This window comes from Lysinibacillus sphaericus (genome assembly GCF_015844675.1).
Lineage (GTDB): Bacteria > Bacillota > Bacilli > Bacillales_A > Planococcaceae > Lysinibacillus > Lysinibacillus sphaericus_E.
This window is the reverse complement of sequence record NZ_LDGC01000072.1, coordinates 1-56,445: the sequence shown is the minus strand read 5'-3', so window position 1 is coordinate 56,445 and position 56,445 is coordinate 1. Positions and strand designations below refer to the sequence as shown.

Here is a 56,445-nt window from a genome sequence, read left to right as displayed (position 1 = left end):
GTAAGAATGGACACGAAGTATTTTCCGCTTGAATTTCGTCTAACAGTAACATTCATAATACGTCCATGTACCTCACGACTTTTGGCAAATTTAACAAAACCGAGCTTTGGTAGCTTGATCTTATTATCTACAATAGCGATATTGCCGTTTGTATACTTAGTCGTATAAGATTGAACGTTGTTTTTCTTAGATTTAAAGCGTGGTTTGTCATTCTGCTTTTTGAAAAAGCGATTATATGCATCTGCGAGGTTTTTAATTGCTGATTGAATAGCAATGCTGTCAACTTCTTTCAACCACTCTAGCTCCATTTTGAGCTGTGGCAGTTGAGCAGAACAAGAGTTGTAAGTCAGACCTTTACCAGTTTCTTTGTATACGTCATTCCACATACCTAAGAAGTGATTAAAGACAAAACGAGAACAACCGATTGTTTTCGCAATCAGTATTTCCTGCTCTTTATTTGGGTAGATTCTGAACTTATAAGCCTTTTTGACTAACAATGCTTTCACCTCACTTCATTCCTTGGTTTTCGATGTATTTTCTAACCACATGAATGGGCAAACCACCAGTAGTTAACAAACAAAAACTTCTTGACCAGAACATTTCTTTCCAAAGTTTTTTACGAACTAATGGGAAGTCACGTTTTATCAGTCGGGAACTAGCACTCTTATACGCATTGATGAACTTAGATAATTCTGTATTAGGTTGTGCTTTAAACAAAATGTGAGCATGGTCTTTGGGTTTAATCACGCCTTCCTCTGATACGCCTGATTATACAATAAGGCATGATGTGTTTAAATACTTTTGGCTAACGCCAACCACAATTCATCTCCCACCTATCACTGGGCTACGCCCTGCACGTGATTGAGGAAGAAGTCTTCTTGTGGAAAACCGATAAATGATGCAGATTAACGTAAAAGTTCAATATAATTAATTCTATTTTGCTAACCGTTTGTAGATCGAATGACAAACCGCTAAAAATGCCTCTATGTCCGCTGTTACATATTTCGTTAAAAAATAGGTATTTGAAACAATATGGGAGCATTCCTTTAACGAATAACTATGAAGCAATTGCTGTTGGGATTCTGCCTCTATTACGCTTTTTGGTAAAAAGGCAACCCCTAATCCTTGCTTGACAAAGTTTTTTATCACTTCGGTTTGATTAATATTCATGATTTTATAGCCCGGGAATTGTCTTAGGACTTGTTGTATGTCCTGCCAGTAAGGTGCAAATTCATGCGTTAATATTGTTTCATGCTGTAAAAGAGTACGTGCATCTTCCGCCCTTTTGGATACTGGAGCAATCAATTGAAGCGGTTCTGTGCGAGAAGGTCCGTATGAATGTCATGTGTCGATGTTAATTTTGATAAACCGATATCTACTTTGCCTGCATGTAACGCTTCCCCGATTTCATTGGATTTTAACAGATCGATCGTTAGTTGAATGGAAGGGTTCTGCTGCTGAAATGCATCAATGATTACTGGTAATGTAGAATTCGCAATTTGTGGCGCGACACCAATCGTTAACTGGGACGTGAAACCATTCAAGAAGGAAACTGTATTTTGTATACCTTCATCAATCGTTGCCATTATTTTCTCTGCGTGTTGCAGGAAGTGAGCACCAATATGATTTAATTTTACCTGCTTCCCTTGTCTGTCAAAAAGTGTTATTTGTAGTTCTTTTTCTAGATGCTGAATATGCTTCGATATTGTTGATTGTGTTAGAAAACGTTGTTCTGCCGCCTCACGAAAATTTTCAGTTTTCGCAGCAACAATAAAAGTTCGTAACCACTCGGTTTCCATAAATTGCTCTCTCCAGTTTTTCATTCATTATATCGAAATCTATTTTTGTCTTAAATCCTTTTCTCATAATTGTTCAAAATAAAAAAGCAGTTGAAGATCACCCTCTTTCTTGATCTTCAACTACTTATTATCTTGTCTCATATTTGCAAACGATTAGTGAACAGCTTGCTTCACTTTATTTAACACTTCATCAGATGTTGTTAATTGTAATGCTTCTGTTGCTAATGCTTGCATATCCGCTACGGATAAATGTTTAATTAAAGAACGTGTTTTTAAAATGGATGTTGCACTCATTGAAAATTCATCTAGACCTAAACCAAGTAATAGTGGTACAGCATATTCATCCCCTGCCATTTCACCACACATACCAGCCCATTTCTTTTCTTTGTGAGCCGCATCAATGACCATTTTAATCAAACGTAAAATCGCAGGGTTATATGGTTGATATAAATAAGATACTTTTTCATTCATACGATCCGCTGCCATCGTATATTGAATTAAATCATTTGTTCCAATCGAGAAGAAGTCTACTTCTTTGGCAAAAATATCTGCCATCACTGCTGTTGATGGAATTTCAACCATAATGCCAATTTCAATCTCACTTACCTCGACGCCTTTTGCAAGTATGTTTTCCTTTTCTTCCAAAAGAATCGCTTTCGCGTCACGGAATTCTTGCAATGTCGCAATCATCGGGAACATAATTTTTAAGTTACCGTAATTGGATGCACGTAGTAATGCACGCAATTGTGTACGGAAAATGTCTTGATACTCTAAACATAGACGAATCGCGCGATGACCGAGAAACGGATTCATTTCTTCTTGGAGCGGTAAATATGGTAAATTTTTATCTCCACCAATATCAAGTGTACGGATGACAACCGCTTTACCTTCCATACCTTCTAATACTGTTTTATAGGCAATAAATTGTTCTTCCTCCGAAGGTAAGTTGTCTCGTCCCATATATAAAAATTCTGTACGATATAAACCAATTCCTTCACCACCGTGACGTAGAACGCCTTCTAAATCGTTTGGTGACCCAATGTTCGCAGCTAGTTCAACTTGAACACCGTCTTTGGAAATTGTTTTTTCGTTTAGTAATGTTGCCCACTCTGCTTGTTGAACAGTAAAGTCTTCCGCTTTTTTTCTATAGGTTGCAACCACTTCTTCTGTTGGGTTCACAAGTACATCGCCTGTTAAACCATCCACGATTAATAAATCTCCATCTTGAATGGACTCAACTGCTGTACCTGTCCCTACAACGGCTGGAATTTCTAGTGAACGTGCCATAATGGCAGAGTGTGATGTACGACCACCAATATCCGTTGTAAAGCCAAGTACAAAATTACGGTCCAATTGTGCTGTCTCAGAAGGTGTTAAATCAGTTGCTACAACAATCACCTGTTCATTTATATTGCTTGGATTTGGAATATGTACACCAAGTAGATGCGCTAAAACGCGGTTTGACACGTCTTTAATATCTGCAGCACGCTCACTCATATATTCGTTATCCATACCTTCAAATAATGATACAAACATCGTCGAAACTTCATTCAATGCATATTCAGCATTGACAGCTTCTTCGGCAATTTTTTGTTTGATCGGTCCAATTAATTCTGGATCTTTTACGACAAGAAGATGTGCACCGAAAATGGCTGCTTCTTCCGCCCCTAGCTTTTCATGCGTTAGCTGTTGAATAGCGGCTAACTCTTCTGCTGATTTTTCAAGCGCGGTCACTAAGCGTTGCTGCTCTGCATCAATATCCTGAATAGTTGTTTTCGCAAACGATAAATCCGGTTGTACTAAACAATATGCTTTTGCAATGGCAATGCCGTCAGATGCGGCAATACCTTTGAGTTGGATCATTGCGCTAGCCCCGTTTCTGAAATTAATTTTGTTAATGCAGTAAACGCTTGTTCTTCATCCTCCCCCTCTATGTTTAATGTAAACATTGAACCTTGTTTTAAGGCTAATCCCATAACTCCTAAAATAGATTTTAAATTGGCCGTTCTTTGTTCTGTCTGTAACTCAATCGAAGAAGCAAATGGTGTTGCTGCTGCAACTAATTGGCTAGCTGGACGTGCGTGAATTCCTAGTGGGTCTACTACTTTAAATTGTTTTGTTTTCATTGTTCATTCTCCTCTTTTTGTAAATCTGTTAATATAATGACATTAGGGTGTTTTGTTAATACACTTGCCGGAACATCTTCTGTATATTCAGATGCAAGAACGCGTTCTAATACATCACGCTTTGCTTCTCCTACAGCGATTAACAAAATACACTTAGCTCGCATGATTGATTGAATTCCCATCGTAAATGCTTGGGTTGGAACGTCATCTATTGAATCAAAGAAACGTGCATTCGCTTGACGTGTTGATTCTTCAAGCGTTACAAGATGTGTCATCGAATCAAAAGATGTGCCTGGTTCATTAAAGCCGATATGACCGTTTTGTCCGATCCCAAGCAATTGAAAATCTAATGGATGCTGCTGTAATAATGATTCATAGTTTGCCGTTTCTTCTGTAGGATGATCAGCTAAACCATTCGGTAGATAAGATTCTTTAAATGGTTTGTTGTGAAATAAATGTTTGTACATATAATATGCGTAACTTTGTTCATGTTTAGCACTAAGTCCAACGTATTCATCTAGATTAAAGCTAATACAATTCGTGAAATCGATATCAGTCTCACAAATTTTACTGTATAACGGTTCCATTGTACCACCTGTAGCTAGACCGAACGTTGTAGCGCCTTCATTTTTAGTATTCACGATAATGTCTACAGCACGAGCGTATAAATCTTCTTTTGAAGCAAAGCGTTCCAATTTCAATTTCCTATTCCCCCTTATTTATTTAAACTACACGACTAGGGAGCGGCCTCTTAAGCTTCGTAGATTACCTTGCCAGCCTTAATCGTTTTTTTTAACATTAACTGTTCATCCAGAATCACAACATCTGCATCAAATCCTTGTTCGATTTGCCCTTTGTTCGTCAGTTTTAGTTGTTTTGCTGCATTGTAGCTCGACATTTTAACTAGTTCTTCTAACGTGCAGTTCGTGATGAGTTGCATATTTCGTACAGCTTGGTCCATTTTTAATACACTACCAGCAAGGGCTCCATTTGATAAATGCGCTCCACTTTCGGAGACATGAACCATTTGACCACCTAAGTCATAATCTCCATAGGGCATTCCTTTTGCTCGCATTGCATCGGTAATTAAAATAATACCATCTGCCCCTTTTAAACGATATGCCATATTCACGGCATCCTTGTGCATATGGATAAAATCAACAATGATTTCTGCTTTCATTTCCTCTAATAATAATACGCCACCGACAACACCTGGATCTCGATGATGGAATGGGCGCATTTGGTTGTATAAATGTGTGCCTTGTGTTGCACCATGGCGAACCGCTTCTTTCATTTGTTCAAATGTTGCATCAGAATGACCAATTGAAACGACCACTCCGCTATCTGCAATTGCTTGAACGACCTCAAATCCATTTGGTTCTTCTGGCGCCATTGTAATTTGTTTAATTTTATTGGCACTTATTTTTTGCCACTTTGTAAAAACAGCGAAATCAGGTGGTACAACATGTTCAAGCGGCTGTGCACCTACACGCTTTTTTGATATAAAAGGGCCTTCTACATGAATACCTAGAAGTTCTGCCTCATCTGGATTTGAAGTAAACTGCGCAATATTTTCAAGAGCACGTTCAATATTTTGATAGCTTTGTGTCATCGTCGTTGCTAAAAAGCCTATTGTGCCTTCTTTTGCAAGTGATTCCGCCATCGTATGAAGACCTTCATTCGATGCATCCATCGAGTCCATTTGAGCAGAGCCATGAATATGCATATCGATATAACCAGGGAATAAAAATTTCCCTGTACCATCTATAATTTGCACGTGATCTGCGTTAATTTGCTGCGCAATTTGTGCAATTTTACCATCCTTTATGAAAACATCGACACATTCTTTTCGTCCTGTTGCATTGACAACTGTGATGTTACGGATTAATAAATTCATTAAAAACATCTCCTAGGATTGATAGAAGATACTGTCCTAAAATAGTATGTTTGAAGCGATTCTATCAATGCTAATATTTTGAAATAGCGATAATAACCGCGTAGATTCCTGTAGGAAAAACATACTTTCCCACAGAAAAAAAAGCGGATTTCCGAATAGTGCATGTTCATTTTGTTAAATGGACCTTTTTAGACAGCATCCTTTTTTGTTACTTCTTCATCGAAATAATGTTACGTGAACCCGAACGTTGGAAACCAGTTTTTTCAAGTTTAATTTCCTGTCCCATTAAACTTGTGAAAACAACTGGTGTGACGATAGACGGTACTTTGTCTTTAATACTTTCAAAATCAACTTTTAATAACGTATCGCCACGTTTAATTACTTGACCTTCTGTAACGATCGCTTCAAAACCTTCACCATTTAGAGTGACCGTATCTAAACCGACATGAATTAATATTTCAACACCTGAATCAGATTTTAAGCCAATCGCATGCTTCGTTGGGAAAAGCATTACTACTTGACCATCAAACGGCGCATGAACTGTACCATCCGTTGGCTGAATACCAAAACCTGGCCCCATTATACCTGACGAAAACACTTCATCTGGCACGTCAGTTAACGGGATTAACTCTCCTGTAATTGGCATTTCAAAATCATTCTCAGGACTTATTCCTGCTGCTACTGTTACTTCTTCTACAGGCGCTTCTTTTTGTAAATCTACATTTGAAGGCGTTGGACTCCCTTTTTTCAGGCGATCTTTCATGGCTTCTGCCAAAAACTCTACAGATGTACCGATAATTACTTGTACATTTGTCTTACTGATACGCATAACGCCACGTGCGCCCGTTTGTTTTAATGTTTTTTCATCCACCTGATCCGCATCCCCAACAGTCATACGAAGACGTGTTGTACAGTAATCAACTTGCTTAATATTTTTTTGTCCACCTAATGCTTCGATTGTATGGAAAGCACGTATATCTAAATCTTCTGAAACAGCTGAAGCAACATCTGCCCCTTCTTCATCTTCGTCTTCACGACCAGGTGTTTTTAAATCTAACTTCTTGATTAAGAAATAGAAAACGACAAAGTAAATTGCCCCGAAACCTAATCCTAATGGAAGTAATAGCCATGGACTATCTGCTAATCCAAAGTTTAATAGATAGTCAATTAAACCTGCTGAAAAAGCGAAACCGTCACGGAATCCTATAGTATAGGCAACAGCAAGCGAAATACCTGTTAACACTGCATGGATTCCATAAAGTACTGGCGATAAAAACATAAATGTAAACTCAATAGGCTCTGTTACACCTGTTAAAAATGCTGTCAACGCGATAGATACGAACATACCACCGACTACTGCACGATTTTTCTTTTTCGCTGCAAAGTACATCGCAAGACACGCTGCTGGTAATCCAAACATCATAATTGGGAAGAAACCTGCTTGGAAATGTCCTGCTGATGGGTCTCCTGCTAAAAATCGATGAATATCTCCTTTGACAAGTTCGCCTGCAGCATTTGTAAATTCACCAAAGTCGAACCAAATGATTGTATTAATCACATGATGTAAACCGACTGGAATTAATAGTCGATTTAAGAAGCCATATAACCCAACACCAAGTGATCCAGCACCGATTAACCAGTTCCCTACTGAATCAATACCACCTTGAATTGGTCCCCATATAACAGCTAAAATACCTGCTAAAATCGCCATCGTGATGGACGTTATAATAGGCACAAAACGCCGTCCTCCGAAGAATGATAGCCATTCTGGGAATTTTACATTATAGAATTTGTTATAAAGTAAGCCTGCTGTAATACCTGCAATAATGCCACCGAATACACCCATATTCAGGTCTTCATTTACAGATCCTAATACTGCGACTAACACTAGATGTGCAATGGCGCCCGCTAATGCTGCACCACCACTATTATCATGTGCTAGGCCCATCGCGATACCGATTGCAAAAATAATAGGTAAATTACCCAAAATCGCATCACCAGATGCTGCCATAATACTTGCAATATGCTTAATAACATCATTTGACACTGCACCGAGCATGTCATCAGAGCCTAAGCGTAACAATATTGCGGCTGCTGGTAATGTAGCGATTGGAAACATTAACGACTTACCGATTTTTTGTAAGAAAGCTAACATTAAATATCCCCCTTTGGTATAGTTGTCTAGACCACTTAATAGAAAAAAGCGTTTTCATTAAGTTTGTTATCCATTATATTACCACTCGTATAAAAAATAAACATTATTTTTGAACTGAAGAAAGGGATTCAAAAATTTTAAATCCTTTTACACATAAGCATGATTTATTTATAGGAAAAAAATATAGCCCAATTGGAAGCCTTTCTTCAACCCATTGGACTATAGTTCATTCATTCTATTATTTACGCTGTGACGTCACGTTTCATAAAGGAAATATAGCTGATCATAAGGAATAGAACAGCATAAATCGCAAGAATCGTGAGTGAGAATGGCATTGTTATGCCGTCTAGTATTGAACTATTACGTTCATATTGTGTTAAATCTGAATGAGTTAACCAAACATATTTAACGATTTTATATTTGCTTAAGAACATCACAATCATTCCGCCAGTAAACGATAGGAAAATCGTTAAGCCAATTGCCAAAGAGCTTGAACGGAAAACGGAGCCTACTAAGAAAGCAAACAATATTGACATGACAAAGTCTCCGCCAGAAAGTAAATAGTGGTATGCTAAATCATTCCACACTGCTTTTTCAACAATCTGACCATTGACCATTTCTAACTCAACACCAGTTCCGCCACCAAATAGTATAAGTCCAACTAGAGCACTTACTACTAAAGTGACAACATATAAAAATAGTCCAAATATGAAAGTTGTAAGTAATTTTGAAGTTAATATTTTTGCCCGTGAAACTGGACGCGTTAATAGCATTTTAATCGTTCCAGTAGCAAATTCACTTGATACAATATTTGCTACAATAATAACTGTAAATAATGTTACTGCATTTAGTATATAACCACCTGCAATTGACATAAAGCTTGCTGCGCTTCCATTTTCTTGAGACGGCATATCGTTTGCTAATCGATACTCAGAAATGGCAATTTGCTCTTCAAAGTGTTTTTTATCCTCTGCCGCTAAATTGTCATCATTCATTATTTCTTTATAATTATTAATGGACTGCTGTTCACTTTCCTGCCACGTTTTATCCTCTGTCGTTTTTGTTTCAAAGTATTTCATCATAATACCAGGACCAATAATAAAGAGGATTAATAGCGCGACCATAGCCCAAGTTCCTTTTTTATGCCATAATTTCATCCACTCATTTTGAATTAGCTTCAGCAATTTGGCCACCTCCTGTCATTTCTAAGAATTGATCCTCCAACGTTTTTTGATGCGGTTGAACAGCAAATATTTGAATTTCTTCATTAACAAATTGCGATATGAGTTTCGGTATATCCTCTTTCTTTATTTCCACTACATAACCGTTATTTTCCGCCACAAAGTTGTAATCGAGCTTTTGTAGAAGCGCTGCAGCCTGATCATTTGGGGTAGCTTCAATATAATAAAACGAAGATGTTTCAACGTTGATATCACGGATATCGATAAGTTTTCCATTTTGTATGACCGCTACTCGATCACACATTAATTCAATTTCGGATAATAAATGGCTGGAAACGAATACAGATACGCCATCCTCCGCCGCAATTTTACGCAAGTACATACGAAACTCGCGGATACCTGCTGGATCTAGACCATTTGTTGGTTCATCTAAAATTAAAAATTTTGGTCGATGAAGGAGTGCCTGAGCAAGTCCTAAACGCTGACGCATCCCTAGCGAATACGTCGAAACCTTTTCATGTATACGATTTTCAAGACCTACCTGTCTAACTACCTCTTGAATACGCTCTTTTGTAACGTTTTTATGCATACGCGCAAAGTGCAGTAGGTTTTTATAGCCCGTCATAAATTTATACATTTCCGGATTTTCTACAATTACACCGACTTTACTTATCGCTTCCTCAAAGTTGTCCTGTAAGGAAAGACCATCAATAATGACGTTCCCTTCTGTTAGACGCATAAGACCTGTCATCATACGAATAGTCGTCGTTTTCCCTGCGCCATTCGGTCCTAAAAATCCAGTAATTTGCCCTGGATATAAATCGATATTCAATTGCTGAATTAATTGCTTGCCACCAATAGTTTTTGATAAATTTTGCAATTGAACGATTGGTTGTGTTGTCATAAATTTCACCCTTTCTTATAATACGCCTTCATCCATTGCACAGCATCCTTATTCGAAACATCTCGAATCATCTCTACTTCCTCTTGTGCAATGATCGATCCATTTTGCAATAAAATGATTTGATCTAGAATAGGCTCTACCTCATATAACTCATGCGTTGATAATAAAATTGTTTGATGTTCAATGTCAGTAAATTGAATTAACCCTTTAATCAGCTGTTCACGAACGATTGGATCCAGACCAGAGAAAGGCTCATCCATTAAATAAAAAGGTACTTCTCGCCCAAGTGTTGCGGCCATTTTCATCCGACCACGGTTCCCCTTGGATAATTGCCGTAACTTTACATTTTTATCAACTTGTAAAAACTCTGCAACGATACAAGCTTTATCATACGAAAAATCTTCGAATTGAGAGGCATAGTGCTGAAAAAGCTGCTCACCTGTGTAAAAATCAAAAAACAAATCAATATCTGGTAAATAAGCAATTTCGTCAGCACTTCTACGTGTAACAGGCGTTCCATTTAGCAATACCTCACCACTTGATGGCCGTAATAGACCGGCCAACACTTTTAATAGTGTCGACTTGCCACTACCATTTTCCCCAACAAGTCCAATGATTTGTCCAACAGGGATGGAAAAAGTCACATCTTGTAAAATAGGCTTGTTCATATAACGAAAAGAAACATTTGATAGCTGTAGCATTTATTTCACCTCACGATTTATTTTGCAAAACAACGAGCATCTCATCCTTTGAAAACCCAAGTGCTTCAATAGAAGTTAAAAAATGATCTGCCAGTTGATTTTTCATATCTTCCCGTAATAGGGCAATCCGCCCATCATCGGTTGTAATAAATGTACCTTGCCCTCGTTTGGTTTCCGTTATATTCATTGCTTCTAACTCCTTATACACTCGTTGCACAGTATTTACATTGACACCTGTTTCCACTGCATATTCTCGAACCGAAGGAAGTCGATCCCCAAGCACTAGCTTCCCTTTCAAAATATCCCCACATATCCGATCTACGAGCTGGCTATATATGGGCTTATCACGTGAAAAGTCGATTGTCATCGTAAAACCACCTTTTCAAGCCACTTTGTCGCTATGATAAATACGATGACGATTATAATGATACTTGCTACCTCTTCAACAACATACAGTGAACCCAAGTTATACTCCATTGTTAGTAACTTCGGGAGAAATTGTTCCAGACCCGTTAATGAAATCTCTACATGATGGAAAATATTATCATATAATTCACTATCTGTAAATTTCACCCATTCATTCATACTAATGAAAAAGGCCACCATTGTGATCACAATGGAAAAACTTCCAATAAAGTGTTTCATTTGGAGATTCAATGCTAAAAATAGTAGCAGTATCACAAACGTCATCAATTGAAGAATAACAATAATGGCTACAAAAAATAACAGTAATAAAAGCAATTGTGCGAAGTTGCCTATAATTGCATCTTGTTCTTTGTAGATAGCTATACTCACAAAGATAAAATTAAAGATAGCGTAACCAATTATGGAAAATACGATTTTCACACCTACAAGCTGTGCAATGGAGCTAGTTGAATGCAGCCATATCTCTTTGTTCTTTATGTCATGACGCATACTCGCTAGGAATTGTAATATCGAAAAAAATCCACCTAAAACAAGTACTAGTATCGAGAGGGCAAATGACGACTGACTCTCCCACGCAAATCCACCACTTAACCGCCTTATTAAATATGGAACTACCATTGACAGCATGATCCCTAAAAAAACCCCTACAAATAGCCATGTCCTATAGAGCACCCATTCTTTTTTAAAAAGCCCTGCAAATTTTTTCAACATAAACACCTCGTGTCATAGTGTACTAGTCAGATATTACACTATGACTTTTAAGTTTGCAAGTATTAATTCAAAAAAAAGGAAGAACCCTTTGATAAAGGGCTCTTCTTTCATGAAATGGGAAAGCTGTATCTTCGTCTTCGATCTAAATTCATAATGCTGAGGTTTCTCCTATTCCTAATAAATTAGAATACTATGCTAAATGTGAATAGGGGGTGATTGGAGTGGAGACTGGGCGACTCCTCGGGGATCAGCAATAGAGGAACGAAGGCTAAAACCATCACGTCCTGTGATAACGCCTTCGTGACCAACATCGTGTTGGCCCGAGACCCTGGAGCGAGCAACGCGAGTGAAGCGGCTCATCGGACGCCCCCAGGAAGCTTTGCTCTGTGCGAAAGCGTAGTGCTAACGAAGCGGCAGCAAATGTTTTATCTGTGCGAAAGCGAAGCGGCAGCAACAACAAAGCGCCCAGTCGGAACGGAAATCACCCCTCGCTTTACTGACAAATAATCACTAACAACTTACTTTGAATCACATCTTACCGTTTTTTCTTTATCATTTGCTTCATGTAAACTTCTACAATAAATTATTCTTTAGCGAAAAATTTGGGGTCAATTTGATCAATAACATAAAAAGATTCTATTTTGTTTTTGTCACCAAATGGTAATTCCGTTTGACTATTTTTAATAAAAACAATCCAATTATTTTCTATCTCACGTATGTTCTTTTCGTATATCTCTTCTATTTTTTTAGCCAAGTCCTCTTCGTTGTATAGTTGTTCAAACTTTTCCAATCCATAAGTGTTAATTAAATAGGTAATAAAAGAAGCTGAATGAATATAGCTCATCCATCGAAGGGTGTAATCTCTTTGGTTTGTATTGGATGGGCGAAAGTAGGCATCGTCTTGATTCAGATCGATTAACTTGCTAATTGGTATGATTTTATTTGAATCGATAAAGTACTTCATAAGCATATGGGAATATGACTTATTTTTCCCATACTTATCTTCCATAAAAGTAGCAAAACCCTCTTGTGTAAAATAGCCCCTACTTTTATCAAAATTATTGCCGTAACCAAGTAAGGAATGTGTCAGTTCATGGACAAGTGGATATTGATTTTCCTTAATGTTATATAGTTGTAGTTCCGATTTCAAACCCCAATCTACGCCATTTCCTTCATTGAGAAATACATTTATTCTTTCAGATGGTACATATGCTGTATGGATAGAATTCTGAATGTCATCATAAGCCTTAAGGAGCTCCTCTTTTATTGATTCTACTTTTTCTTGTGGAACCTTTATTTTATTAATAATCTCAAAGGTAATTTTCCCATCCGGTGTAACAACAATATTTTCATCATTTTTTTCTTTAGGAACAACTGTATCCTGAGTACAGGCAGTTAATAATAATATAACTATAAATAAAAGGAAGAAGCTTCTACACTTAATCATATTACCTCCTAAAAAATCCGTATTTTCCAATTAATACGAATCCCACATCCAAAAGTTTCATTTTTTCAAAAATTAATAAGAAACTATAATTTATTCGAACACATAAAAGCAGAGGTTGGTTCGTAAACCAATTCCTCTGCTTTTCCCTAAGACTAATCATTTATGGCCAACTTGGTACGTAACTACTCTAGAAATCTTACATTTTCCATTGTGAGATTAGGTGTTTGTTGCTACAGCAATTTATATTCCTATTTCCCACATTTTCTCCGTTACTTTCTCTATTCTGCCATCAATACCGATACCGTCAAATTTCGGAAGCTTTAGCTCACTGACGATTTTTCCATCGCGCATAAACATAACACGCTCCGTACGTGCCGCAACCTTTGCATCGTGAGTGACAAGCATAATCGCAGTACCGCCAGCGTTAATTTCGGAAAAAATGTCCATGATCTCTTGCGCTGATTTTGAGTTAAGTGCACCTGTAGGCTCATCGCCGAAGATTATTTTCGGGCTGTTCAAAAGCGCTCGACATATTCCCGCTCGCTGAAGCTGACCTCCCGAAACTTGTGTAATGTCACGCATTTCAAGCTCCGCAATGCCTACCCTCTCCATAAGCGCTCTTGCTTTCTCTGAAATCTTTGTAACGTTTTTTCTATTATCGCGAATGGATGGAAGAATAATATTATCGAGAATATTTAGATTTTTAAGCATAGTTGGCTGCTGAAATACAAAGCCCATTTTTGTTCTACGCAAATCTGAAAGTTCAGCCTCACCGACTGACGATATATCACTTCCATCAAACGTAACCCTTCCGCCATCAACACTGTCCATGCCGCTCAATGCAAACATGAGCGTTGATTTTCCCGAACCCGAGGGTCCCATGATCGCAACAAACTCACCTTCGTTTATGTCAACGGACACTCCGTCGAGAACATTGTGTTTTTCGTCGCCCTCGCCGAAAGATTTTATAATATGTTCACCGATAATAAGATTTTTCATAAGCTACTCCTTTATATTTTCGGATATTTTTATTTTCCCAGCGCCCAATGTGCCAATGATTGTTGTAATAAGTACCGAGCAAATCATCAATAACGGACAAAGCACGTACGCCGAAAGTGGATTGATTGAAAAACTAAAAGATGACGCCCCGAACGAGTTAATTACTGCACCTGCAAGTACCTCTCCAAGAGTGTTCGCCAGAATGGTGCCAACAATTATTCCGATAATTGATACAAATACTGCTCGCCAACTATACTGCACCGTAATATCCAACTTTGTAAATCCTAGTGCTTTCATTATCGCAATCGAATATCTATCCTTTGCGACAAGCATTTTCATAAACAACAATGTAACTAGAATCGTTATTACAAGTGCTATGGCAATTGCGGCAAAGGAGGCCTTTTCGACTGATTTTATAGTCGAACCGAAAGTTTGTTTGACAAACTCATCAATATTGGAAATCTTAGCAAAAGTAAATCGGTCCGCATAGTTAGAGATTTTTTCATCGACAAGGGTTTTATCTGAAAGTTTTGCACAAATAACGCTCCACATTATATTTTCCGAATGATCGGTAAATACAGCCTTTGCCGTTTTACCACCGTTCGTAATGTCAGAATAAATGCCACTTACCGTGAGCTTATTCTCCTGCCCCTTCATGATGACCGTAATTGTATCGCCGACTTTTTTATTCATTTCTTCAGCGTTTAAAGCCGAAAGTGCGATTTCGTTTTCTACAGCGGGTGCTCTGCCCTCGGTATATTCGATAGGGAATATCGAATGGTCGCCAAGTTCGATTTTTATATTTTCTTCCGAACCGTCTTCCATTTTTGTTTTGAATGTCTTTGTTGTAAGAATGGTATACTTTGAAATGGAACTGTCGCCGTTCATATATTCTAAAACTTCTTCAGCTTTTTTAGAGATTTGATCAGTTTGTTGAATATCAAGGCGAATATCGTAGTTTCCAATACCCATATATTTAATGAAGCTTGTTGAGGAAATCGTGTTGAATAGGTTTTGAGGAACAATAATGATAAATGCTGAAATGACAAGTACTGCAAGCATTGTGGCATAAAGTCTTTTCCTTGCGAGAACATCTTTGATCCCAAGGAAAAGATTCGTATTTAACAGCTTATTTTTGTTCAGGCAAACACGTTTTGCGCCTGCGCTTTTTTCCAGTGAAATGCCAAAGCGTATTGCTTCTGCCGCAGATATTTTCCGAAAGCGTCTCAGCACGCCGCTTACATAGGCTATTATTGCAAAGTATACAAGTAGAATGCCGATGATCCCTAAAGACGTGGCAAAAGGAGAGTTTTCACTTTCCCCCATATAAAGCCGGTTGTTTTCTAGCAGCATGTTTTTAAACATCAATGAAAGTGCATAACCGAGAATACTCCCCATTGCCGTAATTGCTGCGTACTTCGCAAGATATATTTTCTTAATGTCGGAAATGCGTAGCCCTATTGCCTTCATAACACCAATTTCACGGTAATCGTCTTCGATTTTCGCAAGGAGTGTAAAGCGTATGCACATAAATGCAATAGCAACGACAAGAACGCTTATTAGAAGAATAACTGCTATCATAATCCCGTCAGAAAATGCGTTAATTGTTTTGAAAAGTGGATATGTGATCGTTGGTCCGTTCGCTTCAAGTCCCGCGGAAGCATAAGCAGTTTCAAATTCACCGAGCGCCGATAATTCCTTTAATCTAAACTCAATCAAATACTCCATACTTCCATGGCTTTTAATTGCACCGTAATCATTTGCACTAACAAGAAATCGTTTTGAAGAAGACAGCATAGAATTCATCTGTGAATCCCGGAGGAATCCTGCTACAGTAAATTCCTTTCCGCCTATTATAGCTTTATCACCGACCTTCGTAGTGACGTCCTTCATATAGTTTATTGGAACATACAGCTCGCCATCGGATACGTTAATAATGTTTCCATCAAGATCAAGAAGATAATCAAACTTTTCACTCTGTATGCTAAAACCATTGTCTTGAACATTATTTGCAAGTGAACGATCACCTAAAATAATTTGACTGTTATCCAGGTTGAGAAACTCAAGCACTTGAAATTCATCGACATTGCTGTTTTGCTCCGCGAAGTTTGTAAGTCGGACAGTATCGATATTCCCAGAGTGCATTTGCATAAAATGCGGCGTTTTTGCCTGATTCATAAGTGAATCGATAGCACCTGAAAGATTTACCATAAGTATCGCCGATAAGGAAACGAGCATAGCCGCCACAGCGACAAATAACGTTGTTGTCAGCGTTATCAGTTTGCTTTTTAACATGTCATTTCGGATTAATCTGTAATACATAAGTCACCTCTGTTTTCAAGTTGAAGAAAATTATTGAAGTAACACAAAATCCAAAGCCCGCTTTCTATTACTGAAATTAGCTACCCTGACCAAAGCAAAAGAAATTTTTTGAAAAGACGCTTGGAATCAACCATCGTTGTTTCCATTTTCTTCACCCCCATTGCCAAACATCTTCATCATGTACATAAGGCTTCCACTTTCTACACCGAGCAGTCTTTCTACGTTGAAGACAAAAGCTGGTATTCGAGAAGCACGCTCTTCATCGGTCATATCAACCATATCATCATCAAAAACGGTATTCGTATAAGCCACGATCATTTCCATACATTCATATGGATACGGTGTACTGAATAATCCTTGCACAATACCCTCACGGATTATTTCCGTCAGTATCGGTGGCAGACCGTTCATAATAACCTTTTGTATTTTCTGATGCATAAGCGCGTTTTGAGGCTTATGTATATGCTCTATAATTTCCTTACCGTTTCCGCTACTTATGTTTAATGCCATTACAACACGGATAATACGCTCGTTAACGGGGATGCTCTTATTTGCTGCAATTTCATTTGCAGCACCTAGAATACGGGCATTATACCGCTCAATTAAAGCGTCCATAATATCCTCCTTCGACTTGAAGTGATAATACAGCGTTCCCCTTGCAATACCAACCTTTTCAAGAATATCGTTAGTACTTGTGCCATCAAAGCCTTTCTGACCGAAAAGCTCATCAGCTACATCAAGTATTTCGTTTCTACGCTCCATTGCTTCTTTTCTCATTTTGTTGCCTCCTCAATAGACCGACTGTCTGTCTATAAAAATTATAGCCTTTTACAATAAATTGTCAATAGGCTATTCCGTTTTTGTAAAAATTATCAATTTATTTATCTAATCATATATAAACCTAAACGATAAACATTTATAGGAAATAATGAAGCTTCCTCGGTATGTAGAAACCTTCCACACAAAAATATCCTTTTAATCAAAATAAGTGATAGAATTAAATGTAAGAAGTTTATGCGTTAAGAGAGGAAAACAGAAATGTCTGAAGTAAAAAAAATGGATTTTACAATTGGAAAAAAGATTCGTGAAAACTTACAAGCTGATTGCCAAAGCTGTTTTGGTCTATGCTGCACGGCTTTAAATATTGCTGCTTCTAGTGACTTTGCCATTCATAAAGCAGCCGGAACACCTTGCCCTAATCTACAAGCTGATTTTAGCTGTCAAATTCATAGTAAACTTAGAGACCAAGGATTTAAAGGATGTACAGTTTTTGATTGTTTAGGGGCTGGACAAAAGGTTTCACAAACAACTTTCCATGGACAAGACTGGCGACAATTCCCTGAAATTTCCGAGAAAATGTTTCGGGTCTTTCCGATTATGGAACAACTTTATGAAATGATTGCTTACGTAGCGGAGGCTTTATCGTATAAGGTTGATTCAGCCCTATATAACAAACTACATTTACAATTAGAACAGCTACAGCGTGCAACAGAGCTGGAAGCTGATGCATTGCTAGCAATAGATATTCCTACTTTCCGACTGCCAGTGAATGTTTTACTGTTAGAAACAAGTGAGCAAATTCGCCAAAGTCATATCGTAAAGATTGGAAAAAACGCTCGAAAGTTTGACAATCGAGGGGCAGATTGGATGGGGAAAAATTTAAAGGGCAAAGATTTAAGAGCAACCGATCTTCGAGGATCTTATTTAATTGCTGCCAATCTACAAAATGCAGATTTAAGAGGTGTTGATTTTATTGGCGCGGATTTACGTGATGCCAATTTACGCGGGGCAGACCTTTCAACAAGTATGTTTTTAACCCAAATGCAAATTAATTCAGCACAAGGCAATCTTCAAACAAAATTACCCTCCCACCTGAAACGTCCCTCTCATTGGGTTGTATAACTTGAAAAAGGCAGGTGAAAGTAATTCATCTGCCTTTTAGAATGTAGAAAAACATATTTTGTTTGGGTAAAGATGTATTTATTGAATTAACCTGCTTACGATAGATCAATAAGAAACCGTTCCTCTCACTTTAGTATACGAATTTCTCTTATTCTTAGCACTGTCAAATAGTAGTTAGAAGATAACAAAAGGAATTGCAGTTAAATGCAATTCCTACCTTGCTGACTATGTAAGAATTTGTTATTGTTTACGAACTTGAATCATTGAAAAATGCGCCCACTTCTAAATTATATGTCATAAACAAACTTTGAACAAAGACCCCAATAAGAGCTCTCGTAGTATTCTGGATATTCGAAGAGTAGTTGAGAACGTTCAATCCACAATTGAAGTTCTTTTGATTTAGCTGTTTTTTCCATCGTATCTAGTAATTGAAATAGCTTTTGAATTTCTTCATTGTCCCCTACCCGAAACGTATCCCCTGTGAATACATATAAAGTATTAAGGAAATAAGAAGTATGCTCACATTGCTCATCCTCAACAAATGTACAAATCATCGGTATATTTTCAAATTTATAGATGGCGAGTTCCCAATCTTGCACAGGTTCCATTTCATCACTATATGCCCATTTTTTTATTTCTTTTTGTGTGGGATTCCAAGGGTCTTTAAACTTCATTTTATGCTCCTTTATATTTAAACTAACATTGATTTCCCTCAAAATTATAACACGGAAGATTGTAAATTGGTATAAAAAATGTAAAATTGCAACAAATGAGATTAACTGTTACAAAAACAAGGGGACATTCTTTTTTACGGGAAAGGTGGTAGCCTTTAGAGAAATGATTAAAGAGAAGTAACATTCAGGAATTAAATTGGCCATGTAAAAGGAGGAATAGGTAAACAATATACAGATCATCAAGATATGAATCATGCCATTGAATTACATAAAACTGTAGAGGCGATATGTGCAATTACAGGAATCAGTCATGCAGCTTTTTACCGTAGGCTAAAGGGAATGAAAAATATAGTGTATAACAATTGAAAATTTCCCACTTGTGGCTTCTCATTTTCGAATCGTTTCCGTATTCCAAGTTACATTGTTGCTTAATTAATTATTTTGCAACCAATTTACTAGTTCATTCGACTTTATTGTGTAACGGAGAGGAGAACCAAAATGGATTTAGCAAAATTAGTGAAAAAAGCGAAAAAGGGTGATGATGAAGCATTTGAACAACTGATTGATTCTGTTCGACAAAAGCTGTACCGAACTGCCTATGCATACGTTAGAAACGAACAAGATGCTTTAGATGTCTACCAAGAAACAATTTATACAGCCTATATTTCAATAAAAACATTAAAGAAGCCTGAAAGTTTTTCAAGTTGGATTACAAAAATTCTAGTTTTTAAATCGATTGATTTTATTCGAAAAGAGTCCCGCCATTTTACTGCAGATAATGAGGAAATCTTTAATGAATTAATCACTACTGAAAATAGTGATTTTATCATGCATTCAATGGATTTGTCAGAAGCCTTTAAATTCTTAAATCCTACTGTAAAAACCATTATTTTATTGAGGTACTACCACGATCTGTCCATTAAGGAAATTGCTGCGATCATGAATTACCCGGAAGGAACCGTTAAATCACACCTAAATAGAGCGAAAAAAGAGTTAAGACCCATTTTAAAGGAGGGTTTTCTGTATGAATAAAGACAATTTCAATCGATCTATCGACAGCATAAATGTACCTGTTGAAAAGCTAAGGGCAAGGGAAAAAACGGCTATCTTTCAAGCCAAGAAAAAAAGAAAAGTAGGAAGAACAACTAAACAGTCAATCTTAGTTGCATGTGGGCTATGTATAACTTTGCTTGGTTCTGGATTTGTTTCAACAGGCATGGCAGAAGCATTATCAAATATCCCCCTAATTGGTCCAATTTATAAGGATTTTAGAGACATTGCTTCAGATAAAATCGAACACGATCAACTTACGACAGTAATTGATAAACAAGATAGTAAAAATGGCTTAACAATGACTGTAAAAGAAGCAGCTTATGATGGCAGCCGGTTAATCGTAACAGTCGTTTACACAGGAGAAAAAGAACTTTCGATGGAAGAAGAAATTGTCGGCTTTAATTATTTAACAATTAATGGACAACCAGTTAAACCAGCGATTGGTTCAACAGGACAAGATGACATAAACTCGAAAACTATAATTGAACATCATCAATTTACCTTTTCTAATTATAATGAATATGGCGATGAAATTGAGATTGCCGTCCATGGAGAAGATTTATTTGGCTATGAGGGCAAATTGAAGGTATCTTTCCCACTTAAAAAAATAAAAGGTGATGTATTTGAGTTTTATCCAGAAGTTTCAACTAAAACGGTTGATGAAGTTTATATGTTAACAGCCGAGAAAGTAACATTTTCACCTCTATCAACAAGAATAGACCTAACGATTGACTACCCGGCTAAAATGGATGAAAACGATACTTGGCCTTGGTTTGATTTTTCAGTAGTCGATGATAATGGTCATGTATATGATAAACTGAAACTACAAACAGGCATGGCTGTTGGGAACTATGGTCATCATATGGTACTGACTTTGCCCCCAATGGATACGATACCAAAATCATTTACACTCAAGCCAAGTCATACAAACAATGAGGGCTTTAGTGAAGAGATAAAGGAATTGGAATTGGTCGTTCCTATAAATAAAAGTAAATAATGACCTTGTTTGTTTCGTTTACTCATATTGTGGAAGTATCTAAATTGAACATCGTTTTTTACTAAAAGCCACATTAAAGCCGAATTCCATAAACATTGAATTCGGCTTTTTATATTAATTTTTCTTAACGTTGTAAAACCGCATTTTCCTGAAACTACCCCTATTTTAAAGACATATTTCTTCTTCCATTAACTTGTCTCCTTAAGTTCAATAAAAAAAGAGCTGCATATGCAACTCAATAATCATCAAGAAAAAAACCTCATTAGTTGAAGAAACTCCTAATGATTTTCATCTAATTAGATAACGAGGTCTTCAATACCTTGGCTATAAATGTTCAATATTGTAGCAAAACCAATTGTTGTGTTCTCTATCCTTTCAATTATTTTTTCTTCTGCTTTGTTACTTGCATACCGCCGATGATAAGCATGATAACCCCAATTACTGCCAAAATAATCCGAACTAAGAATGGACTCAATGAAAACACTGTTTCACCTTGCAAGTGCAATCTAAATAATTTTTCATTCAGCCCCACAATCGCCATTAATGGCTTAAGAAACAAACTAAGCGCTAATAATACTATCCCCAAAATAATATTGCTTTTCATTTATTCAAAACCTCTTTTCCAATTAAGGTAAATGAAAATTAGTACACATAAACAATCTATCATTTTCTAGAATCTTATTCGATATTGTCAATTTTTGCTTGATAATATCCACAACAAGTCACTGTAAGTTTAATTTGGATATTTGGCTTAGGTGCCATTTTTCCTTTTGGAATTCTTATTAGTAAAATTCTTGGTGTTAATTTACTTACTACAGGCAATCCATTAGGTACTTTAGGAGGAATAGTTGCAGCTCCCCAAGCTTTTTATATTCCTGTATTTATTATTGTATATATGAATATACCTGAATATCTCCCCTTCACAATCGGTTTACTTGCAGGCTCACATTTTTTGCCATACATATGGATTTATAAAAGTAAAGCTTATTTATTTATTTATTTATTACTTTAGGCACATGTCTTTCCGCTCTAATACTAGGTGGATTCTTTGTTGATTCAGCATACACTCTCGTACCTTTAGCGATTTCTATTGTGTATGGTATTGGAGTTATGTTAATTCTAAGAGAACTTAAAGACAGTCTTGTTTAATCACCTTTTATTAGGTGATTTTTTTTATAGTATAAGTCATTTCTCGGAGTTCTAATTCATTTGGAAATGTTGATATTAACCCGTGTAATCTATCCCTTGCCTTCCCCAAGTCATCATTTTTAATATCCTCTTCTATTCGTTTTAAAGCCTTTGGAATTTCCTTTTTCAATAAAAAAACACCCTCGTTTAGCCTATTTCCTTACTTACTCTAAAATAACCGTTTCCAATTAGGATCTTTTTCGTCTTTTTCATTTGGTATTCTTACAAACTCAATACACCTTTCTTCACAAGAACCAAATTCAATAAAGTTTTTTTGTGCTTGCCTTAAGGAAGGAATATTAGCTCCTCCATCATAATCAGGGTCTTTAAATTGAACTCCATCATCTTCCCAAAAACAAATTCCACATATATCGTAAGTTCCCGGTGGCTCTTCGTCTAATGTTCTATATCCACAACAAGGGCAAGTATATTTCATATAATTCCTCCCATCTATCTTCCTCACGCCATTTACTAAAACTTTCCCCAAACCCCTTCATTGTTTGATTTTTTGCATCGTGCTTTTGTTCCCATTCAAGTAAGGTTTTAGCGTTCAACCAATCACTTCTTTTTATTATCAAGTTATTTCTTTTCACTTTATCTTCATATGTAATTTTTCCCTTCTTAAACTAAACCGCGCCGTTAGCACAATAAGGAAATGGAGCTGTCTATCCTTCCCAATGATCTTCAAGCAAACCTCCTTGAGGATACTAAATTCAATAATTTTCTTTTTTCCAACTTTTAAATTCTCGAAACTCTAAAAAGCTATAAGTTATTATCATTGATAAAATAGGTACAACATAATACTTCGGAGGTCCAAATATACAGATAACAACAATGAGACCTGCAATATAAAGTGCAGTATATAAAAGATATGATTTTTTTCGATATTTTAAATATAGTTTTACCTTACTCATTACTTTTCCTTTCACAAAAAAATACTACTAATTATCTACCTTGAACTATCCTGCTTAGTTAGTAAAAAACGTCTTCACTTATTGGAGAAATGCCCCTGTTCTAATTTCTTACCAAAGAATACTTGACCTATCAAATCTTAACAATGTATTACTTTTATTTATATGTGTAATTTTTTCCACATCTCGCTCAACTACATAGTTAGAGTATATTTCTTCACAAATTCTTGATATTCGATGAAGTAGTAAATTACTTTATTTATTAATCTCCTCAAAACCAACGTTCTAAAATTTTCCTAATTATGTTATGCTTTGATATAGAAAATCCACATTTTAGGAGGGGTCTATATATGAAAAAACATACTACAATCGGAAAATTCATTTATTGGATAGGCTTATTTATGTGTATGAGTGGATTTGGAACGTCGCTCGGCCCTCTTCATTACAATTCATTTATTCCGAACAAATCTGCAGCACTACTATACATTTTTATTGGAATTGCTTTTTTGTTTACTTCAAACTTTTTTAAAAATAGAACTAATCGATAACTAAATGATGTTTTTTCTTTACCTTCACATATTCACTCAATATAGGGATGTAATTTAATATTGTACTTTACTATTTCTGCTCATATCAGTGACATAACTCTTAAGTGATGCCAACTTATAAAAAAAGAAACCACTCAAAAATAATGAGATGGTTACCTCTTTCAGTTAATAGTAAGGGAATAAAATGAAGCCTCAGATATTTGATAGCGACACCAATTAACTTGATATCGATGTGTTGCTCCCCCTAATAAGATTACAACCAAATTTTCGCTAATTGTGATACTCCTTTTATGATCTCTTCTTCACTTAAATTACCCAACCCAAGTAATATATTTGGATATTGTGGTTTATATTTCGAGAAAGTTTGTGAGCAAGGATGAACTGCTATTCCGTGTTCATATGCGCTTTCAATTAGCATTTTTTCACTCATTTTTGTTTTAACTTCAATAATAACGTAAACTCCGGAGCTACTACCTTTTATTTCAACATCATTTTTAAAGTGTTTTATTAATTCCCTATTCAATAGATTCATTTTACGTTTATACAAAGCTTTCATCTTCCTTAAATGTGAGTACCAATAGCCTTCATTCATAAAAGTCGCAAGTGTTCTCTGGTGAATAGATGAGGATGTTTGCTCAAGCAAAGGAAGGATCTTTTTATATTCACTTACTAGCCTCTTTGGCAAAACCATATAACTAACCCGGATAGAAGGTAGCAATGCTTTTGAAAAAGTTCCTAAATAAACCACCCTATCATTCGAATCTAAGCTTTGAAGAGACGGTATAGGTTGATGAATGTAACGAAATTCACTATCGTAATCATCCTCAATAATATATCCTTCCACCCTTTTTGCCCATTGAATTAACTGTAATCTTTCATTGACGGGGATCGTTACTCCGTATGGAAAGTGGTGTGTAGGAGTGACATATAAAAGTCTAGAGGATGACTGTAAAAGGCGATCGACTTGAATGCCTTGTTCTGTTACCGGGATTGGATCAATGATAAATGATTGAAGTGCAAATAAGTCCCTCGCCATATTATATCCAGGGTCTTCTACTGCCAGATATTGATAGTCTTTCTTAAGCAACAGCGTCAAAAGTAATAACAAATGTTGTGTACTACTGCCAATAATAATCTGTTCAACAGAAGCATTAACCCCTCTTGATTGGAACAAGTAATCTACTAATGCCTTTCTTAGTTGAATATCACCTTGTTTATCTCCGTATGAAAACATGCTAGAGTCTTTAATCACTTTGTTAGTAAGCATTCTCCATGTTTTTAAAGGAAAATTCTCTTGATCCACTGTCCCGATTTTAAAGTCAATCGTTTTTATGTCTGTTTGTTTCTTTTCATGATGCTGTTCTTTTATAGGTTCATAATTAAGCGTCTCATCCGATATATTTGCATCCACAAAAAACCCCTTTTTGTTCTCACTTCGAATATACCCTTCCGATTGCAATTGTTCATAAGCTAGCTGAGTTGTGTTTCTGCTGACCTCTAGTTGGAGAGCAAGTTGCCTAATTGATGGCAACTTTGTATTCCACTCTAATTTACCAGATAAAATCTGAGTTCGTATGTATTGATAAACTTGTTGGTACATAGGAGTGTTACTTTCTCGATTGATATTAAAAATTAGCTCATTCATCGTTGAAACACCTCATCTGTCATTTATGTTTATTGTAAACTGTACCTTTTAGAAATGACAGTATAAATGAATAATGAATTTAGAAAAAGGTCACTGATGACAATATTCATGTACATATTTTGTGGGAATCAACTTGATAGCAATAAGAATTCAAGGGACTTCTGTCATCTAGAGAGGTCTTAACCTAAGTTCCTCTGTTTTAGCGGATGGTACAAGGAATTTAATATATTAGAGGAGGAGGAAATATTGGATAAACCTCGATTATGGACAAGGGATTTTATCAGTATTGCCATTACTAATTTTCTCGTGTTTACAACATTTTTTTATTTATTGGTCACATTACCGATATATGCTTTACAAGAATTGCATGGTGCCAAAACTGAAGCAGGACTTATTACTACAGTTTTTTTGATTGCCTCCATCCTAACACGCCCATTGGCAGGTAAGTGGATCGAAAAGGCAGGAAAATATGTCGTTTTTATAAGTTCCCTCCTTGTTCTTTTCGCTGCTTCAACTTTGTATTTTATTCCGCAATCTTTGATTGGCTTACTATTTCTTCGCTTTTTTCATGGAATTGGCTTTGGAATGGCCACAACGGCCACTGGAGCAATTGTAGCTGATCTCATCCCTGAATCCCGTAAAGGAGAAGGAATGGGGTACTATGGACTAACGCTAAATCTTGCTATGGCTATTGGTCCCTTTTTAGGTTTAACTGTTATGCATCAAACAGCGACAAGTCTAATGTTTATATTAAATGCATGTTTTGCTTTCTTTGCACTCATTGCAGGATTATTTGTTAAATTACCTAAGAAAACTTTTATGCCTGAACAGGAAATTGAACGAAAAACAAGCATGAAAATTGGAGATTATTTAGAACGTTCTGCTATTCCTGTATCATTGGTTTCTGCTTTCTTTGGACTAATTTATTCAGGAATTATTTCCTTCGTATCCTTATATGCTAAAGAGCAAAGCTTAGTGGAAGCTGCTAGTTATTTCTTTGTTGTATACGCAGTGGTCCTTTTAATTTCACGACCTTTTACCGGAAAATGGTTTGATTTATTCGGGGCAAATATGATCATTTATCCCGCTATTTTATGTTTCGCAGTCGGTACGTTTTTACTGAGCGTATCGAATACGTCCTTATTATTTCTTGCATCAGCAGCCCTTATAGGTATTGGATGGGGAACTGTATTTCCAAGCTTTCAAACTATTGCTATTCAAGTAGCACCCCCTAAAAAGAGAGCATTGGCTACGGCTACATTCCTTTCTATCTATGATTTTGGTTTCGGCATTGGGTCATTTATCTTTGGTATTGCCGCAGCTAAAATTGATTACGGATCCATATATTTTTATTGTTCATTCCTTATCATAATCGGAATTGCTGTTTATTATTTACTGCATGGTAGACTATCTTCACATACTATTGTGAAAAAGGTAAAGAAGGAGATTGCTTAAGTTTTATGGCCAAACGCAATGTAAATTCGATTCTTCATTGAAGCATTTTGTGCAAACGTTTGTCATGCTGAGCTCGATGAACCTATTGAAAATGTAAGTTTGAAAAGAAAAAAACGCCACTTCAACTTAAACTTTGAAGTGGCATTTTGAGTACTCTTCTTTTTATCCAATGTTCGATCGCACACTTCCATATCTACTAAACTAAGATTCAACATAACATAATCGCAAATAAAGATTCTACTCACAACAAAAAATAATCTATGTTTGTGTGATTCATCAAAAATGAATACACTCTCCTCATTAGGCTTCCATAATCTCACTATCAGCATCTCCTTTATGAACTTGTTAAAATACATCTTCTATTAAATATATAGATTTCCCAATAAATATTGGTACTTTCGAAAAAAATATGTAGATACTAAGATGCGACTAAAGGTAGAATTATATATGATAGATTATGACTAGATTAAAGATTAAATGGAGGTTTTCAGGATGTTAAGAAATTTGTCGATCCTCTTACTGGTGTGTTTATTAGTAGGATGTTCAAGTAATGAGGGAGTTTCTAAGAAAAATGAAGAGGCTTCTGAGAAGCGAACAGCAGAGCAAGCTCTCCCTCAATCGAAAGAAGAATGGCAGAGTACAGTAAATACAAGTGAATGGTATGAGCAAACGAAATCTAAATTCCCTGTCGCAGCTGAACAATTTGTCGATTTTGATGGAGATAAAATCCCTGAATATATTTTTGGTTATAGTGATCAAACCAATTATGGTTACATTGTAGGGAAATATAATAGAACAAATAAAACTTGGGAGAACTGGAGTGATCTACACTATGAATATCCAATTTATAACGAGATTGCATTCCATGGCGTTCTAAATGGACCAGATGATAAAGAAATACTCATTGCGAGTGACTTTCAACCAGGCGTCAAAACGATTGCACATGAAGTAAACCTTATTAAGGCTTCTGATGATAATTCTCGTGTCATAATGGGCTTCAAAGCATATGCAGAAAATAGGGAGGATATAACTATAAATCCTACTACAAATTCCTTTCATTTAGTTGGGGCTGAATTAAATCAAACCTATGTAGTAAAAGACGATCATCTATTAGCAAATAATGAAAAAATATTGCTCGAAACAGGACTTCCATTAATACATAATAAAGCATTTATGAAAGCATTAAATAATAGTTTCACCAAAACAGGGATTTCCTTTATGGACACTATTGGTGATGGCGTTCAAAAGAATAAGGCTATAGCGAAAGAAGAATCTTTTGAAGGTGTTATATGCAAATCGTATGAAGATTACTCAATTTGCACTACATTTTACGATGGAAACATAAACAACGGACCAATTACACATGTTCTTTTATTTAACTTTAAAGAAGTAACGGCAAAAGATATTTCAAAAGCTATAAATCAAAAAGTGATAATAGAAACAAATGATTTCACGGATACTATTGACCAAATACTATATTTCGCAACATTTACTGTTGATGATGTAGTATTCCACGCTGAATTCGATGGATCTACTGAAAACGCGCTATTGAAAAGAATTAGTATTCAAAACCCTAAAGAGCACTATTAATTTTAGTAGAATTGAAAAGAGTGTAACAAAACTCAAACGCCACTTCAACATAAACATTGAAGTGGCGTTTTGAGTACTCTTCTTTAACTTACCATATCTTCTCCACCCATTCAGGATGATCTATAAATGGATTTCGATTGCCTTGGATTTCGTAAATTTTTTCATTTCTTTGTTTTTCATATTCATCTACAGGATCTTGCTTGTGCCATTGTAAAAGAACAGAAAGCTTACCGTGATAAGGAGCTGTTCCATTATTAACTTTGTCATTTAATTCAAGATCCACCTTATCTCCAACTTCATAACGAGTAGCCATATATAATAATATACGTGCTACATCACCTTTTACGCGATTAGGTGGTTCGAATGAATCTGAATCTTTCAAGCAACCATTACAACCTGCCACTGGACTGCCACCATTGTCAAAGTCTAAATTTCCTCTTGAGCTATTAACTTGTACATCGGTTGGGCGTAAGTGATGGATATCTGTTCCTGGTCCATTGCTTGTCCCAAAGTTACCATGTGACTTTGCCCACGTATGCTCTCGGTTCCAGTTTCCTACATTGCCACCACTATTTGTTTTTGGACTAGATTTCCCAGAGTAAAATAATATGACATTACTCTGATTTGTAGGATCTTCATCCGTATACTTCAATGCATTCCATACATCATCATATGAAAGTACCTTTTGTACTGAAATGATATCATGAAGGGCCTTTTTTAGTGCTTGCCCCTCCTTGTTATAAGCACTTGTATAATAATCATTAGCAATGACTGTCACGCTGAAACTTGTTGTGACACTTTTGTTTCCATCAGATGCTGTAACACCAACAATATGACTACCCTCTGTTAAATTAACTGTTAATATCGTTCCATTTATCGTGCCTTTTGTAGCAGTAAATGAAAGTTTGTCCCCATCAGGATCGGAAAAATGATTGGTTAAATCAATTTTAATTTCCTCTCCAATAGCTACAGTTTTGTTAGTAATAGGTTCTTTAACGATTGGTTGATTGTTTTCAGCAGACAAAGAAGGATTCACAATCGGTTTCCCCTTTGAATTTGTAAATTTAATTTGCTCAGGAGCTGCGCCCTTTTTATAGATGATCGATTGTAAATCTAAATTTTCAGCGCCTCTTATTTCACTGACTTTTGCACCTTCAATTGTGAGTGATTTCACGATAGTGCCTTTAAGGTCAAGAATCATCCCTGCTTTCGCTGGACTTAGGATAACATCAGTCGTCTTAAAGCCCTCCCCATGGAGTTCTGCATAGGCACCTTTAAGGAACACACCTTTTGGAATAACAGATTGAGCATCTAAATGAAGTGCTATACTAGGTTTATTGATTGTTAATTTGTTCTTTTTGAAGTTCTTATAGTCATATACTATTTCAGGTTTAATCGGTTCAACAGTTGAATCTTTATTAACATCAATTTGAACCATTACTGGATCATGGTCACTTGCACGACCGGCCATATCTGTAAAATCAGCATTAATATGAAGAATATCAACATCTGTTTTCTCTGCCAAATTGTTTGACACTAAAATATGGTCTAATACTTGTGAATTCCCCTGATATACATATGTGTATCGATCAGAAGCCTCTACTTTATTAATCATATTCGTCATAAATTGACCTTCATGGATTTTAAGCGCATCCGCAAATTGATAATCATTAAAATCACCTAAAGAAACAATGTTTGCATCTGGATTTTTTGATTTAACGTCTCCAACAAAATTAGAAACAATATTGGCGATTTTTTTACGTTGTACTTCACTACCATACTGTGGAGGCTGAATCGAACCAAATAATGGGGTATCCCCACTTTTAGAATTCCAATGATTTGCGATCACAATTATATCTTCATCTTGGAATTCAAATTGCGCTGCTAAAGGTTTACGGCTACTTTTAAACGCTTCATTTGCAGGATCAATACGCCCAGGGTTCACTGTTAATTTCCCATCTTCATAACCAACAGCTGTTGTAGCATCCCCTGCTGGAATACCATCCTTTAACTTCACTCGCTCTGGATTATAAAGGAAGCCAACTCGAATATTTGCATCTGGTGCTCCACCGTCTTGATTGTTAATTGGATCGATATTAACATACTGATACTCGACACCACCTGCACCTTTAATGGCATCAATTAATCTTTGATAACTTTGATCTGCTTTTGAATCTCCTGCAGATGGCCCGTTATTATCTTGTACCTCTGTTACACCAACAATATCAGGACTGCCCATATCAATACCAATTGCTCTTGCTAATTTTTTCGCTTTATCATCAGTAGTAGAAGTTTTGTTATTAGAGAAGTTCTCCAAATTATAAGAGGCAATTGTTAATTTATCTTCTGCCTTTACTATTTTTGTCGTCTCAGGTGATGTATTTCCTTTTTCATGAGCTGCTTTCATCTCATCTAAAGAAGCATAGATTTTAAAGTTTTGATAGGAATAGCCTACGATTCCCGTAATTGGCCCTTTAAATTGATCACCTGTCGCTACTTCAAAATCACGTGCAGCGCCATTCGGTTCTAGTCGGAATTGAACTCTGTTTGGATTTGCATTTTCTTTCTCATGCAATACCCCACCGTGAATTGTGTTTGTTGGTTCCCCCTCAAGTACTGTTACTAAATCTCCATGCTCTTGAGGTGCTACCGCTTTCACATTTCCAACTTCTACTCTCATGCCTTCGATACTTTCCCAAAAATCAATAGCATCGATCGTTGGATTAAAAATGCCAAGATTATCACTGTCGATTTTACTAAAAGACATTTTTAACTTATCGATTCCAATTGCTTTTGGTAAGGCTACACTACTTTTAATGACTTCCACTTTTCCGTCTTGATCGTCACGCACATTAATTTGTGTTGTTTTTAAATCTGTTTGCTGCCTGTCATCATAGCCATCGTATGCATATTCGCTTACTTTACCTTTAACAGATACTAAATCTCCCACTTTTATTGGCCATGGTTTCTTTCCACTGTACAGAAAAATACCTTCAGAAGTGTTCGGATCCTGATCGGCTAATTCATCTGGTGTTTGAATCGTATAATACCAATTATTATTTAACGTGAATGAATAAGTTACGATTCCTTCAATTCCTTCAACTGTTTTACCATCAAATGTTGTTGCATGACCTGCACCTTGAATATCATGAATTTGTAATTTATCTGCAATGCTATATTCAAATGTAGTTATTTCACTAAACTTGCCATCTTTAGCTTTAACGATTGTTTTTAAAGTCGTATTTTTGCTAATTTCAATTGGTGTCTCATATTTAAGACTTTTATCAGTTGGCTCTGTACCATCTAAAGTGTAATAAATTTCTGCATCTGCTGTCGATGTTGTTAAAGTTACTGTTGTTTTCCCAACAAACGTCCCACTTCCAGGAGATGCGCTAGCAGGCTTTAGTGCTGCACTATCCACTACAATATCTGCTTCTGATCGAGGAATCACCTGATAGTCTTTATCGAACTGTTGAACAATACCAGTGATAGATTCATAGTTTGTACCGACAGTTAAGCCAAGTGAATTTGTCTCATCTCGCACAAGAAAATTCGTTCCGTCATTTGCAGTAAAGTTTGCCCATCCTGCACCTTGTTGAACATCTGTTAGCGTTACATTTTTCACGGTTACTAACTGCGATTCACTCTCTTCATTAACTTGAGCCCCTGCTACTACCTTTGGGGCAGGTACCCCAGCATTTTCAACTTTTTCAACGATTGTAGCACCATCTAATTGTAGTAAACCACGATAGTCTGCTAACTTCCCTTTTAACGTAACTTCATCCCCGACAGACATAGCTAGACTAGTAGGTCGTACCGCAATACCACCTGTCTCATCTTGAACGGAAAACGTATTTTTTAAGCCCGCTGCAACTCTACCTTTGATTGTTACCGTTTCACCGACACTTTTATTTCGAGCATCTCCAATTGAGAGAATTGCCGGTACCTCGGGGTCAACAGGCCCACCTGAATTGCCATCCATTACGTGTTGGCCTAAATTGGAGAAATTATCTACCGGTAATGAATCCCATTCCGATGCTGCATAAAAAGAATCATTAATAGTTGTATCACCCGTCAAAACTGAACTCTTCCTTACTAAAGTTACATCTTTAGCAAAATCTGCTGAAGAACCAACTTGTCCAATGGAATCGACTATTTCACCAGATTTTCTTAATACGACTGGATCATTTCCATTGAAATTAATAACCGTTATGTTTTCTAGATTTCCTTTTGCTTTAATGTTTGTATCTGCATCTTTATGATGTAAAACATACGTAGCACCGTTTTCTAGAGTACCTGTTAAACTCACTTTATTCTTCGCGGTAGCTTCTCCGTTCGTATGAAGCTCTAGCGTATAATTACTTAAATCAACCGCGGCACCTGTACCATTATAAATTTCAATCGCTTTATTGAAGGAAGTTCCTTCAATATACTCTGAAATGATTAAATCTTTTGCAAGTGTTTCTGCATTTACTGTAATGGGTGCTACAGGTGCGGCAATACTTGCGACTAGAGTTGTTGCTAAAAAGGTATTTAACGGCTTTTTCCAATTCTTCTTTGACATCAGGTCAATTCTCCTTTCAATTTAAAGAATGTCAGTTTTGTGCAAAAGATACTTTCGGTTTAGGTCTATACCGTACAGACGACAATTATCGCGTACGCTATGTCGTAAATGGTCGAACTATTCAAAGCATATTTCCCCATTACATATATATGTAATCATATTATTATTAATTCACTATTTTTATAGTATTTAAATTATGTTAATGATTTGTAATAATAGAAAACACATCTACTACAGGGATTTTAACAATTTATAACATAATTTTAACATATAAATAAAATTTGACACTTACCTAATATGCTTAATTATAAAAAACTAAAACGGGCTAATTGATTTAGGCCAAAAGAAAATAGTCTCTTAACCAGTTACTGGTCAAGAGACTATTTTCTATCTTACTACTACTTTTGTATCAACACCATTATGTGGAAGCGAAGCTGCTCGTCGGACGCCCCCAGGAAGCTTTGCTCTGTGCGAAAGCGAAGCGACTGCAACAACAAATGTTTTCTGTAGCGAAAGCAAAGCGTCAGCTACAAAGCGCTCAGTCGGAACGGAGATCAACCCCTCGCTTTGCCGAAAGCCATACATTATTGCAGATAACACCTAATTTCATTGACACAACAAAATAAAGACAGATGAATGTATATTCATCTGCCCTTCTATATTTATTTTTGTTTCTTTTTATATACGATCGTAGCGATAACAAGTAAGAGTAAAATCGCTTGTCCAATCATTGTTTCTACTGTCGGATAGAAACCAATGATGTTGACCACCGGCAAGCCATCTACAATAGTTGTTGAAACAGAATCCCTTAACTGCAATGTATGCAGGCTGACACCAATAATTTTAAATGCCAAAACGTAGATTAACACCGTAGCTACAGCGAAAAATTTATGAATTGGAATTTTTCCACTTGCTTTAAATAATACAAATGCAAAAATAGCTAATACTAAAAGTGCTACTACGATCCCTAGCACAAACTGAGATGTCTCCATTTTAGGTGCAATTCCTGCATAGAATACAAGTGTTTCTGCACCTTCACGGAAAACAGATAAAAAGCTAATTGATGCCATCGCAAACACCGAGCCAGTAGAGATGGCATTGCCCATTTGTTTGGAAATATAGCGGTTCCAGCTTACCACACTCGATTTACTATGGAGCCAAATACCTACTCCAATCATCATTGATGCTGCAAGTAAACCAACATAACCCTCCATTAACTCTCGATTAGTATCAATCGTTGCAGAATTAAAAATCGTAGACATTAAAACCGCCGCAACTGCAGATAAAAGAATCCCTACAAATGCACCAACATAAATCCATTTACGCATAGATTTTTGTCCTGATTTATCTAAGAACGATACTAAAGCTAAAATAATGAGTAGCGCTTCTAACCCTTCACGCAGTAAAATAAGAGCAGCATCCCACAAGGTATAATCTGTATTCCCTTGGATCAGCTCAATTTCGGTACGAATATTCTCTAAATTGCTTTTAATACTGTCTGTATCAACTGTTGATTTTAATAAATCACTGGCGATAATCGGCATATCATTTTCAATTTTAGTATATAAACTACTGTTACGAGTGGAGATTTCAATTTCCACACTTGGCCAGATAGTAATAAATTCTCGAATTTTATCAGAAGCTGCTTTATAATCACCTGCATCGATAAAATCGTTTGCCTCATCAATATAAGCAATTAATGTAGCTAATGAATATTCACCTTCCACTACTTCTGCTGTTTCCTTACCAGCCACAAACTCCTCTATTGTTTGCTTTAAGTCAGCAAATTGAGATTTCATAAGCTCTACATCAGGTTCCTCAGCGGAAATGGAAATGCGTAAAAACGCCATTTGTGTTTCAATTTGCCCATACATCGCGATACTTTGCTCACGCACAGGTCTTTCGTTTTTATTCCATTTGATATTAAAGTCTTTATAGGCTTCATCGATTGCTGTGATGTCACCACTTGCTAAAGCTTCCTCAAATTCCCCCATGATTGGTTTAAACTTTTGCCCAAACTCTGCACGCTGCGCCGCTTCATCTACAGGATTCTCAAGCTTTTCTAATGCACGTAAAGCATTTGACAATTCAGATAGTGCCTTTAAACGTTCATCCTTAGTTGTAGCTTCAACTGCTTGTGCAAGTATATTATCAACTTTTTCTTTTGCTTTCTTTTGCTCTGATGTAACCGACGCCCAGTCTGTTGCAAACTGTTCAAGGGCTTGCTCAGCTTCGGATCCTTTATCCTGCTTCGTATTCATTAGCGCATCACTAATAGAAATGTATAAGTGACTATAAGATTGCGCTGCCTGTACTGGTACAGCAAGTGCCAATAACAAGCAAAGTACTAAGCTACAGCGCGTTAAAAAGTGCTTCACCTATATAACTCCCCTTTTGTACACCAGGGAAACAAGCGAACACTGCGCTGCCTCGATGTGTAGTATACTCATTCATTTTATCTAAACGTCCTAAGCTATTTTGAACTGTTATAAATTGGGCTGGGTCTTTTTGAAAAGATATAAACATAAGCCCTGCATCATGCGCACCTGTATTCGTCATAACACCTGATGCATAAGAATACGAGCGACGTAACATACGCGCACCTGATTTACGTGCCAAATGTACGTGTGACGTATCTGGCATAATATACTCACCGTTGCTATCCTTCGCCTCTACATCGAAATCATCGAACTCTTTCTTTTTACCAAAAGGTGCACCACTATCGCGATAACGACCAAATGTTGCCTCCTGATCTTTCAATGATGTACGATCCCATGTTTCAAGATGCATTTGAACTTTACGAGCAACTAAATAAGAGCCGCCTTTTAGCCAGCCTTTATCGACCCATACAACTTTATTTAAATCTTTGTCATCGGCAGTCGATGGATTCCCAGTACCATCCTTGAATGCAAATAAATTTCTCGGTGTTCCTCCACCAGCTGGGAATGAGTTAAAGCCCGCTTGAGACCATTTAATTTCTACTTTACCAGATGCTGCACGAACTAAGTTACGTACTGCGTGGAATGCCACCTGTGGGTCATCCGCACATGCCTGAATACAAATATCTCCACCTGTAAGTTCTTTTTGTAGCTGATCTTTTGGGAAATGTGGTAAATCATTTAATTCTGCAGGCTTCAAATGTTGGATACCAAGCTTATCAAACAAAGATGGGCCGACACCAATCGTAATCGATAAATTCGAAGCGTCTAAACCTTCTGCTTCACCTGTATCCCCTGTAGGAACTCTAGTATTTGTTGTTAAATCTACCATTAATTCACCATTCATTAAACGTACAACAAGAGGTGTCCATTTTTTGAACAACTCTTGTAGGTCTTTCTTTGATGTAAATAATACATCCAAAGAAGCAAAATAAATATTTGTCTGAACTGGTGTAATAATGCCAGATTGATGTTTTCCATAAAAATCAACTTTATTACGTGCCGTCGTGCTATCTGCAACAGGCTCGAACACATCGTAGCCCATTACTTTCATAACACCACCTAAGCCAGAGGCACCGATAGCTATACCAGCTGCTCCGATACCTGTTAGCTTTAACATGTCACGTCTTGATATTTTTTTATTCATCCATTTTTCATCATTTGACGCTGTCATTTATTATCACTCCAAAAATTACTCTAAAATAATACCCATTTGACTTAATGGTTCACCTAGTTGATTAACTGCCGCTGAAAGTGCTTTTGTGTCTTCATCAGTTAATTTTTCGTAAGAAACATATCCGCCATCAGCAGTTGCATGCTTCGCCAATAAATCATCTACTGCTTTGAATTTTTCATCTAATGTTGCAACTAAGTCTTTATCTTTCGCTTCTAATTTAGAACGTAGGATTTCAAAGATTTTTTCTGCACCTTCAATGTTTGCTTTAAAGTCATAAAGGTCTGTGTGAGAATAGATTTCTTCTTCACCAGTGATTTTTGATGTAGATACTTCATTTAATAAATCAACCGCACCTGTAATCATTAAATCAGGTGTTACTTCTACAGTTTGAACTAATGCGTGTAATTCTTTTGCGTCTGCTAGTAATTGATCTGCAACTGCCTCATAGCCTGCAGTTTTGTTTTCTACCCATAGCGCATGCTCAAGCTTATGATAACCTGACCATTCTTCTTCGCCCTTGCCTTCTTCTTTAATATCAGCTAAACGACCGTCAATACGTGGGTCAAGGTCACCAAAGCTCTCTGCGATTGGCTCCGAACGCTCGAAATACATACGTGCCGGTGCATAGGCTGCTTTTGCTTCTTCAATTTTACCGGCTTTAAATGCTTCCACGAATTTTTCCGTTTCTACTAAAAATTGATCCATTTGCTCTAATGCAAATGTTTGATAAGCTGCTAGTTCAGCAGATAAATCAACTTTTGTAGCTTTTTCTGCTTGTTCTGTTGCTGGCTTATCTTCTTTTTTAGCTTCATCTGTATTACCACAGCCAGTCATTAGAATGCCTCCTGCAACTAATACTGACAATAATGATGTTTTTTTCATGCTAAGTACCTACTTCCGAAATAGTTTATATCGAGAATGATAATGATTATCAAATACAATTGCAAGAAGTATTTTTATTTATAGTAAAAAACGACATTTTATAGTTGATCTAATTAGATAACTAGAAAAATGACGTTTTTTCCACAATATAATTATTATAAACTACGAAATTTTCGCTTGATTACTATTTTCATATTTTCCATATAAGAAATAATAAAGGATAATTGATACTAAAATAACAAATACCATCGCAAAGAAAATGGCACTGTACCCCGAAGTCGGAACGAAGAATCCTAAGAAATAAGGACCAACCCCTAAACCTAAATCATATAAAATAAAATATGTCGATGTCGCAAGTCCTAAACGCTCATTTGGTGTAACTTTAATCGCTATTGCTTGTGCTACTGAATTGAAATTGCCATAACCAATCCCTATGCAAGCTGCGGCTAGTAAAAATACAACACTACTACTCGCCGAACTAAAAGCATACATTCCTAGTGCGAAAATAACTAGACATGGATAGATAACAATGTTTGCACCTCTAGTGTCTAGTAATTTTCCTGTAAAAGGACGTGTTGCTAAAATAACAATGGCATATATAATAAAGAAATAACTTCCTGCTGTTACCAAATCAAGCTCTTTCGCGTAAAACGTCATAAATGACATAACCCCTGAATAGGCAAAGCCAATAACGAGTGCCACAAAAGCAATTGGCACAGCACGCATTTCAATAAAATTAGTGAGCTTAAAGCCTGTTTTCTCCGCCATCTCTTTTGCCTTCTTCGGTGCATCTGGAACGGTTACGATAAAATACAACAAGAAGCATACAATAGCTAATACGGAATCGACAGCAAAAATCATCCGATAATCTTCAAAAAGCTGCGTTAGAAGAATACCTACAAACGGTCCGATAGCCGTAGCTAAAATAGCACTCAAGCTGTAATAACCGATACCTTCTCCTCGGCGATCAGACGGTAAAATCTGTGCAATAATTGTCCCTGTAGCCGTACTAGCCATGCCAAGTGCAATTCCCTGTACTAAACGATTGACCATTAGAAGCGGTAAATTCGTCGCGATAAAATAAGACATCGTTGATAACATAAACAATAATAATCCAAAAAATAATGTTTTTTTGCTACCCCAATCCCCAATAATACGACCTGTCCCTAGACGGCCAAATAAAGTTCCAATAATAAAAATACTCGATACAAGCCCTGCCGTACTAGTCGAAGCTCCAAAATGCTCAACCGCATAGCCTGCAATCGTTACCATCAATAAAAAAAATATTAATGTAATGGTAAAATTAATAAGTGAGACGATTAAAAAGTCCTTCGTCCAAAGTTTATGTCTAGTTGCTTCCACTTTTTTCTCTCCTACCGATTAATGTTTGCACAAATGTTCGCTAACACTTGTGTCGCAATTTCAATATCCCGCTCGGATACTCCCGCGAGTGCCTGTTCCATAGTTGGTTTTAAATGCGCTTGAATTTCTAGCACAATCTCTTCACCATTAGCCGTCAATTGTACAAGCTTTTCGCGCTTATCCCTACCCGCTACCGTCTCCACGTAGCCAAGCTCCACAAGCTTTTGCACAAGCCTCGTCACACTCGGCTTTTCAATAAACATAAAATTCGCAATGTCCACAAATGTATGTGGCCCTTTATCCGTCAATAACCGAAGAAGAGCCCATTGAGAGCTATACAGCTGATATTTCCCTAACTGCTCATTTATAAGATTGATAAACGGTCTATACATTAAGCGGTACTGATTAAAAAATTCTTGTTCGATCGTCAACATTACCACTCCTTTTTAGTTAGTTAGCCTAACTAACTATATGCTTTTAGTTTTTATTTGTCTAGTAGGGATTAGCGGGGAAATTTTCGGGGCTTTGAGCGGGGTTTTCGTTGAGCTGGTAGTTCTATCCGACTTTTCGAGAATTCTATCCGTCTGTGCCTTAGTTCCTTCCGTCGTTAAGGCATAGCTTTCCGTCACTGCAAATTCTATCCGTAGCCTTGTGATTGCTTTCCGTCGCTGTCCTAGTTCTTTCCGTCGCTCTGAGACTTCTATCCGTCGTTGGGGCATAGCTTTCCGTCACCGTTAGTTCTATCCGTCACCTTCGAATTTCTATCCGTCGATGCCTTGTTTCTTTCCGTCGCTTCGAGACATCTTTCCGTCGGTGGTCCATGGCTTTCCGTCGCCGTTAGTTCTATCCATCTGTCTCTTAGTTCTTTCTGTCGCCCTTAGACATCTATTCTTCACATCCTTTCTAGCAAAAATTCAGACCGCTTGATTTTTTGCTCTTTATTTAACAATTAAATACTTTCTATTTCTTTTTGTTCCCTCAGCTTTCAACGGTAACTTTTGTAGTAATTTATAAGCAGTATTCGGTGAATCTATTGCAAAAAACTCACAAAAGCTTTTATTTGTTAACGTTTCGCCTACTAACAATCGATAATCTTCAAGTGTCCTAAAAATAGCCTCGTTATTAATTTCTCCACAGCGTTGACAATACCAATTTGGATAACGATAGTTCATAGGCTGTCCATTTACACACCTTTCACATAGCACACCTTTTACTATATCCCGCACAGGCAATACTATTTCTCGTTTGATTGGCCTATGCTTGGACAATAATTTTGAAGCAAATTGAAAAAGTTTTTCCTCCTCCACTACTGTCTCTTTATGCTGTTGAAGCCATTCTCGGACGTGATACCGTAAACCTTGTACATGAAAAATTGGTTGTCCCCTTAAACTCTTCGATAAAATAGCATTTTTCGTTGCTAAAACGACAGCATAATGAACTGGAATCTCAATCCTTGACTGCTGTAACATACCCATTATCCACTCCATATGTCGTCTACTTTGATGGATTGGATTCGTCATTCCCTCGACATCGCCTTCTACTGTAGTTCGCGTAAATTGATTAAAAGATTCCTCGAAATCTAGAAAGCCTGTTACATTTTTAATTTCGAGTATCAATATAAAATGAGGACATAGTAAAACGGTGTCTATTTGATGAGTAGTACCAAAGTGATTAAGTATTTGTAGATCATGAAGAAAATAATGCGGTTGAGGTAAAATGATTTCAAGCCATTCGGCATCTACTCTTTGCTCCCCAGCAAAGCCTGCGTGTATACGCCTCAACCACTCAAAATAATTCTTGTATTCAGTATGTGTACTAGGTAATCTACGTATCAAAGCCTCTAAAATTTTGTGTTGCTCCGATTCCTGACGTTCTAATAAAATCATTGTTTTTTTCACCTCCTATCCCTATAAAAAAAGAACCTCATAAAAAGAGGTTCCAAAAAACTTGAAATACACGGAGTGCAAATTAAATTTTTAACCTAGTTTTTTAGACAGAAAGAACGGAAAAATTCCAACGTTTCAGCTCTTGTTAGTATTTTTTTGCTCGCTTTCCGTCGTTGTAGGAGTTCTTTCCGTCGGTGAGCCTTTGCTTTCCGTCGCTACAAATTCTATCCGTCGCCTTGATATTGCTTTCCGTCGTTGTCCTAGTTCTTTCCGTCGCTCTGAGACTTCTATCCGTCGATGAGCCTTTGCTTTCCGTCGCTACAAATTCTATCCGTCACCTTGAGATTACTTTCCGTCGTTGTCCTAGTTCTTTCCGTCGCTCTGAGACTTCTATCCGTCGATGAGCCTTCGCTTTCCGTCGCTACAAATTCTATCCGTCACCTTGAGATTGCTTTCCGTCGTTGTCCTAGTTCTTTCCGTCGCTCTGAGACTTCTATCCGTCGATGAGCCTTTGCTTTCCGTCGCTACAAATTTCATATGTCGCTCCAGACTTCTTTCAACTAAAAGGCCCCCACTGTATCAAACGGAATTTGTTCACCATTTTTATATAAATCAATATATTCATAATTAGCATCTATCGTAAGTTTAAAAATATGCTGTGTAATACCTTCGTCGTTTTGATTTTCAACTTCATCAATGTTTATTACAATCGTATCGTCCTTACTCTTCACGCTGACCGTAACAGTTCCCTTTGTATTAATCACAATATAAGAGCGTTTTTCACCATCATTAATCATTTGTACATAATCTTCCATTCCGAGGACATTTAATATTTCTTGAAGGTCCCTTGATACAGATTTTACTTCAGTAATTGCTAATGTTGAATTACATGCTGACAATGAAATTATCGAACACAAAAAGACAATTACTATTTTCCTCATGTACCATCACTCCCCCCATTCATTTTAGTGCTTCTTATTCAACAAATATTCCCAAAAAGCCTTTCAACAAAAAAACAACCGAACAGCCAAAGCCATTCAGTCGTTTTTTCGTAGTAAATATAAAAAATATGGGGCGCCGATGCAGGCTACAACAATACCTGCTGGCACGGTCGCACTCGAAATAGCTACGCGCCCAATTGTATCTGCAAGCATTAGTAAGCTGGCACCGATTAATAATGTGAGTGGTAAAAAGAACTGGTAGCGCGGTCCGATGAGCTGCTTTGCAATATGTGGAGCCATCAGACCGATAAAGGCAATGCCTCCTGTGATCGATACAGCTGCCGCAGCTAATGCGACAGAGACTACTAATAATTGCAAACGCTCTCGTTCGATGTTTAAGCCTAAGCCAACAGCAGTTGGTTCGGTCATTGCAAGCACATTTAACACATTTGCTTTATACAAAATAAATGGAATGCCTAGCACAAGCCAAGGCAATAAAGCCCAGAAAAATGGCCAGTCTGTTCCCCAAACATTACCCGCAAGCCATTGTGCGATAAATTGCACATCACTACGCTCAGCAGAGGAAATTAATATCATCATTACACCTGCTAAGGCAGATGCTACACCTACTCCGACTAAAATGAGTTGGATCGGCTGCACACCCACATTGCGCTTATATGAGAAAAAGTAAATGAGGAGTGCCGTTAATAAAGCGCTGGCAAATCCTATAAGTGGTAACACATACGCAAAATGAGGTAAATCACCATCAACAAGGAGATAAAATAGCGTAATTCCTACACCTGCTCCAGCATTTATCCCAATAATACCAGGGTCCGCTAAATCATTACGTGTTACCCCTTGCAAAACAGCACCCGCTAATGCTAACGCCATCCCTGCTGCTGCTAGCACAAATAATCTTGGTAAGCGAACAGAAAACAGTACGAATGATTCTTTGAAGCTGCCGTCACCAAGTAAAATCGGTATTATGCGATCAATCGAAACGGAAGCTGCTCCCATTGAAATACCCATTACAAAAATAGCTATTGTTAATAGCGTCCAAACCATGAGCCATTTACGTTGTTTTTTTCGACCAATTTTAAACAATTTGACGCCCTCCCTTCCGAACAAGAAGTAAGAAGAACGGAAGGCCGATAATTGAAATTATTGCAATTACCGGTGTTTCATATGGGGCATTAATCATTCTACCTGCAAAATCTGCAGTCACCATTAAGCATCCACCGATAATAGCACTCATTGGTAAGACAAATCGATAGTCTGTTCCAACAATTGCTCGGACAATATGTGGTACCATTAACCCAACAAATGCTAAATTGCCTACTAGCGCAACTGCGGAGCCTGCAAGAATAACAACGACAAACATCATAATTCCTTTAATGGCTGTTGTTTTTTGTCCTAATCCGACAGCTACTTCTTCATTTAAACTTAAAATGGTTAGTTGACGACTAAACACAAAAGCTACCGCTAATCCTATTACAATAACAGGAACAATTATTAAAGCTTGCCATGTAGTGCCAATTAAACCACCACTCGTCCACATCGAAACATCTTTTGAAATTTTAAATAATATGCCCGTTCCATCTGCTATTGCTTGTAATAGAGCGGATACGGCTGCCCCAGCTAAGACTAACTTTAATGGAGAAAAGCCATTCTTCGTTGAAGCGCCAATACCATACACAACAATCATCCCTACACCCGCACCTATGAAACATGCAAAAATAAACATATAGTACGAAGTATTTGGAATAAACGCCATCGTCAATGCCAGTGCCGCATTCGCACCTGCTGTGAGACCAAGGAGACCTGGATCTGCTAATGGATTTCTAGTAACCCCTTGCATAATCGCCCCAGCAACTGCAAGTGCACTACCTACAAAAATAGCAGCAATAATACGAGGAAACCGAATTTCACGTAATACAGAGTAGTGCTTGCCACCGTCTTGTCCGACAATCGCTTGATAAACATCTTGAATACTCGTATTAGCCGCGCCTATACAAAGCGAGATCGTAACTGTTACTGCTAATAAGATCAGTGCAAGCAATGCTTGAAGCCAAAACGGGAAATTTCGAAACTTTGTCATTTGCCTTCGCTACTCTCTACTGAAATTATTGTAAAAATTTCTTTTCAAAGAAATCTAATTGATATTCTAAAGTTTTAGGATCATTAAAGTAAAATTCATTGCCACTCACTTCAAATAAATGACCATTCTTCACCGCTTCCAAATCTTTAAACCACGGAGCATTTTTAATGGCGCTATCCTCACCTTTAAACGTACTAAAGATCACATAGTCACCTGCATATTCATTTAATACTTCTGTAGAAATTGCAAAATAACCTGGTTTTAGAGCATCTTGTTTTACTTTTCCAGGCATTTTCAAGCCCATTTCTTGATATAAAATTTCTGTTCCTCGACCCCAGTTATCTCCATACACATACATTTGTTTATTAAACATTTCTGCGACAGTAACTGTTGCATCTTCGCCGATTTTTTCTTTAATTTTTGTACCCGTCTCTGCAGAACGTTCTTTAAAATCTTTTACCCAATCAGTTGCTTCTTTTTCTTTGTTCACAAGTTTACCAATTTCGATGAATTGCTGTAAATAATCCACTTTACCATAAGTGAACAACACAGTTGGTGCGATTTCACCGAGTTTATCTGCATTTTCAATACCATTTAAACCAATAATTAAATCTGGCTCAAGCTCGATAATTTTTTCGATATCCGTATTCTCAACAACTACTGCATCTTTAATATCATCTTGGAAGTTTGGATTATCTGCAGCCCATGAATCAATACCGACAACATTAACGTCAAGCTGTAGTAAATGCCCAACAAATGAAGATAATACAACTACACGTTTAGGGTTTGCTGGTACTTCAACAGGGCCAGCTTCTGATTGATACGTAATCGTTTCTGCAGATGCCTTATCTTTAGAGCCCTTATCCGTCTTCTCTTCTTTATTGCCGCACGCTGCAAGCACTAGTACGACCATCATAAACATTGGTAATAACCACTTTTTCATAAATCTATCTCCTTTTAAACTGTTTGTAATAAGTTATATGTAATGCACATTGGCTTATCAGTACGTGGATCCTTACCAATGACTGCATCAATATTAAACACTTTTTCTAATACTTCAGGTACTATAACTTCCTCTGCAGTACCAAACTTCACAAGCTCTCCTTTTGATAGCGCAACAATATAATCTGAAAAACGTGCTGCCTGATTTAAATCATGTAACACCATGACAATTGTGCGCCCTTCTTCTTCGTTAAGCTTGTTAAGTAATTCTAAAACTTCTAACTGATGGGCCATATCTAAATAAGTTGTTGGCTCATCTAAAAAAATAATATCGGTCTCTTGAGCTAATGCCATTGCGATCCACACCCGTTGACGCTGTCCACCTGATAAGGCATCAACTGTGTTCAGACGAAAGTCATCCGTTTTAGTTACCTTTAAGGCCCAGTCAATCATTTCTTTATCTTTTTGAGATAAATTACCGAAGCCCTTTTGATATGGAAATCGACCGTAGGATACAAGCTCTTCCACTGTTAAACCATGTGCACTTTCCGGACTTTGTGGCAGTATGGCCAGCTCTTTTGCTAATTCTTTTGTATTCATCTCGGAAATATTTTGACCATCTAGTATGACTTGTCCACTCTTATGCTTCAATATCCTTGTAATAGCCTTTAAAAGTGTAGATTTACCACACCCATTGGAACCAATGATAGTCGTTATTTTACCGTCTGGAATTTGTAACGATAAATCATGCACAATCGTTTTGTCCTCGTAGCCGATACGAATCGATTCAACTTGTAAACGCACGACGTAACCTCTCTTTCCTTTTTGTTCTTTCCATGCTATGATAGCGATTAGTCGACAATGATAATCATTATCACTAGAATTAGTCTAGTTTTCTTATGTAGTTTTGTCAAATATTTTTTTATTATTTTCTAGGATGTGGTGATATAAATGCAACATTTATACGATGTAACAATTATTGGTGGTGGTCCTGCAGGCCTATACAGTGCCTTTTATAGTGGTTTACGAGGACTGAAAACGAAATTAATTGAGAGTCAACAACAGCTTGGTGGTAAAGTTTTACTTTATCCTGAAAAGCTAATTTGGGATATCGGTGGTCATCCCCCTGTATTAGGAGAACAATTTGTGAAACAGTTAATTGCACAGGCAAAAACGTTTCATCCTACCATATTAACAGGTACAAAAATCGATTTTATCGAGCGCCAAGATGATATTTTTGTTCTTCATACTGCGCAAGGAGATAAACATTATTCTAAAACCGTTCTTTTAGCCGTTGGTGGTGGTATTATTAATCCTCAAAAGCTTTCACTAGAAGGTGCAGAAAAATATGAAATGACTAATTTACACTATACCGTGCAGTCATATCAACGGTTTGTGGACAAGGAGATCATTATTTCGGGAGGCGGAAATGCTGCGATCGACTGGGCAGTTGAACTAAGTCCTATCGCCAAAAACGTAACTGTTGTTTATCGTAAATATAAGTTATCCGCTCATGAGGCAACAATTCAAGAGGCTTTAGATGCTGGCGTAAAGATTGAATGTAATACGACTATTACAAAATTAACTGCCGATGCCGATAAAACAGCCATCCAATTAGTGACATGTGAAAATACACAAACAAAACAAAGCTATACGCGTCAAATCGATGAAGTCATCGTTAGTCATGGCTATAACCGTGAAGCATCATTAGAATTGGAGCAAGCAATCACCATTCCTAAAAAAGATGATTACTATTTTGAAGGGAAAGCAACGGGAGAAACCGCACAGCCTGGAATTTTTGCTGCAGGTGATATATTAGCGTTTGAAGGAAAAATCAACCTCCTTCTAGGGACTTTCCAGGATGCAGCCAATGCCGTGAACTCTATCAAAACGTATTTAGAGCCCACTGCCTATCGTCAAGGGGTCGTGTCATCACATAATGAAGTATTTAAAGAGAAAAATCGCTCTATTATCGAAAAACAACTTTCAACAAAATAAGCAATAAATGAAATAATCAATAACCCCTCTTAAGAATTTACTCTCTTAAGAGGGGTTTTAATATGTTCGACTTAAAAAATCATTTTACAATCTATCTTAAGAAATTAATAAAAGCCCCCATTTGTCTTAACATATTAACTCCATATGTTATTGTTCCCGCATGGCCCATAATTGTATTTAAATGCTGTGGTAATCTTCCAAATCTAGAAGTTTGGGGTTGCTGGTAAGGATCAAAAAAGGGTTGCCCTTGTCTACCTTGCATAGGAGGGCCAAAACCTTGTCTATAGCTTGGTGGAAATGCTCTCATTCTAGAATTAGGCGGATAAAATGGCATCAATACACCCCCTATCATATATCTTTTAACTAGTATACGTATGTATTTTTTTATTGTTTAGACTATCGGAGAAGTTGCTCAAAAATAATATACATTTTGAAGTCCATTTATTATTGAAGGTTCTTTATTACAACTTTGGCTCTTGCCGGAACCATACTTTTTTAAATTTCATATTATACAAAAATACGAATAAAGAAGGGATTCCGATTCAAAATTCGAAATATCTAGAATTTCTGTCCAAATTTGGTGTTGGCGGTGCGCATCCTGGTGGTCTTAATTTAACAAAGGAACTATTCAAGGCTGAGAATATTGGTGAAAATCCTTATATTTTAGATGTAGGCTGTGGTACAGGCCAAACCGCTGCCTATTTGGCAGAGACGTATGAAGCAAAAGTAACAGGCATCGATATTAATTCTGTCATGGTCGCAAAAGCTAAAAAGAGAATGAAAAAAAATCGCTTACCCGTAAAAATAATGCAATGCTCAATTGAACAAGTACCTTTACCCGATCATACATTTGATTTTATTATTTCTGAATCTGTGCTTTCTTTTGTCAATAAACCTAATGCACTTAAAGAAATCTTTCGTTTATTAAAGAATGGCGGTCGGTTTATTGCTATTGAATTTACTATTCATCAACCGCTTGAAGAGAAAATTGAAAAAGAAATCCAAGAGTTTTATGGATTTGATTCGTGTTCAATGAAAAAGAATTGGGTAGATTTATTTAACCAGGCTGGTTTTAAACATATTCGTATACAAAAAAACAAATCGATTTTCTCAATACCTGAGCTTAATCACTCAGAGGATATTGAACCTGAACTTTATGAAGTAATGGATAAACATTTTGAAATGATCTTAAAGTATGAAGGGCTATTAGATTATAGAATTTATTCATGTACTAAATAGTAGTATTTCACGTTATTCAAAAAGAAAGCATTAATCGCAACTGCTATATATATGAAAAGAGTAGGAAACTCGTATTCAAAGACAAGTCTCCTACTCCGATATTAAATCCTTTGTATTATCCACTGAAATCAATCCTTCATTCTTCTCCCCTTCCCTTAGTCATTCATTTCCATGTTCTGATTTTTATGAAGCATAGCTGCATGAATGCCCTCGATAAAGGTATTGATTAGGATTGAAAAGCTTTTATTGATATCTAATGGCATCCCGAATCCCCCCATTTGTTCGATTGAAGAGAATCCATGTAGAAAACTTCGTAATCCTCTGACCATATGAACCGCAGTTTCTTCTTGCAAATGATAGGCATCTAGCACTTGAAGTACTAGTTGTACAACAGACTCTTGGGCTTGCTGTAATTCTTGATCATTCGCATCTGGAAAACGAGTACTAGCATCATACAACCCCGGATGTTCTCTAACTAGTTGAAGATATGCCTGACTAATTGCACGAATGGCGTCATCACCCGAACGTCCTACTGCAGCTCGTAGCATATATTCATGTAGTTTTTTTACGCCTTGAATGGCTAATCTCTGTTTCAATTCATTTAAGCCATCAAGATGGTTATATAAGGACGGTGGCCGTACTTCCAATTTTTCAGCTAATAATCCAATTGAAAGTTGGTCCAATCCTTGCTCATCAGCTATCTCTGTTGCCTTTTGTAAAATAATTGATAAATCTAACTTCATACGACGAGACATTTTTTTCACTTCCTATTTAGATGATAAAAAAGCTTTTTCTGCTTCAGCAATGGCTATGTTCAAACGTTCTTGCGGTTGCTTTAACATCTTCCCATGCCCTACAGCAAGTAAACTCGGATTCAGATCACTTAATTTTTTTGCACTTTTTAGAGCTGTCTCTTTATCCCATGTAGCAAAAGCAGGAAACGGAAACAACGGATTCAGCATTCCCGATACTATTAGCTTTCCTCTAGTGACAAGGGCATCACCCGCTATTAAACTTCTATTACGCGTGTCGAAAAGAGAAATGGAGCCAGGTGTATGCCCTGGAGTTGCAATCACTTCTAATGAACCAACACGATCACCTTCTTCAAGTAATACATCCGGTTTAGTTTTAATATTTTTTGGAAGGCCTCCCCGAATAGGGGTGTTTTTTTCATTTGGTAGCAAGGTACTATTTCCTCCCAATAGAAGCCCATCTCTAGAAGAAATGTACACTTTACTATGTGGTAATAATTCTTTTAATGTATCTAGCGCTCCAATATGATCATTATGTGCGTGGGTAATGATTATTCTCGTAATCGGTTTTCCGATATTTTCAGCAGCTTTTATTATACTTTTCGCACTATATGGTAATGCTGCATCGATCAGTGTAAGCTCATTTTCTTCTTCTACGAAATAACAATTAACAGGAAAAATCCTCGGCATAAAGGACAATTGATACACTGTGCCACTATTTTCAACTTTCATTTTACATCAAATCCCCTCTGTAAACTAATCATATTTCAATTTTAACTAATCATATTAGTTTTCGCAATATTTATTTTATAAATAAAATTCTTATTTCATTTACGCAAATTGCCATATAAATCCCATTCTTTTTTCGTAACAATAAACTACGATTTAATAGTGTCCCCCTTCTGAGATGGCCTTTCTTTACTTTTGATACATCTAAAAATGACACCTGTCATAAAGAACCTTTGACTGATGTGAATATGTTTTTTCCTGTCGTTTTCTTATCATTATTGTAAGAAAACAAAGAAAGAGTGATTTCATAATGAAAGTTCAACAAAGATTACCCTTAATCGATATGTTACGAGGCTTTGCTGTATTAGGGACACTTGGCACAAATATTTGGATATTTGCTTATCTTGGTGATATTTCGTATATCACGACGAGCAATTATTCAGGTTGGTGGTCATTGAACGATTTTTTACGAATGGTAGTCCTATTTTTCGTAAACGGTAAACTTCTTGGTTTATTAACAATCATGTTTGGTGTTGGTCTGGAACTAAAAATATCAGCAAGCTTTACGAAAAGGAAATGCTTGGCCCGGAATGTATATTTGGACAATAGTCTTTTTATTTATGGAGGGGCTCATCCACTTCACCTTAGTCATGGAATACGATATTTTAATGAGCTATGCTGTGACAGCCATCATTGTTACTTTTATAGTTAAATTTGGTGATAAAGCGATTAAATGCGCCTTATACGTTTTTGGTAGTTTCCACGCAGTAATGATTTTGCTAATTTTAGTCAGTGCATTGCTTGGTGCCAACACTTCCCTTGCTGGGGCTTAGGTTTAGGTGGGAAATTGAATAGCATTGAAGTTATTGGTATTTGGTTAACCCTTTCCCTCCTCCAACTTTTCATTGCACATATTTGTATCAAGCATTTTCATGTTGGACCTATGGAATGGATTCGGAAACATGCCATTAAAAGTGTCACGCAGAAATAATCGACAAGGGTTGGTGTGAAATATAAAGATTTATCCAAGTGATCAGGCAAAACATTATTTAATTATTGATGTAGTTTCGTTAATTTTTTTATTCACCGTAGTATTAGGATCGAATTCTTCATTACCATTATTGGCTAAAATAATGATCCTTATGTTATTTTTAGTAGCTTTTTATATTGCTTTATGGAATCAAGATTGGCGTTTACTTGTTGCTTCCTTAGTAGGTTTTACTCTTATTATCATACTAGGTATTTATGAAGGATCCGCTATGTTATTTTCTGGATTTATATTTGCTGATTTAATTGGGCGAGCTAAAAAGAAATGGCATATTGCTATAGGAATGTTTGCCATTGCCCTTATGTTTTTAATAGTTATTTGGTTTGAATCAGGAGCATCTTTCAAATTAGAATCCCAAGTATTAATACCCGTTATGATTATTCAGCTACTATTTCCAATGCTAATTTACTACGTAGAAAAGTCAAAAAAATTACAATCAGAATTAACAGAGGTAAATACACAGCTCGTTCAACAAGAAGAAAGACAACGTATTGCAAGGGATCTTCACGATACGATCGGTCATACATTGACAATGATTAAAATTAAAACCGAATTAACTACAAAATTAGTCGATAAAGATACGATGCGTGTGAAAGATGAGCTAAATGATATTTTAGCAACAACACGAACAGCGCTAAAGCAAGTAAGAGAATTAGTATCCGATATGAATTTTATTTCGTTAGAAAGTGAGCTTATTCATTGTAAACAGCATTTACAAACAGCGGATATTTCAATAAATATCAATAATAACTGTCCAAAGCTTCTCCTAGCGAGTGTAGAAGAAACGATGCTCTCCTTATGTCTGCGGGAAGCAACTACAAATATTATTAAACATAGTCAAGCAAAAAAATGCCAAATCGATATCGATACTATAAATGGAATTTTAAAAATAAACATTGTTGACGATGGTGTCGGCTTACATATCCAAGGGCATGGGAATGGACTTTCATCGATGAAAGAAAGAATGAATGCTCTTCTAGGAACTGCTTCCATAGAGAATTTACCGACAGATGGAACAATTGTGACGTTAACACTTCCTATCCAACACTACAGAATGGAGCAAACTACATGATAAGAGTATTACTAGCAGAGGATCAACAAATGTTACGTGGTGCCTTGACTTCCTTGTTATCGTTTGAGCCTGATATAAAAGTGATCGCAGAAGTTTCAGATGGTCAAAAAGCGTGGGAATATATTCAACATGAACTACCAGATGTATGTGTTTTGGACATCGAAATGCCGCATCTTTCTGGGCTTGACCTTGCTGAAAAAATTAAACAGGCAAATTTACCGTGCAAGGTGATGATTGTTACTACCTTCGCACGCCCTGGCTATTTACAAAAAGCGATGGATTGTGGGGTACATGGTTATTTATTAAAAGATGAACCTATAGACTATTTAATTGAAACAATAAGAAAAGTAATGAATGGTGAAAAGGTCGTCAGCAGAGATTTAGCCGCTACATTGTTTATGAAAGAACAGAATCCACTAAATGAACGGGAAATTGCTGTTCTGCAGCTTGTAAAAGAAGGACTCACAACAAATGAGATTAGTAAAAAACTATTTTTAACGAAAGGTACTATTCGAAACTATTTATCCACCTCTATTCAAAAACTACAAGTCGAGTCTAGACAACAAGCTGCTCAAGTCGCTAGTGATAAAGGGTGGCTTTAAATAAAGAAAAGCGATACTGCATTCCTTATCTAACAGGATACAGTATCGCTTTAGCATATTAATTGACTTCTTTTTTATTTTTAGACACGAAATTTATAATTAATTCTACAAGGACGACAGCAATTAAAGAAAGTCCAAATAGTGGCATCAATATTCCTAAAATAATCATGAAAATGATAAAAGGAATAGATACCTTTTGAGTGATTTTAGGTGGTGCCGATAGTATACCTTGTTTCTTTCGTAGTAGCCATGTTCTGAATCCCCAAGCAATAACTACTAAAAATGCTAGACATACTAGTAAATTGATTAATTTATTTGGCCAACCAAACAAATGACCTTCATGTAAAGGAATACCCCAAGTGAACCATTTAGCAAGAATGCCATAGTCCTCGTAGCCAACCTTGTCTATAAATTTTCCGCTATATTGATCAAAATACATTGTCGTTTCATCATCCGGGCTAACATCAAGTCCTGTAACACCTGTATTACTAGATTTAGCAACTGTATAGACACCGTCTTCGCTAGTAGGATAAATAATAGCGTATGGTTTTGAGATATTCATTGCATCAATTTCTTGTTGTAGCTTTTCCACACTAAGTTGGTTAGGGTTAGCAACAAAGCCTGTATTTCCTCCCCCGTGATGGGCTGCATGTGCCGAGTCTGACGTTGGAGGAGTTTCTTGACGAGTAGCCCAAGGAATCTCACTTACATCAGATGTAGGTGGCTGCTGTTGCAATAATGGTGTGCCGAAAGAAGGATAATCTTGTGAAGCTTGGTAAATGTATTTCCCCATAAACGCAGACCATGGTAAGCCTGTGAAAATAATAACGAGCATTGGAATCGTAATAATTGTCCCAACAAGGGCATGGAATTTTCTACTCTTTTGACGTTTGTTTGTCTGCTTTGTTCTCTTTAGTAATTTTCCTTTAAACGTCATGTAAATGCCTGAAAGCATTAAAAAGATAGCCCAGCACGCAGCTAATTCAACTAAATAATTGACAAACGTTCCCCCAATAAATAAGGAACTATGGATATTTCTAATAATATTCCCAAATGTGTAGCCAGCATCTTGACCACCAATAATTTGGTTATGATCATCTAAAAACACATATTTTTCTTTGCCATCTGCATTTTTCATCGATAAACGTGTATTGTATGGCTCTTCTAACTCAATAATTTTATTTGTTTTGTAGCCAGCATATGATTCTTCTGCAAGTTTAACAGCATCATCAATAGATTGTACCTCGGTTTTTCCACTTTCACCAAAAAAGTATTTATCATATAATTGATTTTCTACATCTGTATAAAATAAATAGCCTATACCACTTAATGTTAGCGAAATAAGCAGTGGCGTAATAAATAATGCGGCATAAAAGTGCGTTCGCCAAAAGCTCTGATAAAATGTGTTTTTCATGTTGTATTCTCCAATCTATAAATAATCAATTTTGCCTTGGCGTAATTGCGGTCCGGATTTTGATTTGTGCATGCACAAATCAAAATCCGTGACATCCGCCGGAGGCATTATCTTTATTCAGTGGATGCTTGGGCATCCACTGAATGAAGATAAGCACAAAATTATTATATAGATAAAAAGTGAAATATGAATGAAGTACTAGGGGTTATTTTATGACAATTATATGTATTCCTATTAATTTAATCAGTTTATAAGAAATAAAAAGTAGCCAAACGCAATCATTTCATGTTTGGCTACCTCTACTTTTCTTTAAGGTCAACTAAGCTTATAAGACTTGTAATAACGGCATTACCATCAATAACACCTCGTGCAAGTAAACTGATAACTTCAGCGAATATATTAACGTAGTTTCACTTTATCCCATTAGTTCTTTCATTACATTTTTATATGCTGTTAAAATATCATTTTTATGAATAGTATCCTGCCCTACATACTGTTCAACTAGCTCCCCTAATGTTTGAGAAGTACTTGTATACTGCGTTTCCATGATTTCAAATTTTAACAGACTTTCATAATACTCGATAACTTGTAGATTCATGTGTAACACTCCTTCATTTTTAGCATAAAAAAAACATCTTTCCCTCTACAGAAAGATGTCTACTATGACAAATACACGACATAATACGGTGATTGCCATGGCGAAAAAGACTTTCTAATAATAGAAGCTTCCTTTTCAGCAATCATCGTCCGTACTATGAGCATGCAGGAGAAGTTCTCTAGTCACACTCAACACCCCCTATCCTCGTAGGTTTTTTGGTTGTACTAGATAAAGGCAGGTCTCCTGGCTTATGTTCATCACACCTTTCACCTTCCCATTACAAGTCGTAACAGTGGACTCTTGAAACGTGCTCCCATTTACAGTTGCGGGACAGCGTCGGATTTGCACCGATCTTCCCTTTTAAACAAATCAAAATATGATTTGTACCTCTATCTTATTATTCCGTTTTTATTATTATACCATAGTGGTTTGTGTACATTGTCACCTATATATCTGTGTAGACAACACTAATTTATCGGAAACAGTGGGCATACCTACACTACGCTCACATCTAAAATGAACTTACCCAACACCCTTCGACATTCAAGAGCACCATCTTTAAGAAATAAGGGGTCAGTCTCACTCACAAGATAGCTTACAGACGTGGTATCGGATAGCTTGCAAGACCTTAAATAAAAAACGAGATAAACACATAGTTCACCTCGCTCCTTTACTACTTTTATTTTTCTGTTTGGTTTTGTTTCTTTTTCAAATACTCCGCACGTATTTTTTCAAGTTGCTGCTTTTTATCAAATTTGGCAGGCTTGTTTTTTTCATGATACTTTGTCACAGCTACCTTACCTTTGGTATCCAATTGATATTTCCCCACTTTGTTCACCTACTTTTCTTGTCTTTAAAGAGAAACCATTCAACTTTGTACCTCTATCTTATTATTCCGTTTTTATTATTATACCATAGCGTCATGTGTTATTAAGTCCTTCTATCTTTTATCCAATGTGTATCCCCAATTGCCAAAACACACTTGTAAATTGTGGAAAAAGGGATTGAAAAATTCACATTAAAGGCTGTTGCTGAGCAAGCCGGAGTGACACAAGGAACTATTTATTATCATTTCAAATCAAAAGAGCAAATAATTCTAGCAATTGTCCAAGATATCTGTGAAAATTCTTGGAATGAGATTTTGACGATTGATCAACAAATGATTCAATCTGCACTTTTCTCTGCAAAAAGTCGGTATGAAGATGATGCCTTTTATCATAAATTATTTTTCACCTTAATCGTCTTTGGCTTTACAAACCCAGCTATTAGACAGCAAATCGGACAAATTTTAGCGACTGAAAATGAACATTTATGTAACGCTTTAAAAAAATTATGGGGTACATCACCAATTGATGGTGTCACAGCGGAAACGTGGAGCATTTTTCTCAATGCCCTTATTGACGGTTTAGCTATACAAGTGATGATGAGGGTCGATTTCGATGTAGAGGCATTCTATCAACAGTTAGAAAAAATCCTAGAGACACTTTATCGTCTAGGGAAATAATTTGAGGAGGAACCACAATGCCATTCTTTTTATGTTGGGGGTTTGCAATTTGGCTTGTAGCAAGTGCTATATTCCGATTAATGGGGAATTACTTTTTTATCCTTGAAAAACCTTTATTCATGATAGCCTCTTTCATTATAGCTATTCCACTCATTTTGATAGCGACTATACCTATTTATTCTTTGAAAAAGATAAAGGGTACTGAGCGATTACTGGCTGCTATTTGTATCGTATTACCTGGAATGCTCATTGATGCAGTCGTATTATTAGTTTTCGATAATATTTTTCAGAATTTATCAGCCGATGTAGATCGTTATTTCGCCTCATGGCTTCTATGGGCCTATTCCTTAATACTTATTACAGGTGTTACAAAGGCTTCATTCGTGAGGAAGAATACTATTCATTCGTGAAAATCAATTAACCCTATGCATAATTGCGTCCGGAATCGACTTTGTGCTTTGGGCCTGCAGATGTTTTTGTCTGTGCGAAAGCGCAGTGCTAACGTAGCGGCAGCAACATGTTTTTCTGTGCGAAAGCGCAGTGCTAACGTAGCGGCAGCAACATGTTT

53 protein-coding genes, 3 pseudogenes and 1 riboswitch are annotated in these 56,445 nt (G+C 36.7%); of the genes and pseudogenes, 15 read left to right on the top strand and 41 right to left on the bottom strand.

The window, feature by feature from the left end:
• The 18 genes and pseudogenes from ABE34_RS17740 to ABE34_RS17660 all read right to left on the bottom strand — a co-directional run.
• Positions 1-497 (bottom strand): RNA-guided endonuclease TnpB family protein (locus ABE34_RS17740; protein ID WP_197143788.1); only part of this gene is annotated, 497 nt, incomplete at its 3' end.
• A 10-nt stretch (positions 498-507) separates the two neighbouring features.
• Positions 508-732 (bottom strand): annotated as a pseudogene (gene tnpA / locus ABE34_RS17735) (IS200/IS605 family transposase); the annotation flags it as partial.
• Positions 733-933: 201 nt separating this feature from the next.
• The gene (locus tag ABE34_RS25525) at positions 934-1,305 is read right to left on the bottom strand and encodes a LysR substrate-binding domain-containing protein (RefSeq protein ID WP_276569517.1); all 372 of its coding nucleotides are present in this window, start codon (positions 1,303-1,305) and stop codon (positions 934-936) included.
• Entirely contained in the window at positions 1,302-1,799 is a 498-nt protein-coding gene (locus tag ABE34_RS25520; RefSeq protein WP_276569516.1) for a LysR family transcriptional regulator, read from the bottom strand. The genes ABE34_RS25525 and ABE34_RS25520 overlap by 4 nt, the downstream gene beginning before the upstream one ends.
• Positions 1,800-1,952: 153 nt before the next feature.
• Positions 1,953-3,662, bottom strand: a complete 1,710-nt coding sequence (gene ptsP / locus ABE34_RS17725) for a phosphoenolpyruvate--protein phosphotransferase (RefSeq protein WP_197143781.1) — start codon at positions 3,660-3,662, stop codon at positions 1,953-1,955.
• Entirely contained in the window at positions 3,659-3,925 is a 267-nt protein-coding gene (locus ABE34_RS17720; RefSeq protein ID WP_197143780.1) for an HPr family phosphocarrier protein, read from the bottom strand. Before ABE34_RS17720 ends, ptsP begins: the two co-directional genes overlap by 4 nt.
• Positions 3,922-4,626 carry a glucosamine-6-phosphate deaminase gene (locus ABE34_RS17715; RefSeq protein WP_197143779.1) on the bottom strand — a complete coding sequence of 235 codons (705 nt, stop codon included), beginning with the start codon at positions 4,624-4,626 and terminating at the stop codon, positions 3,922-3,924. Before ABE34_RS17715 ends, ABE34_RS17720 begins: the two co-directional genes overlap by 4 nt.
• Before the next feature lie 50 nt (positions 4,627-4,676).
• Positions 4,677-5,822 carry an N-acetylglucosamine-6-phosphate deacetylase gene (gene nagA / locus ABE34_RS17710; RefSeq protein ID WP_197143778.1) on the bottom strand — a complete coding sequence of 382 codons (1,146 nt, stop codon included), beginning with the start codon at positions 5,820-5,822 and terminating at the stop codon, positions 4,677-4,679.
• Between the two features lie 208 nt (positions 5,823-6,030).
• Positions 6,031-7,977: an N-acetylglucosamine-specific PTS transporter subunit IIBC gene (gene nagE, locus ABE34_RS17705; RefSeq protein WP_197143777.1), complete on the bottom strand. Its 1,947-nt coding sequence runs from the start codon at positions 7,975-7,977 to the stop codon at positions 6,031-6,033.
• A gap of 242 nt (positions 7,978-8,219) precedes the next feature.
• Positions 8,220-9,170 carry an ABC transporter permease gene (locus ABE34_RS17700; protein ID WP_346655581.1) on the bottom strand — a complete coding sequence of 317 codons (951 nt, stop codon included), beginning with the start codon at positions 9,168-9,170 and terminating at the stop codon, positions 8,220-8,222.
• Positions 9,139-10,062 (bottom strand): ABC transporter ATP-binding protein, encoded by a 924-nt coding sequence (locus ABE34_RS17695; RefSeq protein ID WP_197143775.1) that lies wholly within the window; start codon positions 10,060-10,062, stop codon positions 9,139-9,141. The genes ABE34_RS17700 and ABE34_RS17695 overlap by 32 nt, the downstream gene beginning before the upstream one ends.
• Before the next feature lie 5 nt (positions 10,063-10,067).
• Entirely contained in the window at positions 10,068-10,763 is a 696-nt protein-coding gene (locus ABE34_RS17690; RefSeq protein WP_197143774.1) for an ABC transporter ATP-binding protein, read from the bottom strand.
• A 10-nt stretch (positions 10,764-10,773) separates the two neighbouring features.
• The gene (locus ABE34_RS17685; protein ID WP_079560220.1) at positions 10,774-11,130 is read right to left on the bottom strand and encodes a GntR family transcriptional regulator; all 357 of its coding nucleotides are present in this window, start codon (positions 11,128-11,130) and stop codon (positions 10,774-10,776) included.
• Positions 11,127-11,900, bottom strand: a complete 774-nt coding sequence (locus ABE34_RS17680) for a hypothetical protein (protein WP_241747238.1) — start codon at positions 11,898-11,900, stop codon at positions 11,127-11,129. The genes ABE34_RS17685 and ABE34_RS17680 overlap by 4 nt, the downstream gene beginning before the upstream one ends.
• Positions 11,901-12,483: 583 nt before the next feature.
• The gene (locus ABE34_RS17675) at positions 12,484-13,347 is read right to left on the bottom strand and encodes a hypothetical protein (protein ID WP_197143773.1); all 864 of its coding nucleotides are present in this window, start codon (positions 13,345-13,347) and stop codon (positions 12,484-12,486) included.
• Positions 13,348-13,587: 240 nt separating this feature from the next.
• Positions 13,588-14,346: an ABC transporter ATP-binding protein gene (locus ABE34_RS17670; protein ID WP_197143772.1), complete on the bottom strand. Its 759-nt coding sequence runs from the start codon at positions 14,344-14,346 to the stop codon at positions 13,588-13,590.
• A 3-nt stretch (positions 14,347-14,349) separates the two neighbouring features.
• Positions 14,350-16,668 carry an ABC transporter permease gene (locus ABE34_RS17665; RefSeq protein ID WP_197143771.1) on the bottom strand — a complete coding sequence of 773 codons (2,319 nt, stop codon included), beginning with the start codon at positions 16,666-16,668 and terminating at the stop codon, positions 14,350-14,352.
• 126 nt (positions 16,669-16,794) lie between these two features.
• Complete coding sequence (locus ABE34_RS17660) at positions 16,795-17,445, bottom strand: TetR/AcrR family transcriptional regulator (RefSeq protein ID WP_197143770.1); 651 nt, start codon at positions 17,443-17,445, stop codon at positions 16,795-16,797.
• Between the two features lie 261 nt (positions 17,446-17,706).
• On the opposite strand from ABE34_RS17660, the gene ABE34_RS17655 reads away from it, so the two are divergent.
• The gene (locus ABE34_RS17655) at positions 17,707-18,570 is read left to right on the top strand and encodes a pentapeptide repeat-containing protein (protein WP_197143769.1); all 864 of its coding nucleotides are present in this window, start codon (positions 17,707-17,709) and stop codon (positions 18,568-18,570) included.
• 287 nt (positions 18,571-18,857) lie between these two features.
• On the opposite strand, the gene ABE34_RS17650 is transcribed toward ABE34_RS17655, so the two are convergent.
• Positions 18,858-19,244: a hypothetical protein gene (locus tag ABE34_RS17650; protein WP_197143768.1), complete on the bottom strand. Its 387-nt coding sequence runs from the start codon at positions 19,242-19,244 to the stop codon at positions 18,858-18,860.
• A gap of 498 nt (positions 19,245-19,742) precedes the next feature.
• Here ABE34_RS17650 and ABE34_RS17645 point away from each other — a divergent pair, with 498 nt between their 5' ends.
• Positions 19,743-20,276, top strand: a complete 534-nt coding sequence (locus ABE34_RS17645) for a sigma-70 family RNA polymerase sigma factor (RefSeq protein WP_197143767.1) — start codon at positions 19,743-19,745, stop codon at positions 20,274-20,276.
• Positions 20,269-21,294 (top strand): DUF4179 domain-containing protein, encoded by a 1,026-nt coding sequence (locus ABE34_RS17640; protein WP_197143766.1) that lies wholly within the window; start codon positions 20,269-20,271, stop codon positions 21,292-21,294. The genes ABE34_RS17645 and ABE34_RS17640 overlap by 8 nt, the downstream gene beginning before the upstream one ends.
• Before the next feature lie 379 nt (positions 21,295-21,673).
• Here ABE34_RS17640 and ABE34_RS17635 read toward each other — a convergent pair whose 3' ends face one another.
• Positions 21,674-21,898: a hypothetical protein gene (locus tag ABE34_RS17635; protein WP_197143765.1), complete on the bottom strand. Its 225-nt coding sequence runs from the start codon at positions 21,896-21,898 to the stop codon at positions 21,674-21,676.
• Between the two features lie 132 nt (positions 21,899-22,030).
• Between ABE34_RS17635 and ABE34_RS25890 the strand changes: the two genes are divergently transcribed.
• On the top strand, positions 22,031-22,306 hold the full coding sequence (locus tag ABE34_RS25890) for a DUF7010 family protein (RefSeq protein WP_430982171.1): 276 nt from the start codon (positions 22,031-22,033) through the stop codon (positions 22,304-22,306).
• Between the two features lie 177 nt (positions 22,307-22,483).
• Here ABE34_RS25890 and ABE34_RS17625 read toward each other — a convergent pair.
• Positions 22,484-22,612, bottom strand: a pseudogene (locus ABE34_RS17625) (DUF6584 family protein); the annotation flags it as partial.
• 39 nt (positions 22,613-22,651) lie between these two features.
• Entirely contained in the window at positions 22,652-22,918 is a 267-nt protein-coding gene (locus ABE34_RS17620) for a CPCC family cysteine-rich protein (RefSeq protein ID WP_197143762.1), read from the bottom strand.
• An 825-nt stretch (positions 22,919-23,743) separates the two neighbouring features.
• Between ABE34_RS17620 and ABE34_RS17615 the strand changes: the two genes are divergently transcribed.
• Positions 23,744-23,941, top strand: a complete 198-nt coding sequence (locus ABE34_RS17615; RefSeq protein WP_197143761.1) for a hypothetical protein — start codon at positions 23,744-23,746, stop codon at positions 23,939-23,941.
• Positions 23,942-24,194: 253 nt separating this feature from the next.
• On the opposite strand, the gene ABE34_RS17610 is transcribed toward ABE34_RS17615, so the two are convergent.
• The gene (locus ABE34_RS17610) at positions 24,195-25,586 is read right to left on the bottom strand and encodes a PLP-dependent aminotransferase family protein (RefSeq protein WP_197143760.1); all 1,392 of its coding nucleotides are present in this window, start codon (positions 25,584-25,586) and stop codon (positions 24,195-24,197) included.
• A 246-nt stretch (positions 25,587-25,832) separates the two neighbouring features.
• Between ABE34_RS17610 and ABE34_RS17605 the strand changes: the two genes are divergently transcribed.
• Both ABE34_RS17605 and ABE34_RS17600 read left to right on the top strand, forming a co-directional pair.
• Positions 25,833-27,041 carry an MFS transporter gene (locus ABE34_RS17605; protein WP_197143759.1) on the top strand — a complete coding sequence of 403 codons (1,209 nt, stop codon included), beginning with the start codon at positions 25,833-25,835 and terminating at the stop codon, positions 27,039-27,041.
• A gap of 492 nt (positions 27,042-27,533) precedes the next feature.
• Positions 27,534-28,631, top strand: a complete 1,098-nt coding sequence (locus ABE34_RS17600) for a hypothetical protein (protein ID WP_197143758.1) — start codon at positions 27,534-27,536, stop codon at positions 28,629-28,631.
• An 88-nt stretch (positions 28,632-28,719) separates the two neighbouring features.
• On the opposite strand, the gene ABE34_RS17595 is transcribed toward ABE34_RS17600, so the two are convergent.
• The 12 genes from ABE34_RS17595 to ABE34_RS17540 form a co-directional block, all read right to left on the bottom strand.
• Complete coding sequence (locus ABE34_RS17595) at positions 28,720-33,195, bottom strand: endonuclease (protein WP_197143757.1); 4,476 nt, start codon at positions 33,193-33,195, stop codon at positions 28,720-28,722.
• A gap of 662 nt (positions 33,196-33,857) precedes the next feature.
• Entirely contained in the window at positions 33,858-35,573 is a 1,716-nt protein-coding gene (locus ABE34_RS17590; protein WP_197143756.1) for an FTR1 family protein, read from the bottom strand.
• Positions 35,548-36,807, bottom strand: a complete 1,260-nt coding sequence (efeB, locus tag ABE34_RS17585; RefSeq protein ID WP_197143755.1) for an iron uptake transporter deferrochelatase/peroxidase subunit — start codon at positions 36,805-36,807, stop codon at positions 35,548-35,550. The genes ABE34_RS17590 and efeB overlap by 26 nt, the downstream gene beginning before the upstream one ends.
• 18 nt (positions 36,808-36,825) lie before the next feature.
• Positions 36,826-37,692: an iron uptake system protein EfeO gene (efeO, locus tag ABE34_RS17580; protein ID WP_197143754.1), complete on the bottom strand. Its 867-nt coding sequence runs from the start codon at positions 37,690-37,692 to the stop codon at positions 36,826-36,828.
• A 162-nt stretch (positions 37,693-37,854) separates the two neighbouring features.
• Positions 37,855-39,054 carry an MFS transporter gene (locus tag ABE34_RS17575; RefSeq protein WP_197143753.1) on the bottom strand — a complete coding sequence of 400 codons (1,200 nt, stop codon included), beginning with the start codon at positions 39,052-39,054 and terminating at the stop codon, positions 37,855-37,857.
• An 11-nt stretch (positions 39,055-39,065) separates the two neighbouring features.
• Complete coding sequence (locus ABE34_RS17570) at positions 39,066-39,488, bottom strand: MarR family winged helix-turn-helix transcriptional regulator (RefSeq protein ID WP_241747239.1); 423 nt, start codon at positions 39,486-39,488, stop codon at positions 39,066-39,068.
• Between the two features lie 504 nt (positions 39,489-39,992).
• Positions 39,993-40,940, bottom strand: a complete 948-nt coding sequence (locus tag ABE34_RS17565; RefSeq protein WP_197143752.1) for a nuclease-related domain-containing protein — start codon at positions 40,938-40,940, stop codon at positions 39,993-39,995.
• A gap of 560 nt (positions 40,941-41,500) precedes the next feature.
• Complete coding sequence (locus ABE34_RS17560) at positions 41,501-41,881, bottom strand: hypothetical protein (protein ID WP_197143751.1); 381 nt, start codon at positions 41,879-41,881, stop codon at positions 41,501-41,503.
• Positions 41,882-41,977: 96 nt separating this feature from the next.
• Positions 41,978-42,985, bottom strand: a complete 1,008-nt coding sequence (locus ABE34_RS17555; RefSeq protein WP_241747240.1) for a FecCD family ABC transporter permease — start codon at positions 42,983-42,985, stop codon at positions 41,978-41,980.
• On the bottom strand, positions 42,978-43,979 hold the full coding sequence (locus ABE34_RS17550; RefSeq protein ID WP_197143750.1) for a FecCD family ABC transporter permease: 1,002 nt from the start codon (positions 43,977-43,979) through the stop codon (positions 42,978-42,980). The genes ABE34_RS17555 and ABE34_RS17550 overlap by 8 nt, the downstream gene beginning before the upstream one ends.
• 25 nt (positions 43,980-44,004) lie before the next feature.
• Positions 44,005-44,922 carry an iron-hydroxamate ABC transporter substrate-binding protein gene (locus ABE34_RS17545; protein WP_197143749.1) on the bottom strand — a complete coding sequence of 306 codons (918 nt, stop codon included), beginning with the start codon at positions 44,920-44,922 and terminating at the stop codon, positions 44,005-44,007.
• 14 nt (positions 44,923-44,936) lie between these two features.
• A complete protein-coding gene (locus ABE34_RS17540; protein WP_079560181.1) occupies positions 44,937-45,725 on the bottom strand; it encodes an ABC transporter ATP-binding protein in 789 nt (262 codons plus the stop codon).
• A gap of 147 nt (positions 45,726-45,872) precedes the next feature.
• Between ABE34_RS17540 and ABE34_RS17535 the strand changes: the two genes are divergently transcribed.
• Positions 45,873-46,919 (top strand): NAD(P)/FAD-dependent oxidoreductase, encoded by a 1,047-nt coding sequence (locus tag ABE34_RS17535; RefSeq protein ID WP_197143748.1) that lies wholly within the window; start codon positions 45,873-45,875, stop codon positions 46,917-46,919.
• Between the two features lie 91 nt (positions 46,920-47,010).
• Here ABE34_RS17535 and ABE34_RS17530 read toward each other — a convergent pair whose 3' ends face one another.
• A complete protein-coding gene (locus ABE34_RS17530; RefSeq protein WP_197143747.1) occupies positions 47,011-47,253 on the bottom strand; it encodes a hypothetical protein in 243 nt (80 codons plus the stop codon).
• A gap of 74 nt (positions 47,254-47,327) precedes the next feature.
• On the opposite strand from ABE34_RS17530, the gene ABE34_RS17525 reads away from it, so the two are divergent.
• A complete protein-coding gene (locus ABE34_RS17525) occupies positions 47,328-48,158 on the top strand; it encodes a class I SAM-dependent methyltransferase (protein WP_241747241.1) in 831 nt (276 codons plus the stop codon).
• Positions 48,159-48,313: 155 nt separating this feature from the next.
• On the opposite strand, the gene ABE34_RS17520 is transcribed toward ABE34_RS17525, so the two are convergent.
• Both ABE34_RS17520 and ABE34_RS17515 read right to left on the bottom strand, forming a co-directional pair.
• Complete coding sequence (locus ABE34_RS17520; protein WP_197143746.1) at positions 48,314-48,913, bottom strand: TetR/AcrR family transcriptional regulator; 600 nt, start codon at positions 48,911-48,913, stop codon at positions 48,314-48,316.
• A gap of 12 nt (positions 48,914-48,925) precedes the next feature.
• Positions 48,926-49,642: an MBL fold metallo-hydrolase gene (locus ABE34_RS17515; RefSeq protein WP_197143745.1), complete on the bottom strand. Its 717-nt coding sequence runs from the start codon at positions 49,640-49,642 to the stop codon at positions 48,926-48,928.
• A 307-nt stretch (positions 49,643-49,949) separates the two neighbouring features.
• Between ABE34_RS17515 and ABE34_RS17510 the strand changes: the two are divergent.
• The 4 genes and pseudogenes from ABE34_RS17510 to ABE34_RS17500 form a co-directional block, all read left to right on the top strand.
• Positions 49,950-50,466: pseudogene (locus ABE34_RS17510) on the top strand (DUF418 domain-containing protein); the annotation flags it as partial.
• A gap of 20 nt (positions 50,467-50,486) precedes the next feature.
• Positions 50,487-50,630, top strand: a complete 144-nt coding sequence (locus tag ABE34_RS25225) for a DUF418 domain-containing protein (RefSeq protein ID WP_241747242.1) — start codon at positions 50,487-50,489, stop codon at positions 50,628-50,630.
• A gap of 142 nt (positions 50,631-50,772) precedes the next feature.
• Entirely contained in the window at positions 50,773-51,759 is a 987-nt protein-coding gene (locus ABE34_RS17505) for a sensor histidine kinase (RefSeq protein ID WP_241747243.1), read from the top strand.
• Positions 51,756-52,361 (top strand): response regulator transcription factor, encoded by a 606-nt coding sequence (locus tag ABE34_RS17500; RefSeq protein ID WP_197143744.1) that lies wholly within the window; start codon positions 51,756-51,758, stop codon positions 52,359-52,361. The genes ABE34_RS17505 and ABE34_RS17500 overlap by 4 nt, the downstream gene beginning before the upstream one ends.
• A gap of 58 nt (positions 52,362-52,419) precedes the next feature.
• On the opposite strand, the gene ABE34_RS17495 is transcribed toward ABE34_RS17500, so the two are convergent.
• The 3 genes from ABE34_RS17495 to ABE34_RS17485 form a co-directional block, all read right to left on the bottom strand.
• Positions 52,420-53,775, bottom strand: a complete 1,356-nt coding sequence (locus ABE34_RS17495; protein ID WP_197143743.1) for a PepSY-associated TM helix domain-containing protein — start codon at positions 53,773-53,775, stop codon at positions 52,420-52,422.
• Positions 53,776-54,190: 415 nt separating this feature from the next.
• On the bottom strand, positions 54,191-54,373 hold the full coding sequence (locus tag ABE34_RS17490; RefSeq protein WP_197143742.1) for a hypothetical protein: 183 nt from the start codon (positions 54,371-54,373) through the stop codon (positions 54,191-54,193).
• 216 nt (positions 54,374-54,589) lie between these two features.
• Positions 54,590-54,779: riboswitch (cobalamin riboswitch) on the bottom strand.
• Between the two features lie 273 nt (positions 54,780-55,052).
• Complete coding sequence (locus tag ABE34_RS17485; RefSeq protein WP_197143741.1) at positions 55,053-55,202, bottom strand: hypothetical protein; 150 nt, start codon at positions 55,200-55,202, stop codon at positions 55,053-55,055.
• 162 nt (positions 55,203-55,364) lie between these two features.
• Here ABE34_RS17485 and ABE34_RS17480 point away from each other — a divergent pair, with 162 nt between their 5' ends.
• Together ABE34_RS17480 and ABE34_RS17475 are read left to right on the top strand one after the other, a co-directional pair.
• Positions 55,365-55,877 (top strand): TetR/AcrR family transcriptional regulator, encoded by a 513-nt coding sequence (locus ABE34_RS17480; RefSeq protein WP_241756710.1) that lies wholly within the window; start codon positions 55,365-55,367, stop codon positions 55,875-55,877.
• Positions 55,878-55,894: 17 nt separating this feature from the next.
• A complete protein-coding gene (locus ABE34_RS17475; RefSeq protein ID WP_197143740.1) occupies positions 55,895-56,287 on the top strand; it encodes a DUF5367 domain-containing protein in 393 nt (130 codons plus the stop codon).
• Positions 56,288-56,445: the final 158 nt, after the last annotated feature.

Excerpts from the sequence above, each read along its gene's own strand:
- ABE34_RS25520 (WP_276569516.1), bottom strand. The coding sequence starts at position 1,799 with ATGGAAACCGAGTGGTTACGAACTTTTATTGTTGCTGCGAAAACTGAA.
- ptsP (WP_197143781.1), bottom strand. The coding sequence starts at position 3,662 with ATGATCCAACTCAAAGGTATTGCCGCATCTGACGGCATTGCCATTGCA.
- ABE34_RS17720 (WP_197143780.1), bottom strand. The coding sequence starts at position 3,925 with ATGAAAACAAAACAATTTAAAGTAGTAGACCCACTAGGAATTCACGCA.
- nagA (WP_197143778.1), bottom strand. The coding sequence starts at position 5,822 with ATGAATTTATTAATCCGTAACATCACAGTTGTCAATGCAACAGGACGA.
- nagE (WP_197143777.1), bottom strand. The coding sequence starts at position 7,977 with ATGTTAGCTTTCTTACAAAAAATCGGTAAGTCGTTAATGTTTCCAATC.
- ABE34_RS17695 (WP_197143775.1), bottom strand. The coding sequence starts at position 10,062 with ATGACAACACAACCAATCGTTCAATTGCAAAATTTATCAAAAACTATT.
- ABE34_RS17690 (WP_197143774.1), bottom strand. The coding sequence starts at position 10,763 with ATGCTACAGCTATCAAATGTTTCTTTTCGTTATATGAACAAGCCTATT.
- ABE34_RS17685 (WP_079560220.1), bottom strand. The coding sequence starts at position 11,130 with ATGACAATCGACTTTTCACGTGATAAGCCCATATATAGCCAGCTCGTA.
- ABE34_RS17680 (WP_241747238.1), bottom strand. The coding sequence starts at position 11,900 with ATGTTGAAAAAATTTGCAGGGCTTTTTAAAAAAGAATGGGTGCTCTAT.
- ABE34_RS17675 (WP_197143773.1), bottom strand. The coding sequence starts at position 13,347 with ATGATTAAGTGTAGAAGCTTCTTCCTTTTATTTATAGTTATATTATTA.
- ABE34_RS17670 (WP_197143772.1), bottom strand. The coding sequence starts at position 14,346 with ATGAAAAATCTTATTATCGGTGAACATATTATAAAATCTTTCGGCGAG.
- ABE34_RS17665 (WP_197143771.1), bottom strand. The coding sequence starts at position 16,668 with ATGTATTACAGATTAATCCGAAATGACATGTTAAAAAGCAAACTGATA.
- ABE34_RS17660 (WP_197143770.1), bottom strand. The coding sequence starts at position 17,445 with ATGAGAAAAGAAGCAATGGAGCGTAGAAACGAAATACTTGATGTAGCT.
- ABE34_RS17655 (WP_197143769.1), top strand. The coding sequence starts at position 17,707 with ATGTCTGAAGTAAAAAAAATGGATTTTACAATTGGAAAAAAGATTCGT.
- ABE34_RS17650 (WP_197143768.1), bottom strand. The coding sequence starts at position 19,244 with ATGAAGTTTAAAGACCCTTGGAATCCCACACAAAAAGAAATAAAAAAA.
- ABE34_RS17645 (WP_197143767.1), top strand. The coding sequence starts at position 19,743 with ATGGATTTAGCAAAATTAGTGAAAAAAGCGAAAAAGGGTGATGATGAA.
- ABE34_RS17640 (WP_197143766.1), top strand. The coding sequence starts at position 20,269 with ATGAATAAAGACAATTTCAATCGATCTATCGACAGCATAAATGTACCT.
- ABE34_RS17635 (WP_197143765.1), bottom strand. The coding sequence starts at position 21,898 with ATGAAAAGCAATATTATTTTGGGGATAGTATTATTAGCGCTTAGTTTG.
- ABE34_RS17620 (WP_197143762.1), bottom strand. The coding sequence starts at position 22,918 with ATGAAATATACTTGCCCTTGTTGTGGATATAGAACATTAGACGAAGAG.
- ABE34_RS17615 (WP_197143761.1), top strand. The coding sequence starts at position 23,744 with ATGAAAAAACATACTACAATCGGAAAATTCATTTATTGGATAGGCTTA.
- ABE34_RS17610 (WP_197143760.1), bottom strand. The coding sequence starts at position 25,586 with ATGAATGAGCTAATTTTTAATATCAATCGAGAAAGTAACACTCCTATG.
- ABE34_RS17600 (WP_197143758.1), top strand. The coding sequence starts at position 27,534 with ATGTTAAGAAATTTGTCGATCCTCTTACTGGTGTGTTTATTAGTAGGA.
- ABE34_RS17595 (WP_197143757.1), bottom strand. The coding sequence starts at position 33,195 with ATGTCAAAGAAGAATTGGAAAAAGCCGTTAAATACCTTTTTAGCAACA.
- efeB (WP_197143755.1), bottom strand. The coding sequence starts at position 36,807 with ATGACAGCGTCAAATGATGAAAAATGGATGAATAAAAAAATATCAAGA.
- efeO (WP_197143754.1), bottom strand. The coding sequence starts at position 37,692 with ATGAAAAAAACATCATTATTGTCAGTATTAGTTGCAGGAGGCATTCTA.
- ABE34_RS17570 (WP_241747239.1), bottom strand. The coding sequence starts at position 39,488 with ATGTTGACGATCGAACAAGAATTTTTTAATCAGTACCGCTTAATGTAT.
- ABE34_RS17565 (WP_197143752.1), bottom strand. The coding sequence starts at position 40,940 with ATGATTTTATTAGAACGTCAGGAATCGGAGCAACACAAAATTTTAGAG.
- ABE34_RS17560 (WP_197143751.1), bottom strand. The coding sequence starts at position 41,881 with ATGAGGAAAATAGTAATTGTCTTTTTGTGTTCGATAATTTCATTGTCA.
- ABE34_RS17550 (WP_197143750.1), bottom strand. The coding sequence starts at position 43,979 with ATGACAAAGTTTCGAAATTTCCCGTTTTGGCTTCAAGCATTGCTTGCA.
- ABE34_RS17545 (WP_197143749.1), bottom strand. The coding sequence starts at position 44,922 with ATGAAAAAGTGGTTATTACCAATGTTTATGATGGTCGTACTAGTGCTT.
- ABE34_RS17535 (WP_197143748.1), top strand. The coding sequence starts at position 45,873 with ATGCAACATTTATACGATGTAACAATTATTGGTGGTGGTCCTGCAGGC.
- ABE34_RS17530 (WP_197143747.1), bottom strand. The coding sequence starts at position 47,253 with ATGCCATTTTATCCGCCTAATTCTAGAATGAGAGCATTTCCACCAAGC.
- ABE34_RS17520 (WP_197143746.1), bottom strand. The coding sequence starts at position 48,913 with ATGTCTCGTCGTATGAAGTTAGATTTATCAATTATTTTACAAAAGGCA.
- ABE34_RS17515 (WP_197143745.1), bottom strand. The coding sequence starts at position 49,642 with ATGAAAGTTGAAAATAGTGGCACAGTGTATCAATTGTCCTTTATGCCG.
- ABE34_RS17505 (WP_241747243.1), top strand. The coding sequence starts at position 50,773 with ATGATCCTTATGTTATTTTTAGTAGCTTTTTATATTGCTTTATGGAAT.
- ABE34_RS17500 (WP_197143744.1), top strand. The coding sequence starts at position 51,756 with ATGATAAGAGTATTACTAGCAGAGGATCAACAAATGTTACGTGGTGCC.
- ABE34_RS17495 (WP_197143743.1), bottom strand. The coding sequence starts at position 53,775 with ATGAAAAACACATTTTATCAGAGCTTTTGGCGAACGCACTTTTATGCC.
- ABE34_RS17490 (WP_197143742.1), bottom strand. The coding sequence starts at position 54,373 with ATGAATCTACAAGTTATCGAGTATTATGAAAGTCTGTTAAAATTTGAA.
- ABE34_RS17475 (WP_197143740.1), top strand. The coding sequence starts at position 55,895 with ATGCCATTCTTTTTATGTTGGGGGTTTGCAATTTGGCTTGTAGCAAGT.